Origin of the sequence: Kitasatospora sp. LaBMicrA B282 (genome assembly GCF_050325825.1) — a bacterium.
Taxonomy (GTDB): Bacteria; Actinomycetota; Actinomycetes; order Streptomycetales; family Streptomycetaceae; genus Kitasatospora.
Genome location: NZ_JBNQTI010000033.1, coordinates 1 through 57671 on the forward strand (window position 1 = coordinate 1; position 57671 = coordinate 57671).

At 71.0% G+C, this 57671-nt stretch carries 44 protein-coding genes, 1 rRNA gene and 1 riboswitch; of the genes, 31 read left to right on the forward strand and 14 right to left on the reverse strand.

Annotation, left to right across the window (positions count from 1 at the left end; translation table 11 throughout):
* The 12 genes from rrf to ACQRUO_RS12230 all read left to right on the forward strand — a co-directional run.
* Positions 1-72 (forward strand): 5S ribosomal RNA (gene rrf, locus ACQRUO_RS12175); the annotation flags it as partial.
* A gap of 166 nt (positions 73-238) precedes the next feature.
* A complete protein-coding gene (gene pgsA, locus ACQRUO_RS12180; RefSeq protein WP_428315842.1) occupies positions 239-850 on the forward strand; it encodes a CDP-diacylglycerol--glycerol-3-phosphate 3-phosphatidyltransferase in 612 nt (203 codons plus the stop codon).
* Positions 851-975: 125 nt separating this feature from the next.
* Positions 976-3471, forward strand: coding sequence for a sugar phosphate nucleotidyltransferase (locus ACQRUO_RS12185; RefSeq protein ID WP_428315843.1), 2496 nt, complete (start codon positions 976-978; stop codon positions 3469-3471).
* 100 nt (positions 3472-3571) lie between these two features.
* Entirely contained in the window at positions 3572-4624 is a 1053-nt protein-coding gene (locus tag ACQRUO_RS12190; protein WP_428315844.1) for a DUF881 domain-containing protein, read from the forward strand.
* Complete coding sequence (locus tag ACQRUO_RS12195; RefSeq protein ID WP_230055411.1) at positions 4621-4953, forward strand: small basic family protein; 333 nt, start codon at positions 4621-4623, stop codon at positions 4951-4953. The genes ACQRUO_RS12190 and ACQRUO_RS12195 overlap by 4 nt, the downstream gene beginning before the upstream one ends.
* Positions 4954-4967: 14 nt before the next feature.
* Positions 4968-6080 (forward strand): DUF881 domain-containing protein, encoded by a 1113-nt coding sequence (locus ACQRUO_RS12200; RefSeq protein WP_428315845.1) that lies wholly within the window; start codon positions 4968-4970, stop codon positions 6078-6080.
* Between the two features lie 223 nt (positions 6081-6303).
* Entirely contained in the window at positions 6304-7155 is an 852-nt protein-coding gene (locus tag ACQRUO_RS12205; protein ID WP_428315846.1) for an FHA domain-containing protein, read from the forward strand.
* Positions 7156-7225: 70 nt separating this feature from the next.
* On the forward strand, positions 7226-8014 hold the full coding sequence (locus tag ACQRUO_RS12210) for a MerR family transcriptional regulator (RefSeq protein WP_428315847.1): 789 nt from the start codon (positions 7226-7228) through the stop codon (positions 8012-8014).
* A 137-nt stretch (positions 8015-8151) separates the two neighbouring features.
* Positions 8152-8625, forward strand: a complete 474-nt coding sequence (locus ACQRUO_RS12215) for a bifunctional nuclease family protein (RefSeq protein ID WP_428315848.1) — start codon at positions 8152-8154, stop codon at positions 8623-8625.
* A 237-nt stretch (positions 8626-8862) separates the two neighbouring features.
* On the forward strand, positions 8863-9531 hold the full coding sequence (locus ACQRUO_RS12220) for a MerR family transcriptional regulator (RefSeq protein WP_428315849.1): 669 nt from the start codon (positions 8863-8865) through the stop codon (positions 9529-9531).
* A gap of 106 nt (positions 9532-9637) precedes the next feature.
* Positions 9638-10339 (forward strand): SanA/YdcF family protein, encoded by a 702-nt coding sequence (locus ACQRUO_RS12225; RefSeq protein WP_428315850.1) that lies wholly within the window; start codon positions 9638-9640, stop codon positions 10337-10339.
* Between the two features lie 42 nt (positions 10340-10381).
* On the forward strand, positions 10382-11836 hold the full coding sequence (locus tag ACQRUO_RS12230; RefSeq protein WP_428315851.1) for a DNA polymerase IV: 1455 nt from the start codon (positions 10382-10384) through the stop codon (positions 11834-11836).
* A gap of 137 nt (positions 11837-11973) precedes the next feature.
* Here ACQRUO_RS12230 and ACQRUO_RS12235 read toward each other — a convergent pair whose 3' ends face one another.
* Positions 11974-13476: an MFS transporter gene (locus tag ACQRUO_RS12235; protein WP_428315852.1), complete on the reverse strand. Its 1503-nt coding sequence runs from the start codon at positions 13474-13476 to the stop codon at positions 11974-11976.
* A gap of 268 nt (positions 13477-13744) precedes the next feature.
* The gene (locus ACQRUO_RS12240; protein WP_428315853.1) at positions 13745-14824 is read right to left on the reverse strand and encodes a PRC and DUF2382 domain-containing protein; all 1080 of its coding nucleotides are present in this window, start codon (positions 14822-14824) and stop codon (positions 13745-13747) included.
* A gap of 173 nt (positions 14825-14997) precedes the next feature.
* Positions 14998-15103: riboswitch (glycine riboswitch) on the forward strand.
* A 231-nt stretch (positions 15104-15334) separates the two neighbouring features.
* On the opposite strand from ACQRUO_RS12240, the gene gcvP reads away from it, so the two are divergent.
* Positions 15335-18235 (forward strand): aminomethyl-transferring glycine dehydrogenase, encoded by a 2901-nt coding sequence (gcvP, locus tag ACQRUO_RS12245; protein ID WP_428315854.1) that lies wholly within the window; start codon positions 15335-15337, stop codon positions 18233-18235.
* A gap of 163 nt (positions 18236-18398) precedes the next feature.
* Here the strand turns inward: gcvP and ACQRUO_RS12250 are convergent, their stop codons facing one another.
* Both ACQRUO_RS12250 and ACQRUO_RS12255 read right to left on the reverse strand, forming a co-directional pair.
* Entirely contained in the window at positions 18399-18590 is a 192-nt protein-coding gene (locus ACQRUO_RS12250) for a DUF5999 family protein (RefSeq protein ID WP_280723693.1), read from the reverse strand.
* A gap of 384 nt (positions 18591-18974) precedes the next feature.
* Entirely contained in the window at positions 18975-19622 is a 648-nt protein-coding gene (locus ACQRUO_RS12255) for a hypothetical protein (protein WP_428315855.1), read from the reverse strand.
* Positions 19623-20015: 393 nt separating this feature from the next.
* Between ACQRUO_RS12255 and ACQRUO_RS12260 the strand changes: the two genes are divergently transcribed.
* Both ACQRUO_RS12260 and ACQRUO_RS12265 read left to right on the forward strand, forming a co-directional pair.
* Positions 20016-21518 carry a glutamate--cysteine ligase gene (locus ACQRUO_RS12260; RefSeq protein WP_428315856.1) on the forward strand — a complete coding sequence of 501 codons (1503 nt, stop codon included), beginning with the start codon at positions 20016-20018 and terminating at the stop codon, positions 21516-21518.
* A 70-nt stretch (positions 21519-21588) separates the two neighbouring features.
* Positions 21589-22392 (forward strand): CPBP family intramembrane glutamic endopeptidase, encoded by an 804-nt coding sequence (locus ACQRUO_RS12265; RefSeq protein ID WP_428315857.1) that lies wholly within the window; start codon positions 21589-21591, stop codon positions 22390-22392.
* A 72-nt stretch (positions 22393-22464) separates the two neighbouring features.
* Here the strand turns inward: ACQRUO_RS12265 and ACQRUO_RS12270 are convergent, their stop codons facing one another.
* The 3 genes from ACQRUO_RS12270 to ACQRUO_RS12280 form a co-directional block, all read right to left on the reverse strand.
* A complete protein-coding gene (locus tag ACQRUO_RS12270) occupies positions 22465-23337 on the reverse strand; it encodes a PhzF family phenazine biosynthesis protein (RefSeq protein WP_428315858.1) in 873 nt (290 codons plus the stop codon).
* A 121-nt stretch (positions 23338-23458) separates the two neighbouring features.
* Positions 23459-23650 carry a YegP family protein gene (locus ACQRUO_RS12275; RefSeq protein WP_428315859.1) on the reverse strand — a complete coding sequence of 64 codons (192 nt, stop codon included), beginning with the start codon at positions 23648-23650 and terminating at the stop codon, positions 23459-23461.
* A gap of 386 nt (positions 23651-24036) precedes the next feature.
* Complete coding sequence (locus tag ACQRUO_RS12280; RefSeq protein WP_428315860.1) at positions 24037-25080, reverse strand: hypothetical protein; 1044 nt, start codon at positions 25078-25080, stop codon at positions 24037-24039.
* Positions 25081-25441: 361 nt separating this feature from the next.
* Between ACQRUO_RS12280 and ACQRUO_RS12285 the strand changes: the two genes are divergently transcribed.
* Positions 25442-25744: a hypothetical protein gene (locus tag ACQRUO_RS12285; protein ID WP_428315861.1), complete on the forward strand. Its 303-nt coding sequence runs from the start codon at positions 25442-25444 to the stop codon at positions 25742-25744.
* Between the two features lie 198 nt (positions 25745-25942).
* On the opposite strand, the gene ACQRUO_RS12290 is transcribed toward ACQRUO_RS12285, so the two are convergent.
* Complete coding sequence (locus ACQRUO_RS12290) at positions 25943-27334, reverse strand: hypothetical protein (RefSeq protein WP_428315862.1); 1392 nt, start codon at positions 27332-27334, stop codon at positions 25943-25945.
* Between the two features lie 371 nt (positions 27335-27705).
* Here ACQRUO_RS12290 and ACQRUO_RS12295 point away from each other — a divergent pair, with 371 nt between their 5' ends.
* From ACQRUO_RS12295 to ACQRUO_RS12305, 3 genes are all read left to right on the forward strand, one after another.
* Positions 27706-29046 carry a hypothetical protein gene (locus tag ACQRUO_RS12295; protein WP_428315863.1) on the forward strand — a complete coding sequence of 447 codons (1341 nt, stop codon included), beginning with the start codon at positions 27706-27708 and terminating at the stop codon, positions 29044-29046.
* A 320-nt stretch (positions 29047-29366) separates the two neighbouring features.
* Positions 29367-30374, forward strand: coding sequence for a guanitoxin biosynthesis L-enduracididine beta-hydroxylase GntD (gene gntD / locus ACQRUO_RS12300; RefSeq protein WP_428315864.1), 1008 nt, complete (start codon positions 29367-29369; stop codon positions 30372-30374).
* Positions 30375-30401: 27 nt separating this feature from the next.
* A complete protein-coding gene (locus ACQRUO_RS12305) occupies positions 30402-31169 on the forward strand; it encodes a DUF4239 domain-containing protein (protein WP_428315865.1) in 768 nt (255 codons plus the stop codon).
* A gap of 16 nt (positions 31170-31185) precedes the next feature.
* Here the strand turns inward: ACQRUO_RS12305 and ACQRUO_RS12310 are convergent, their stop codons facing one another.
* A complete protein-coding gene (locus ACQRUO_RS12310) occupies positions 31186-31383 on the reverse strand; it encodes a hypothetical protein (RefSeq protein ID WP_428315866.1) in 198 nt (65 codons plus the stop codon).
* Between the two features lie 126 nt (positions 31384-31509).
* Here ACQRUO_RS12310 and ACQRUO_RS12315 point away from each other — a divergent pair, with 126 nt between their 5' ends.
* From ACQRUO_RS12315 to ACQRUO_RS12345, 7 genes are all read left to right on the forward strand, one after another.
* The gene (locus ACQRUO_RS12315) at positions 31510-32169 is read left to right on the forward strand and encodes a TetR/AcrR family transcriptional regulator (protein WP_428315867.1); all 660 of its coding nucleotides are present in this window, start codon (positions 31510-31512) and stop codon (positions 32167-32169) included.
* 81 nt (positions 32170-32250) lie between these two features.
* Entirely contained in the window at positions 32251-32574 is a 324-nt protein-coding gene (locus ACQRUO_RS12320) for a YidB family protein (protein ID WP_428315868.1), read from the forward strand.
* 171 nt (positions 32575-32745) lie between these two features.
* Complete coding sequence (locus ACQRUO_RS12325) at positions 32746-34359, forward strand: peptide chain release factor 3 (RefSeq protein ID WP_428315869.1); 1614 nt, start codon at positions 32746-32748, stop codon at positions 34357-34359.
* A gap of 235 nt (positions 34360-34594) precedes the next feature.
* On the forward strand, positions 34595-34984 hold the full coding sequence (locus ACQRUO_RS12330; RefSeq protein ID WP_428315870.1) for a hypothetical protein: 390 nt from the start codon (positions 34595-34597) through the stop codon (positions 34982-34984).
* Positions 34985-35054: 70 nt separating this feature from the next.
* Entirely contained in the window at positions 35055-35375 is a 321-nt protein-coding gene (locus ACQRUO_RS12335) for a hypothetical protein (RefSeq protein ID WP_428315871.1), read from the forward strand.
* 2 nt (positions 35376-35377) lie between these two features.
* A complete protein-coding gene (locus ACQRUO_RS12340; protein WP_428315872.1) occupies positions 35378-35929 on the forward strand; it encodes a hypothetical protein in 552 nt (183 codons plus the stop codon).
* A 210-nt stretch (positions 35930-36139) separates the two neighbouring features.
* Complete coding sequence (locus tag ACQRUO_RS12345; RefSeq protein WP_428315873.1) at positions 36140-36466, forward strand: hypothetical protein; 327 nt, start codon at positions 36140-36142, stop codon at positions 36464-36466.
* Between the two features lie 937 nt (positions 36467-37403).
* On the opposite strand, the gene ACQRUO_RS12350 is transcribed toward ACQRUO_RS12345, so the two are convergent.
* Positions 37404-48515 carry a LamG-like jellyroll fold domain-containing protein gene (locus ACQRUO_RS12350; RefSeq protein WP_428315874.1) on the reverse strand — a complete coding sequence of 3704 codons (11112 nt, stop codon included), beginning with the start codon at positions 48513-48515 and terminating at the stop codon, positions 37404-37406.
* Between ACQRUO_RS12350 and ACQRUO_RS12355 the strand changes: the two genes are divergently transcribed.
* Both ACQRUO_RS12355 and ACQRUO_RS12360 read left to right on the forward strand, forming a co-directional pair.
* A complete protein-coding gene (locus ACQRUO_RS12355; RefSeq protein WP_428315875.1) occupies positions 48489-49643 on the forward strand; it encodes a S8 family serine peptidase in 1155 nt (384 codons plus the stop codon). The genes ACQRUO_RS12350 and ACQRUO_RS12355 overlap by 27 nt on opposite strands.
* A 142-nt stretch (positions 49644-49785) precedes the next feature.
* The gene (locus ACQRUO_RS12360) at positions 49786-50211 is read left to right on the forward strand and encodes a hypothetical protein (RefSeq protein ID WP_428315876.1); all 426 of its coding nucleotides are present in this window, start codon (positions 49786-49788) and stop codon (positions 50209-50211) included.
* Positions 50212-50304: 93 nt separating this feature from the next.
* Here ACQRUO_RS12360 and ACQRUO_RS12365 read toward each other — a convergent pair whose 3' ends face one another.
* Positions 50305-50889, reverse strand: a complete 585-nt coding sequence (locus ACQRUO_RS12365) for an acyl carrier protein (protein WP_428315877.1) — start codon at positions 50887-50889, stop codon at positions 50305-50307.
* 134 nt (positions 50890-51023) lie between these two features.
* On the opposite strand from ACQRUO_RS12365, the gene ACQRUO_RS12370 reads away from it, so the two are divergent.
* Complete coding sequence (locus tag ACQRUO_RS12370) at positions 51024-51161, forward strand: hypothetical protein (protein ID WP_428315878.1); 138 nt, start codon at positions 51024-51026, stop codon at positions 51159-51161.
* Positions 51162-51221: 60 nt separating this feature from the next.
* On the opposite strand, the gene ACQRUO_RS12375 is transcribed toward ACQRUO_RS12370, so the two are convergent.
* Complete coding sequence (locus ACQRUO_RS12375; protein ID WP_428315879.1) at positions 51222-51830, reverse strand: hypothetical protein; 609 nt, start codon at positions 51828-51830, stop codon at positions 51222-51224.
* Between the two features lie 86 nt (positions 51831-51916).
* A complete protein-coding gene (locus ACQRUO_RS12380; RefSeq protein WP_428315880.1) occupies positions 51917-52645 on the reverse strand; it encodes a TetR/AcrR family transcriptional regulator in 729 nt (242 codons plus the stop codon).
* 126 nt (positions 52646-52771) lie between these two features.
* On the opposite strand from ACQRUO_RS12380, the gene ACQRUO_RS12385 reads away from it, so the two are divergent.
* Entirely contained in the window at positions 52772-53494 is a 723-nt protein-coding gene (locus ACQRUO_RS12385) for a hypothetical protein (RefSeq protein ID WP_428315881.1), read from the forward strand.
* Positions 53467-54831: an alkaline phosphatase family protein gene (locus tag ACQRUO_RS12390; RefSeq protein WP_428315882.1), complete on the forward strand. Its 1365-nt coding sequence runs from the start codon at positions 53467-53469 to the stop codon at positions 54829-54831. Before ACQRUO_RS12385 ends, ACQRUO_RS12390 begins: the two co-directional genes overlap by 28 nt.
* 100 nt (positions 54832-54931) lie before the next feature.
* On the opposite strand, the gene lanL is transcribed toward ACQRUO_RS12390, so the two are convergent.
* Positions 54932-57610, reverse strand: coding sequence for a class IV lanthionine synthetase LanL (gene lanL / locus ACQRUO_RS12395; RefSeq protein ID WP_428315883.1), 2679 nt, complete (start codon positions 57608-57610; stop codon positions 54932-54934).
* Between the last annotated feature and the right edge of the window lie 61 nt (positions 57611-57671).

The following is a 57671-nucleotide window of genomic DNA, read 5'->3' on the forward strand; positions in this document are numbered from 1 at the left end:
CCGGAAGCTAAGCCTCACAGCGCCGATGGTACTGCAGGGGGGACCCTGTGGGAGAGTAGGACGCCGCCGAACAATTCTTCTGAAGAAGCCCCCGACCTTTCCGGTCGGGGGCTTCTTCGCGTTCGGGGCCGGCGCCGGGTAAAGTCGGGGCCGCGTCGGCTCCGGGCCGGCCCGGCATCGGCTCCGTCGGTGTCCGAAGCAGACGGCACGAGCAGACGGCACGACAGGAGGCCCCCGAGTGGAGGTCCAGGAGACGCGAGTCCAGACCGACCGCGTACTCACCATCCCCAACCTGCTCAGCATGGCCCGACTGGTCGGCGTCCCGCTCTTCCTGTGGCTCATTCTCTGGCCGAAGTTCCACGGGCCGAACAACGACGGCTGGGCGCTGGTCATCCTCCTGCTCAGCGGGGTCAGCGACTACCTGGACGGAAAGCTGGCCCGCCGCTGGGGGCAGATCAGCCGGGTCGGGCAGCTGCTGGATCCGCTGGCGGACCGGCTGTACGTGCTCTCCACCCTCGTCGGGCTGACCTGGCGGGAGATCCTTCCGCTCTGGGTGACGGTGATCCTGCTGGCGCGCGAGGCGTTCATCGCCGCTCTGCTACCGATTCTCAACCGCCATGGTTACGGTCCGCTGCAGACGAGTTTCCTGGGCAAGGCGGCCACCTTCAATCTGATGTACGCCTTTCCGCTTCTGCTGCTGGGGCAGGGCGACGGCTGGTTCCACCGCACCGCGGGGGCGGTCAGCTGGGCGTTCATCTGGTGGGGCACCGTGCTGTACTGGTGGGCCGCGATCCTCTACGCCGTCCAGGCGCGCCGGATCGTGAAGGGCACCGGCGCGTCCGCGGGCTGACCCTGGGTAATCGTGGCGCAGATGACGCACCGGTGGGCGCGTCGGATCTACTTTGCCGGGTAGAGGTGTCCTGAAACGGTTTGATGGACGAGGAGTCCATTGCCGCGAAGGAGGACGCACCCGCAATGAAAGCCGTTGTGATGGCCGGAGGCGAGGGAACTCGTCTCCGCCCGATGACTTCGAGCATGCCGAAGCCGCTCCTACCGGTGGCCAATCGGCCGATCATGGAGCACGTGCTGCGCCTGCTCAAGCGGCACGGCCTCACCGATACCGTCGTGACCGTGCAGTTCCTCGCCTCGCTGGTGAAGAACTACTTCGGTGACGGCGAGGAGCTCGGCATGAGCCTCACCTACGCGAACGAGGAGATTCCGCTAGGTACCGCCGGCAGTGTCAAGAACGCCGAGGACGCACTGCGTGACGATTCCTTTCTGGTGATCTCCGGCGACGCACTCACCGATTTCGACCTCAGCGAGCTGATCGCCTTTCACCGGCGCAAGGGAGCGCTGGTCACGGTCTGTCTGACCCGGGTGCCCGACCCGCTGGAATTCGGGATCACGATCGTCGACGACGAGGGCCGGGTCGAGCGGTTCCTGGAGAAGCCCACCTGGGGACAGGTCTTCTCGGACACCGTGAACACCGGCATCTACGTGATGGAGCCGGAGGTCTTCGACTACGTCGCCGCCGGGCAGTCGGTCGACTGGTCCAGCGACGTCTTCCCGCAGCTGCTCAAGGAGGGCAAGCCGGTCTACGGCTACGTCGCCGAGGGCTACTGGGAGGACGTGGGCACCCACGAGAGCTACGGCAAGGCGCAGGCCGACGTGCTGGAGGGCAAGGTCGAGGTCGAGCTGGACGGCTTCGAGATCTCGCCCGGCGTCTGGGTCGCGGAGGGGGCCGAGGTGGACCCGGAGGCGATCCTGCGCGGTCCGCTCTACATCGGCGACTACGCCAAGGTCGAGGCGGGCGTGGAGCTGCGCGAGCACACCGTGCTGGGCAGCAACGTGGTCGTCAAGCGCGGGGCCTTCCTGCACAAGGCCGTGGTGCACGACAACGTCTACGTGGGTCCGCAGACCAACCTGCGCGGCTGCGTGGTCGGCAAGAACACCGACGTGATGCGCGCGGCCCGGATCGAGGACGGCGCGGTGATCGGCGACGAGTGCCTGATCGGCGAGGAGTCGATCATCGCCGGCGGGGTGCGGGTCTACCCGTTCAAGACCATCGAGGCGGGCGCCTTCGTCAACACCTCGGTGATCTGGGAGTCCCGCGGCCAGGAGCACCTGTTCGGCGTGCGCGGGGTCTCCGGGATCCTCAACGTGGAGATCACCCCGGAGCTCGCGGTCCGGCTGGCGGGCGCCTACGCCACCACGTTGAAGAAGGGCGCGAGCGTCACCATCGCCCGTGACCACTCCCGTGGTGCCCGCGCGCTCAAGCGGGCGATGATCTCCGCGCTGCAGACCAGCGCGATCGACGTGCGCGACCTGGAGAACGTGCCGCTGCCGGTGGCCCGTCAGCACACCGCGCGCGGCAGTGCCGGCGGGATCTTCCTGCGCACCACGCCCGGGGTGCCGGACTCGCTGGACATCCTCTTCTTCGACGAGCGCGGCGCCGACCTCTCGCAGGCCGGCCAGCGCAAGCTCGACCGGGTCTACGCCCGCCAGGAGTACCGCCGGGCCTTCCCGGGCGAGATCGGCGACCTGACCTTCCCGTCCAGCGTCTTCGACTCCTACGCGGGCAACCTGCTGCGGTCGATCGACACCACGGGGGTCCGGGAGGCCGGGCTCAAGGTGGTGGTGGACACCGCGCACGGCAGTGCCGGGCTGGTGCTGCCGAGCATCCTGGGCCGGCTCGGGGTCGAGGCGTTGACCGTGAGCGGCGGCCTGGACGAGGCCCGTCCGACCGAGGACGCCGAGGAGCGGCGGGCCGGCCTGGCCCGGCTCGGCGCGCTGGTCGCCTCCTCGCGGGCGGCCTTCGGCGTGCGGTTCGACCCGGTCGGCGAGCGCGTTTCCTTCGTGGACGAGCTGGGCCGGGTGATCGAGGACGACCGGGCGCTGCTGGTGCTGGTCGACCTGGTGGCCGCCGAGCGGCGCAGCGGGCAGGTGGCGCTCCCGGTGACCACCACCCGGATCGCCGAGCAGGTCGCGGCCTACCACGGCACCCAGGTCTGCTGGACCACCACCTCACCCGACGACCTGGCCAAGGCGGCCGCTGCCGAGGGCACCATCTTCGGCGGCGACGGCCGCGGCGGCTTCGTGGTGCCCGAGTTCAACGGGGTGCTGGACGGGGCCGCGGCCTTCGTCCGGCTGGTCGGCCTGGTGGCCCGCACCCAGCTGACCCTGAGCCAGATCGACGCCCGGATCCCGCAGGCGCACATGCAGCGCCGGGACATCGCCACCCCCTGGGCGGCCAAGGGCATGGTGATGCGCTCGGTGGTGGAGGCGGCCGGCGACCGGCGGCTGGACACCACGGACGGCGTGCGGGTGGTCGAGCCGGACGGTCGCTGGACCCTGGTGCTGCCGGACCCGGCGGAGGCGGTCACCCACCTGTGGGCCGAGGGACCGGACGACGAGGCGACCCAGGCCCTGCTGGACGAGTGGGCGGCGGTGGTGGACGGCGCCGGCCGGTGAGGCCCGGCGCCACCTGCTGACGCGTCACCGAGCCCGCGGCCCCCGGCGGCCGACCCCCAGGACGGGGGCTGGTCATCGGGGGCCGCGGTGCCGTGGGACGATGTCCGGCATGTCAGCGACGCGGTCACCGATCCGGGGCAGCGGGCGGTTCGCCCGTCCGGACGCCTCGATGACGCTGCTGACCACGGTGATGGACCAGAGCCTGGACGAGGGCTACGCGGCCGCCGCCCGGGCGCGCGGCGAGGTGGGGCGGCGCCGGTTGCCCACCACGGCCAAGGGGCGGCTGCTGCTCGCGGTCGGGCTGGCGCTGGCCGCCGTGGTGGTGACCGTCAGCGGTGTGAACGCGCACGATGCCGAGCCGGTGCTGGCCAGGCAGCACGACGCACTGGTGCAGAAGGTGACCGACGAGACCGCCGCCGCGGACCGGCTGCAGAGGCAGGTGGAGGCCGCCCGGGCGCAGGTCGACCAGGAGCAGCAGCGTGCCTTGCAGGACTCCGGCGGCGACACGGCGCTGCGGGACCTGGCCGCCGCGGCCGGGACCGGCCCGGTCACCGGCCCGGGTCTGAAGCTGGTGCTGGACGACGCGAGCGACACCGCCGCGGGCGGCGGCATCGACCCGCGGACCTCCGACGACTTCAGCGGCGACCGGCTGCACGACCGTGATCTGCAGTTGATCGTCAACGGGCTCTGGCAGTCCGGAGCCCAGGCGATCTCGGTGAACGGGCAGCGGCTCACCGCGCTCTCGGCGATCCGGGCGGCCGGGGACGCGATCCTGGTGGACAACCGGCCGCTGGTGCCGCCTTACACCGTGCTGGCGCTCGGCGACGAGAAGGTGCTGCCCGGAGCCTTCCAGAACGGCACCGGCGGGCGATACCTGCGGGTGCTGGAGGACAGCTACGGCATCAGGGCCACCGCCGCGCCGCAGCACTCGCTGGAGCTGCCCGCGGCGGTCGGCTTCACGCTGCGCGTCGCCACGCCCGAGCCGACCTCACCCTCACCCTCAGGCTCAGCTTCGCCGTCCGCTTCGCCGGCCGGGTCCGCCGCACCGTCGGTGTCCCCTTCCTCAGGACCCCCTTCTTCGGTGCCGGCTTCCGCGGCGCCCTCGTCAGTACCCTCCTCGCCCCTTGCCACGACAGGAGCAGTCAAGCCGTGATCGCCGTACTGGGCCTGGTGGCCGGTGTCGTCATCGGACTCTTCGTACAGCCGTCGGTGCCGGCGGCGGTCGTGCCGTACCTGCCGATCGCCGTGGTGGCGGCGCTGGACGCGGTCTTCGGCGGGGTCCGGGCGATGCTCGACGGGATCTTCGACGACAAGGTCTTCGTGGTCTCCTTCCTCTCCAACGTGGTGGTGGCGGCGCTGATCGTCTTCCTCGGCGACCAGCTGGGCGTGGGCTCGCAGCTGTCCACCGGGGTGGTCGTGGTGCTCGGGATCCGGATCTTCTCGAACGCGGCCGCCATCCGCCGGCACGTGTTCCGGGCCTGAGGCGGGTGCCGGGCGTGACGCGGGAGACGACGGACCAGGGCCGCGAGCCGACCGAACCGAGCGAGCCGAGCGGGCAGCTGGAGCCGGCCGGGGTGCCGCAGCAGGCCACCGAGCCGGCCGGCGAGGCGGCTGCGCCCGCCCCCGCGCGGCAGGACCCCGGGTCGGCCGGGCAGGGCCCCGTGGCGGTCCCCTCGGCCCCCGCGGCCGGCGAGCCGGAGCCGGAGGCGGCCGCGGAGCAGCCGCCCGCCCCGGACCCCGCCCAGGCCCCGGAGGAGGCCACCGACGAGCGTTCCGCCGAGGCCGCAGAGACCGCCGAGGCCGCGGAGCCGGGCGCCGAGGAGACGGGCGGCGGGACCGACGCCGAGACCGAGGCTGCCGCCGAGCCCGCCCCGCCCGCCCGTCCGCTGGACGGCCGGGCCCGGCTGCGCAAGGCGGTCTGGCCGCCGCGGTTCTCCCGCGGTCAGCTGGTGGTCGCCCTGCTGCTGTTCGCGCTCGGTCTGGGCCTGGCGATCCAGGTGCGCAGCACCAACGACCACAACGCGCTGCGCGGGGCCCGCCAGGAGGACCTGGTGCGGATCCTCGACGAGCTGGACAGCCGGCAGCAGCGGCTGCAGCAGGAGAAGGCCCAACTCGACCAGTCGCTGACCCAGTTGGAGAACAGTTCGAACCAGGCCAAGGAGGCCCAGGACCAGACCGCGCAGAAGGCGCTGGAGCTGGGCGTGCTGGCAGGTACGGTTAGGGCGAGCGGTCCGGGCATCGTGCTGACGGTCGATGACCCCCAGGGGCAGGTCAAGGCCGATATGCTGCTGGACACCCTGCAGGAACTCCGAGCGGCGGGGGCGGAGGCGATTCAGATCAACGATGTCCGAGTGGTGGCCCACACCTACTTCACCGACCTGCCCTCGGGCGGGGTGTCGATCGACGGGACCAAGGTCACGCAGCCCTACCGCTTCACCGTGATCGGCAATCCGCAGGATCTGACACCGGCTCTGAACATCCCGGGCGGCATCGTCCGTACCCTGGAGAAGGAGCAGGTGGGCGCCAACATCTCGGAGCAGCAGAAGGTGACGGTGGACGCGCTGGCCGTACCCGGACCGACGCAGTTCGCCAAGCCGGCGGCGAAGTGAGGCGCCGCCCGATCCAGCTGACGCTCCGTCGGCGCCACCACTCCTCACCTGCGCTTGCGACCCGCCCCCGGTGCAGACCACCGGACCGGCGTGGGTCACACTGTGCAGTACCACTCCTAGTCGTACGGGTGGCACAGCCCCGGCCGGATGCCGGGCTCCAAGCCTGTCGAAGGTTCTCACCCTGCCCCGCGGGCGGGTCGGTTAATCGCAAGGGGATTCGCCCGTGAGTCTGTTCTCGAAGCTGTTCGGCCGTTCCAACCGCCGTCGTGGCGCCGCCGTGGAGATGCCCACCGCGCGCCACCGGCGCGAGGAGGAGGAGCCGACCCAGGTCCCCGGGATGCGGGGCGCATCGCTGGAGGGCTACCAGCCGGCCGGCGAGCGCCCGCTCTTCCGCGAGTCCGGCTACGGCGCGTCGGTTGATTCCCCGGGTGCGCCCCGCATAGGTTTCCCGTCAGCACCCTCAACCTCTGGTGGAGGGTTCGCCCCGGATCCCTACGCCGGGCACGTCCCAGGGGGAGTGCCGCGCCAGGAGGCTGCGAACATGACCGGCCCGATCGTCTGCCCGCGGTGCGGCAACCAGAACCCGGCCACCGCCCGGTTCTGCAACAACTGCGGCAGCCCGCTGCGCGGCGGGATCCCGGAGGGCGCGGCCGAGACCACCTCGACGATCTCGATCGCCGGGCTGGACTCCTACGATCCGACCGCCACCGGCACCGGCGCCACCCCGGCGCTGTCGGCCGAGGTGCTGGCCGCGATCGACGCGCTGCCGCCGGGCTCGGCCCTGCTGATCGTGCAGCGCGGCCCGAACTCGGGCAGCCGCTTCCTGCTCGACGCGGACGTCACCACGGCGGGTCGCCACCCGCAGGGCGACATCTTCCTCGACGACGTCACCGTCTCGCGCCGGCACGTGGAGTTCCGCCGTCGCCCGGGCGGTTTCACCGTCGCGGACGTCGGCAGCCTGAACGGGACGTACGTCAACCGCGAGCGGATCGACGAGGTCGGTCTGAACAACGGTGACGAGGTGCAGATCGGCAAGTACCGGCTGGTGTTCTTCGCGGGACCGCAGCGGTACTGAGTCGGGCGCACACCGGGGCACGGGCGGGTTGTGGGGGTTCGCACAGCACGACGGCAGCAGGAGAGTGCGCATGACCTCGAATCAGACCGTGACGACCGTGACCGGCCCGCGCCGGCCCGGCGGACCGCTCAGTCGGTCCGCCGAGCGGCGCGGGGGCGAGCTGCTGAGCATCGGCGCAGTGCTCGCCTTCCTGCGCGAGGACTTCCCCGAAGTCACCATTTCCAAGATCCGCTTCCTGGAGGCGGAAGGGCTGGTCGAGCCGCAGCGGACGCCTTCGGGCTACCGCAAGTTCGGTCCGGCCGACGTCGAGCGGCTGGCCTACGTGCTGCGGATGCAGCGCGACCACTACCTGCCGCTGCGGGTGATCCGCGAGCACTTGGACGCGATCGAGCGCGGTGAGCAGCCGCCGGCGCTGCCGGCCCCCGCCGAGGCCCGGCCCGGGCCGCTGGAGGAGGCCGACCGCGAGCTGGAGGCGGCCACCGGCGCCGGCTCGGGGGTCCGGCTCGGCCGGGCCGAGCTGCTGGCGGCGGCCGGCGCCGAGGAGGCGGACCTGGCCGAGTGGGAGTCCTACGGCCTGGTCGCCCCCGGGCCGGACGGCGGGTACGACGCGGACGCACTGCAGATCGCCCGGCTGGTCGCCGAACTGGGCCGGTTCGGCCTGGAGCCGCGCCACCTGCGCCAGGTGAAGGCCGCCGCCGAGCGGGAGATCGCGCTGGTCGACCAGGTGGTGGCCCCGCTGCGCCGGCACCGCAACCCGCAGACCCGGGTGCACGCCGAGACCACCGCGCGCGAGCTGGCCACCCTGGCCGTGCGGCTGCACGCCACCATGGTGCAGGCCGGTCTGCGCGGGCGGGTCTGAGCGTGTGCTCCGGGCGTGTGGTCCGGGCGTGCCGAGCCCCCTGGGGCCCGCCCGCCCGGGCCGCGGTGGCCCGGCAATCTCCGCAGCTGGGCCCGGCCGCGCTTTCATATCTCACAAAGGAGCCATAGGGTTGCCTTGTGAATGAGCTCGACGTCGTGGGTGTCCGGGTGGAGATGCCCTCCAACCAGCCGATCGTCCTGCTGCGCGAAGTGGGGGGCGACCGGTATCTGCCGATCTGGATCGGGCCTGGCGAGGCGACGGCGATCGCCTTCGCCCAGCAGGGCATGACACCGGTGCGGCCGCTGACCCACGACCTGTTCAAGGACGTGCTGGAGGCGCTCGGCCAGCAGCTCACCGAGGTCCGGATCACCGACCTGCGGGAGGGCGTCTTCTACGCCGAGCTGGTCTTCGCCGGCGGTGTCGAGGTCAGCGCCCGGCCGTCCGACGCGATAGCCCTCGCGCTGCGCACCGGCACCCCGATCTACGGGGCCGAGACGGTGCTCGCGGAGGCGGGCATCGCGATCCCGGACGAGCAGGAGGACGAGGTCGAGAAGTTCCGCGAGTTCCTCGACCAGGTGTCGCCGGAGGACTTCGGCGGCAACGCCCAGTAGCGGCGCCGCGCCGCCGACCCAGGGCCGGACGGCCCTGGGAGTCGATCAGTTGTTTTGCCAAAGTGTGCGGTCTTACCCACACTGGGGGCACGCGAAACCACACGGTGGGGTGAAGCGGTTTCGCCGACCCGGCGTGGCGATCGTTGACGCGTCTTGGACGACTGCCTACCGTCAGGGGTGGCCGCTGGGACGGCCCGGGATTCCGGGCGCCCGGCGCACGAGCGGACGGAGGTTGGCATGAGCAGCAGCGGCGACGAGGCGGCCGTGGGGGGTCCGTGCGCCGTCCATCTGCCGCGTGGCAACCGGACGATGCTCTCCCGCTCCGCGGCGGCGGACCTGCCCCGGGTCGGCCGGTTCCCCGCCGTCCAGGCCGGTCAGCCGGAGGTCGAGCGGATCACCCCGGCGCCGCCCGCCGGACTGCTGGCCTACCGCGGCCCGACGGCCTGCGCGGCCGCCGGCATCACCTACCGCCAGCTCGACTACTGGGCCCGCACCGGCCTGCTGGAGCCCAGCGTGCGCACCGCCTACCCGGCGGGTGCCCAGCGGCTCTACAGCTTCCGGGACGTCCTCATCCTGAAGATCGTCAAGCGGCTGCTGGACGCCGGGGTCTCACTGCAGAACATCCGGGTGGCGGTGGCCCACCTGCAGTCCGCCGAGGTGGTCGACCTGGCCGGGCTGACCCTGATGAGCGACGGCGCCACCGTCTACGAGTGCACCACGCCGCAGCAGGTCGTCGACCTGCTGAAGGGCGGGCAGGGGATGTTCGGCATCGCGGTCGGTGCGGTGGCCCAGGAGCTGGAGGCCGTCCTCGGCCGGCTGCACGCCGAGCGCACCGACACCGGCGAGACCCTGGTCGGCCACGACCCGGCCGACGAGCTGGCCCAACGCCGCAACCGCGCGGTCTGACCCGCGGCCCGTCCAGCCGATCATCGGCCCGCGACCGGGAACCGCGGGCCGCACCGGCTCGTCCGCTCCAGGTGGTGGCCCACGGTGGGCCGAACGGGGGCGGAACATGCGGGGGAGCGGGCTGCGCCGGGTGACCGGGGTGCTGCGAGGACGGCGACGACAGCGGCGGGCGTTCCAGGCGGTGGTGCTGTTCAGCGTCCTCGCCCTGGCCCCCAGCGCCTGGCTGTTCTGCGCGGAGGACTCCCGGATCCGCAGCGTGGCCGATGTGCCGGCCGAGCCGGTCGCCGTGGTGTTCGGCGCCCAGGAGGTCGACGGCGTGCCCTCGCCCTACCTGGCGCACCGGCTGGACGCCGCCCTGCAGCTCTACCGGGCGCACAAGGTGCAGGCGATCCTGGTCACCGGTGACAACAGCAGCACCGGTTACAACGAGCCCGGCGCGATGTACGACTACCTGGTGGCGCACGGGGTGCCGGCGGTGCGGGTGGTGCGCGACTACGCCGGGTTCGACACCTGGGACTCCTGTGACCGGGCCAAGCGGATCTTCGGCGTCGACCACGCCGTCCTGGTCAGCCAGGACTACCACGTGCGCCGCGCGCTGGCGCTCTGCTCGGCCGCCGGGATCGACTCCTACGCGGTCGGGGTGCCCGAGCCGCGCGACGAGACCTGGTACCACGGCACCGTGCGGGAGATCCCGGGCGCCGACAAGGCGCTGTTCAGCGTGGTCTTCCACCCGGACCCCACGCTGCTCGGCCCCCGGGACCCCGGAGTGGCCCGGGCCCTGGCGGACGCGCAGCGCACCGCGGGCTGAGCCGCGGCCGCACTGTCAGTGGGGTGCGCGATGATCGGCCCTGTGCGGACTGTGCCGAGCATCCTCCACCTCGACATGGACGCCTTCTTCGCCTCGGTGGAGCAGGCGGCCAAGCCGAGCCTGCGCGGCAAGCCGGTGATCGTCGGCGGGCTCGGCGGCCGCGGCGTGGTCTCCACCGCCTCCTACGAGGCGCGGGTGTTCGGGGTCCGCTCGGCGATGGCCACCGCGGTGGCCCGCCGGCTCTGCCCGAACGGCGCCTACCTGTGGCCGCGGTTCGCCGCCTACCGCGAGGTCAGCGAGCAGGTGATGGCGATGATGCGCGAGCTGTCGCCGCTGGTGGAGCAGCTGAGTGTGGACGAGGCCTACGTCGACCTGACGGCCGGGCCCTACGGCGCGGCGCTGGGCGCGGTGCCGCCCGCCGAGGGTGCGGCGCTGGTCGAGGCGATCGCCCAGGACCTGCGGGCCGACATCCGGGCCCGCACCGGGCTGACCGCCTCGATCGGTGCGGCCGGCTCCAAGCTGATGGCCAAGATCGCCTCCGAGCAGGCCAAGCCGGACGGGCTGGTGCTGGTGGCGCCCGGTCAGGAACGGGCGGTGCTCGGGCCGATGCCGGTGCGCGCGCTGCCCGGGGTCGGCCCGGCCACCGAACAGCTGCTGCGCCGGGCCGGGCTGCTGACCGTGGCGGAGGTGGCCGACCAGTCCGAGGAGGAGCTGGTCCGGCTGCTCGGCCGGGCGCACGGCCTCGGCGTCTCGCTGATGGCCCGCGGCCTGGACGACCGGGCGGTGGTGCCCGACCGGGACACCAAGTCGGTCTCGGTGGAGGACACCTACGAGGTGGACCTGGTGGACCGTGACCAGATCCTCTACGAGCTGGACAAGCTGACCACCCGCTGCGTGCGCCGGCTGCGCGCGGCCGGCCGCTCGGGGCGGACGGTGGTGATCAAGGTGCGACGCTTCGACTTCACCACGCTGACCCGCTCCGAGACGCTGCGCGGCCCGACCGACGACGAGCGGGTGATCGCCGCCACCGCCCGCCGGCTGGCCGACCAGGTCAACCTGACCGGCGGCATCCGGCTGCTCGGCGTCGGGGTGGCGCAGCTCGCCGAGTACACCCAGGAGGACCTGTTCGCGCAGGCCGCGGCCGAGGCGGCGCTGGAGGAGGCGGCGGCCGACCGGGCCGGCGAGGCGGGCGAGGCGGGGGAGGTCGGGGCGGCCGACGGAGCCGCGGCGCCGGGGCCCGAGGGGGTCGACGCCGGGCCGGATCCGGCCGTGCCCACCGCCTCGGCCGACCAGGAGCCGCAGCCGCGCATCTGGCTGCCCGGCCAGGACGTGACGCACGGGGAGTACGGTCCCGGCTGGGTGCAGGGCAGCGGGGTGGGCCGGGTCACGGTGCGCTTCGAGACGCCCGACTCGCCGCCCGGGCGGGTGCGGACCTTCGCCGTGGACGACCCGGCGCTGAGCCCGGCCGAGCCGCTGCCGCTGCACCCGCCGGCCTGAGCGCCGGCCCGCCGGGGTCGGGTCCAGGCGGGCGGGCGGGCCGGCCCGGAACGCGACTCGGCCCCCACCTGTGCGGGGTGGGGGCCGAGTTCAGGGCCGGGGCCGCCGATCCCAGAGCGGCGCCGGCGGGCCGCTGATCAGGCGGCGGTCTTGGTGGGCCGTGCCGCGTCGGTCACCGGGGCGCCCTGGGCGACCGCGGTGGTGCCGCGGGCGGCGCGGATCGCGAACGGGACGACGGCGGCGATCAGGCAGACGACCGCGGTGATCCAGTAGGCGTGCTTGTAGGCGTCCAGGGTCGGGATCTGCACCCCGTGCAGCATGGCCGCGACCTGCGGCGGGAACTTGATGGTGTCGCCGGTCAGGACGGCGCCCATCACGGCGGTGCCGATGGCGCCACCGACGGTGCGGAGCACCGCGTTCATGCCGTTGGCGATGCCGCTCTGCTCGGCCGGGACGGCACCGTTGATGAAGGCGGGCATGGCCGCGTAGGCCAGGCCGACGCCGAGACCGAAGAGGGCGGAGGCGAAGTAGATGTCACCCTCGGCGCTGTGGCGCAGCGCCAGGTAGGCCATCGAGACGGCTCCGAACAGGCCGCCGAGGACCAGCGGCAGGCGCGGGCCGCGACGGGCGATCATGGCGGCGCCGACCGGGGCGGCGATCATCGAGCCGGCCGCGGAGGGCAGCAGCAGCACACCGGCGTGCAGCACGGTGGCGGTGAAGCCGTAGTGGGCGAGCTTCTCGGGGGTCTGGGTGAAGTTGCTGATCACCAGGAAGGAGCCGTACATCCCGAAGCCGATCAGCAGGCCGGAGATGTTGGTGAAGGCGACGGCCGGACGGGCCATCATCTTCAGGTCGACCAGCGGGTGCTTGACCTTGGCCTCGATGACGCCCCAGAGCAGCGCGACCACCGCGGCGACGGCGAACAGGCCGAGGGTTTTGGTGGAGGTCCAGCCCCAGTCGTTGCCGCGGCTGACCGCGACCAGCAGCGCGGAGAGCCAGCCGGCCAGGGCGATCGCGCCCAGCGGGTCGGCGCCGCCGTTCTTGTCCACCACCGGGTCGTTCGGCACCCGCAGCACCACCAGGGCGACCGCGATCAGCGCGAAGACCAGGCCCATCCAGAAGATCGACTTGTAGTCCCAGTGCTCCAGCAGCAGGCCGGTGGCCACCAGGCCGAGGCCGCTGCCGACACCCATCGAGGCACTGATCGCGGCCACGCCGCCGGTGACCTTCTCGCGCGGCAGCTCGTCGCGGACGATGCTGATCGCCAGCGGCAGCACGCCACCGCCGGCGCCCTGCAGCACGCGGGCCAGGATCAGCAGCGAGAACGAGTGGGTCGCCACCGCCAGGCCGGAGCCGAGCACCAGGCCGGCCAGCGAGATGAGCAGCATCGGCTTGCGCCCGCGCAGGTCGCCGAAGCGGCCCAGCAGCGGGGTGAGCACGGCCGCCGACAGCAGGTTGGCGGTCATCAGCCAGGTGATGTCGGAACCGGAGACCTTCAGCTCCAGCGCCAGCGACGGGAGGATCGGCACGACCGCGGTCTGGATCACGCTGTAGGCCAGCATGGCCAGGATCAGGGCGGGCAGCACCCGGGCACTGCTCGGTTTCACGGCCGTGGCGGTGGGCTTGGCTGCCTCACTCACGGTGGCTCCTTCAGGGACGGGCGTCGGCGGCCAGCGGCTGCTTCATGCCGGAGATAGTCGATGTACTGAAGTAACTTTGCGCCGAAGTGCTTCAGTCTGTCAAATATCTAGCGGTGAAGCTTTGTCTCGGTCGCCGAGCCATCCGTCCCCGGGCTCTTCCTGACCGGCCCGAACACGGCGGTGGCCCCAACACGGCGGTGGCCCGGACACGGCGGCGGCCCGGGCCCGCGGGTGCGGGGCCGGGCCGGGATGCCGGGTGCTGCTCGGCTCAGTGGTGCGCGCTCGGCCGCTCGCTCGGGGCGGGCGGCATCGTGGTCGGCTCGGTGGCGGTGCTGTCGTGGATCTCCACCTGCTCGCGGCGCAGCTCCTCGCGGATCACCTTCTCCTCGGTGTACCGCTCCACCACCAGCCGCACCCGCTCCAGCGGCGCCAGGTACTTGCGCACCGCCGGCCGCTCCTCGCGCAGCGTCACCTCCTCGACCGCCTCGGCGATCTCCTGCGCGGTCAGGGTGGAGCGCTCGGCGTCGCTCACCGGGACCCGTTCCACCCGGACCCGCTCGCGCACCACCTGCACGGTGCGCTCCACCGGCTCGGTCACCACGTACTTGCGCAGCCGGGCGGTGCCCAGCACGTGCCACTCGTTGGTGATCTCCAGCCGCTCCTCGCGCAGGGTCAGCTCGATCGGGCCGGGCGGCGGGGTGGTGGCCGGCCCGTGGGCGGCGCCGGACTGCTGGACGGCCCCGGTCTGCTGGGGCGTCGGCGACTGGTCGGGGGTCGGCGGGTGGGTGGGCGCGGGCGGTGCCTCGATCGGCTTGTCCAGCCCGATGGTGGCCGGGGCGGACTGCTGCGGCGCCAGGTGCTGGGGGGCCAGCTGCTGGGGGGCCAGCTGCTGCGGGGCGGTCGCCTGGGACGGCGGTGCCGCGGTGGTGGTCGCGGTGGCGGCCATCGGGGCGCCCGCGGTCATGCCGAACTCCATGTCCTGCCCGGCGCGCGAGCCGTTCGCCGGGGCGACGGCGGGCTCGACGGGGCGGCCGGCGGGCGAGTCCAGTCCGTAGTAGCGGTAGAGCTGGAGCTCCTGGGCGGGGGAGAGGTGCTGGCCGACGCCGAAGTCCGGCGAGTCCTTGATCAGCGACTTGTCATAGGGGACCCGGAGCTCCTCGCCGGAGAACTCGCTCGTGGTCAGGGGGACGAAGGCGTCCCGGCCGAAGATGCCGGTCCGCACGGCCGCCCACTCGGGCTCGCCGGTCGCGTCGTCGAGGTAGACCTCGTCCACCGTGCCGATCTTGTCGCCATTGCGGTCGACGGCCTTGTGCCCGATCAGGTCTCGGGGATCGATGTCGGTCTGCACGCTTTCCTCTTCCTCCAGTGGTTACCGCCCGTGATTCACACCAAAAGGCACGAAGCGGATCACGGCGAGCGGAGCGCGGCCGTCCGTGCAGGTGCTGGGCCGGTTGGGGGAGTGCGTTCGCTCACCTGAGCGGCTGTCGGGGGGACGCGCGCTGGTACCCTGGGCGCGACCGCCGAGCCCGCTCGGGAGAGTCCTCACCCTTGTGAACACAGGGGCGCGAGGCGCCGAAGGAGCAAACCCTCCCCGGAATCTCTCAGGCATCCGTACCGTGTGGGATAGGTCACTCTGGAAAGCAGGGCAGGGCCGCCGGCGAGGGAGCCGACGGGGACCACCCTCACCGACGGTGCAAGCCGGCGGGGCGCAAGTCCCGCGCGGGCGAAGCTCTCAGGTCCCGATGACAGAGGGGGAGGCCTGTCGGGCTCGCTCGTTCCAGGTCGCTCCGCTCCCCACGGCGGCGAGGCCACGGCGTGCGCGCCCCCGCCGGTCCGTGACCAGGAGGCCTCGACCACCATGACTGCCCAGCCGACCGCCGGCCGCCCCCGCAGCGCCGCCACCCTGAGCGAGCTCGAAGCTGCCAGCCCCTTCGAGTCGCGCCACATCGGCCCCGACGCCGCCGCCCAGGAGAAGATGCTGGCGCAGGTCGGCTTCGGCTCGCTCGAGGAGCTCGCCACCGCCGCCGTGCCCGCCGCCATCCGCAGCCTGACCGAGCTGGCGCTGCCGGCCGGCCGGTCCGAGGCCCAGGTGCTCGCCGAGCTGCGCGAGCTGGCCGGCCGCAACCAGGTGCTCACCCCGATGATCGGGCTGGGCTACTACGGCACCTTCACACCGCCGGTGATCCTGCGCAACGTCATGGAGAACCCGGCCTGGTACACCGCTTACACCCCCTACCAGCCGGAGATCTCGCAGGGCCGGCTGGAGGCGCTGCTCAACTTCCAGACCCTGGTCTCCGACCTGACCGGTCTGCCCACCTCCGGCTCCTCGCTGCTCGACGAGGGCACCGCGGCCGCCGAGGCGATGGCGCTGGCCCGCCGGGTCACCAAGGTCAAGGGCGGCGTCTTCCTGGTCGACGCCGACACGCTGCCGCAGACCATCGAGGTGATCCGGACCCGCGCGCTGCCGACCGGCGTCGAGGTCGTGATCGCGGACCTGGCGCAGGGCATCCCGGCCGAGATCGCCGAGCGCGGCGTCTTCGGCGTGCTGCTGCAGTACCCGGGTGCCACCGGCGCGGTGCGCGACCTGACCGCGGTGATCGAGCAGGCGCACGGCCTGGGGGCGATCGTCGCCGTCGCCGCCGACCTGCTGGCGCTCACCCTGCTGAAGTCGCCCGGCTCGCTCGGCGCCGACATCGCCTGCGGCACCTCGCAGCGCTTCGGCGTGCCGATGGGCTTCGGCGGCCCGCACGCCGGCTACCTCTCGGTGCGCGCCGAGTACGCCCGCTCGCTGCCCGGTCGCCTGGTCGGCGTCTCGGTGGACGCCGACGGCCACCGCGCCTACCGCCTGGCGCTGCAGACCCGCGAGCAGCACATCCGCCGCGAGAAGGCCACCAGCAACATCTGCACCGCCCAGGTGCTGCTGGCCGTGATGGCCTCGATGTACGCGGTCTACCACGGCCCCGACGGCCTGGCCGACATCGCCCGCCGCACCCACCGCTACGCCGCCGCGCTGGCCGAGGGGCTGACCGCGGGCGGCGTCGAGCTGGTCCACCGGTCCTTCTTCGACACCGTCACCGCCAAGGTGCCGGGCCGCGCCGCGCAGGTGCTGGCCGCCGCCCGCGAGGGCGGCGTCAACCTGTACCAGGTGGACGCCGACACCGTCTCGATCTCCTGCGACGAGACCACCACCCGCGAGCACCTGGAGGCGGTCTGGTCCGCCTTCGGCGTGATCGGCGCCGAGCTGGCCGAGGCCGCCGACACGCTGCCGGCCGAGCTGCTGCGCGAGGACGAGTACCTGACCCACCCGGTCTTCCACAGCCACCGCTCGGAGACCTCGATGCTGCGCTACCTGCGCCGCCTCTCCGACCGGGACTACGCGCTGGACCGCGGCATGATCCCGCTCGGCTCCTGCACCATGAAGCTCAACGCCACCACCGAGATGGAGGCGGTCACCTGGCCGGAGTTCGGCCAGCTGCACCCCTTCGCCCCGATCGACCAGGCGCAGGGCTACCTCACCCTGATCCGCCAGCTGGAGCAGCAGCTGGTCGAGGTCACCGGCTACGACGCGGTCTCGCTGCAGCCGAACGCCGGCTCCCAGGGCGAGCTGGCCGGTCTGCTCGCGGTGCGCGCCTACCACCACGCCAACGGCGACGCCCAGCGCGACGTCTGCCTGATCCCGGCCTCGGCGCACGGCACCAACGCCGCCTCCGCGGTGATGGCCGGCATGCGGGTGGTCGTGGTCAAGACCCTGACCGACGGTGACGTGGACGTCGAGGACCTGAAGGCGAAGATCGAGCAGCACCGCGAGCAGCTCGCCGTGCTGATGGTCACCTACCCCTCCACCCACGGCGTCTTCGAGACCCAGATCACCGACATCTGCGGCCTGGTGCACGAGGCCGGCGGCCAGGTCTACGTGGACGGCGCCAACCTGAACGCGCTGGTCGGCCTCGCCAAGCCGGGCAAGTTCGGTGCCGACGTCTCGCACCTGAACCTGCACAAGACCTTCTGCATCCCGCACGGCGGTGGCGGCCCGGGTGTCGGCCCGGTCGCGGTGCGCGCCCACCTGGCGCCGTACCTGCCCAACCACCCGCTGCAGTCGGAGGCCGGTCCGGCCACCGGTGTCGGCCCGATCTCGGCCGCCCCCTGGGGCTCGGCCGCGATCCTGCCGATCTCCTGGGCCTACGTCCGGCTGATGGGCGGCGCCGGCCTCAAGCGCGCCACCCAGGTCGCGGTGCTCAACGCCAACTACATCGCCAAGCGGCTCGCCCCGCACTTCCCGGTGCTCTACACCGGCCCCGGCGGCCTGGTGGCGCACGAGTGCATCATCGACCTGCGCCCGCTCACCAAGGAGACGGGGGTGACCGTGGACGACATCGCCAAGCGCCTGATCGACTACGGCTTCCACGCCCCGACCATGTCCTTCCCGGTGGCCGGCACGCTGATGATCGAGCCGACCGAGTCCGAGGACCTGTTCGAGATCGACCGGTTCTGCGCCGCGATGATCGAGATCCGGGCCGAGATCGAGAAGGTCGGCTCGGGCGAGTGGGTGGCGGACGACAACCCGCTGCGCAACGCCCCGCACACCGCCGCCGCGCTGGCCGGTGAGTGGGCGCACGCCTACGACCGGACCGTGGCGGTCTTCCCGGCCGGCGTGAACCCGGCCGACAAGTACTGGCCGCCGGTGAGCCGGATCGACGGCGCCTACGGCGACCGCAACCTGGTCTGCTCCTGCCCGCCGCTGGACGAGTACGGCGTCTGAGCGGTACGCGCCTGACCCGCCCGCCGGGTCGCACGACGAAGTCCCCTGCGGCAGCCGCCGCAGGGGACTTCGTCGTTGCCGGGGCCGGTCGTTGCCGGGGCCGGTTGAGCGGCCGGGGCCGGGGCCGGTGGTGGGTGGCCGTCAGGCGGTGACCGGGGATCCGTCAGGCGGCGATCACCAGCGCGCGGTGCGGCGCGATCACCCGGCCGTCCGGCAGCAGCTCGCCGGTGTCCTCGAAGAGCAGGACCCCGTTGCAGAGCAGGCTCCAGCCCTGCTCGGGGTGACGGGCGACCGGGACGGCCGCCTCCCGGTCGGCGGACTCGGCCGACGGGCACTCAGGTCGGTGCTGGCACATCGTTGTACCTCGCTTCACTCGCGATCCACGCCCCCCGCAGCGGCACCGGCAGAGCCCCATCGGACCTCGCGGACCCGTTGGACCCCCCTGGGATCCAGCGGACCCGTCGGATCGATGGCGCCGGAACACCTCTGACGGTGGTCGGATCCTGTCCGGCCGGCTCAGGTGTGAACCGGCGCTTCTGTGGGTAGGACAGGTGGTCCTTCCACGCTGGTTTCCAGTGTCGGCATCCCGGGCCCGTCCCGCAGCTGTTTGGTGACACGCGCCACAACTCCGGGCCAGAGATCACCCATTCAGATGGGTCCCCGCGTTCTGGGCGCACAAACGGGCCACCCGGCACTGATACAGCCGGGTGGCCCGCGGATAGTCCGTCTGGGGGGTGGGTTACTGGAGCGCCGGGACGGGGGTGCGCGCGGCACCGCTCGTCGCGGCGGGGGCGGCGGCCGGAGTCGGGGCCGGGCCGGCGGCCGTGGGGCGGGCGAGCCGGGCGAGCAGGTCGCCGGCCGGGTAGGCGCGGTGCGCGGCCACCCCGAGCGGGGCCGGCGCCAGCGGGATCAGCAGGTCGACCTCGGGGGAGGCGTCGATGCCGTGCAGCCAGAGCGCGGTCGCGTAGTGCCCGGGCATCGACAGCAGCCGGGCCTGGTGGCTGGTCCGCTGCGCCTGCACCAGCTGCCAGGCCTCCTCCAGCGCCCGCACCGTGGAGTCCAGGTAGGGACCGGCCGCGAAGTGCGCGAAGCTGTGCCCCTCGGCCGACTTCAGCACCTCGGCCGCCGCCACCACCGCACCGCCCGGAGCGACCAGGCTGTCCTTGATCAGGAAGCGCCAGCCCGTGCGCGGCGCGGCCGCCAGTGCGCGGGCCGTGGCCGTGCCGGGCGGCAGCTGGTGCACCGCCAGCGGGTGGGCTGGGGTCAGCCGCCCGGTGGGACTGCGCAGCGCGGCGGCCCCGGGCTGCCGCAGGGCAGCCGGTGAGGTCAGTGCGGCCAGGACGGCGCGCAGGGCGCTGGGCGGGGGCTGGGGGGTCTGCAAGGTCATGGCGGGTCGCCTCTCCGTGCGAGATCGGCGTGCGAAAGCGGCATACCGGCGTGGCGGGATTAGGCCGGGTCCGGTTGGGCGTGATCGCGGGGCTGAAAGCGCGCGAGCTGATGCCGGGCACGCGAGGGTGGCGCCCGAGCCGCGAGGGGGTGAGCCGGGGGCGGGGCGACATGCAGCGCGGCACCTGCTCGAACAAGTGCGCAGGGTGACCTGTTTATCACCTTCCGTCGTGCCCGGCAAGTCGGCGAACACGGGTGAGAGGCCGTCAGGATGACGCTCGGCCAACGGGGTTGAGCCGCAGTGCCGCCCGCGGGGCGGCCGGAAACGGCCTCGGGTATCGATCTTCCGGCTGGGCATGATGCAGGGCACGGTGCACGGCCGAAGGGGGTATCGATGGGGGAGAAAGTCACGGCAACCCACGCTGACCTGGCCGATCGACAGCAGTACCGACGCAAACTGCAGTCCTGCCAGGAGGCGCTGGAGCGGATGCTGCGGGAGAGTCGGTTCGACCGGCCGCGGGCGATGGTGGGGTTGGAGATCGAGCTCAACCTGGCGGACGAACAGGGTCTGCCGCTGATGCGCAACGAACAGGTGCTGGCGTCGATCGGCTCCGCCGACTTCCAGACCGAGCTGGGGCAGTTCAACATCGAGGTGAACATCGCCCCGCACCGGCTGACCGGACACGTCTTCGAGGAACTGCGCGAGGAGATCGACACCGGGCTGCGCTACGCCGACCGGCGGGCCGCGGACGCCGGGGCCCGGATCATCATGGTCGGGGTGCTGCCGACCCTGATGCCGGAGCACACCGGGCTGGACTCGATGTCCCACAACAACCGGTACAGCCTGCTCAGCGACCAGATCCTGGCCGCCCGCGGCGAGGACATCGCGCTCGACATCGAGGGCGTGGAGCACCTGGTGCTGGACTCGGTCACCATGGTGGCCGAGGCCGCGGCGACCTCGCTGCAGCTGCACCTGCAGGTGACGCCCGACCGGTTCGCCTCGGTCTGGAACGCCGCCCAGGCGATCGCCGCCGTCCAGGTGGCGCTCGGGGCGAACGCGCCCTTCCTGTTCGGGCGCGAGCTGTGGCGGGAGACCCGGCCGGTGCTCTTCCAGCAGGCCTGCGACACCCGTTCGGCCGAGCTCAAGGCGCAGGGCGTGCGCCCGATCACCTGGTTCGGGGAGCGCTGGGTGGACTCCGCGCTCGACCTGTTCGCGGAGAACCTGCGGTACTTCCCGGCGCTGCTGCCGATCTGCGACGACGAGGACCCGGCCAAGGTGCTGGCCTCCGGCGGCATCCCCAAGCTGCACGAGATGCGGCTGCACAACGGCACCATCTACCGCTGGAACCGCCCGGTCTACGACGTGGCGGGCGGCGTGCCGCACCTGCGGGTGGAGAACCGCTGCCTGCCGGCCGGCCCGACGGTCGCCGACACGTTGGCCAACGCCGCCTTCTACTACGGCCTGGTCCGGATGATCGCCGAGCAGCACCGCCCGATCTGGACCCGGCTGCCGTTCGCGCTGGCCGACCGCAACTTCCACACCGCCGCCCGTTACGGCATCGACGCCACCCTGCACTGGCCGCGCCAGGGCCGCGGCTCGCGCGGGGCACCGGCCGAGGTCTCGGCGGTCGAGCTGGTGCTCGGCGAACTGCTGCCGCTGGCCCACCAGGGCCTGGACGAGTGGGGCGTGCAGCCGGCCGACCGCGACCGCTACCTGGGCATCATCGAGCAGCGCTGCCTGCGCCGGACCAACGGCGCGAGCTGGCAGGCGGCCATGGTGCACCAACTGCGCGAGCGGTACGGCATGGACCGGAACACGGCGTTGGCCACCATGACCCGGCGGTACATGGAGCTGATGCGCGGCGGGGAGCCGGTGCACACCTGGCCGGTGGGCTGAGCGGGGGCTGGGTCTGGGCGGTGCTGATCTTCGGGGTCGTGCTCATGGCTGTGTGACAGGATGAGCGGCCATGATGATCGCACCGCCCGCGCAGCTCGAGAACGCCCTGCCGCCCGGCTCCCGCGAACGGCGGTTGTTCGGGTTCGAGCTGCTCGTCGTGCTCGGCCTCTCGCTCGGCGCCAGCGGGGTCTTCGCCGCGATCAGCTTCGCCGACTCGCTCACCCAGCACGCCGCGCTGACCCATCAGGTCGCCTCGCTGAACGCCTCGGCCGCGCCGGGCCGGCCCTGGATCGACCTGGCCTACCAGCTCTACTACATCGCCCGCGGCGTGATGCCGGTCTGCCTGGTCGCCTACCTCCTGGTCCGCGAGGGGACCGGCCTGCGCATGCTCGGCTTCGACTTCCACCGTCCGATGGGGGACCTCGCCCGCGGCGCCGCGGTGGCCGCCGCGATCGGCGGCAGCGGCCTCGCCCTCTACCTGGGCTCGCGGGCGGCCGGCTTCAACCTGACCGTGGTGCCCTCCGGCCTGCCCGACGTCTGGTGGCGGATCCCGGTGCTGGTCCTCTCGGCCTGGCAGAACGCGGTGCTGGAGGAGGTCATCGTCGTCGGCTACCTGGTCCGCCGGCTCGCCCAGCGCGGCTGGCAGTGGCCGGCGATCGTGGTGGCCAGCTCGGTGCTGCGCGGCTCCTACCACCTGTACCAGGGGGTCGGCGGCCTGGTCGGCAACATGGTGATGGGTGTGGTCTTCTGCCTGCTCTACCGGCGCTGGGGCCGGGTGATGCCGCTGGCGATGGCGCACGCGCTGATCGACACCACCGCCTTCGTCGGCTACGCCCTGCTGGCCGGGCACGTCAGCTGGCTGCCGACGCATTAGTCGGCTGCCGACGCACTAGCCGGGTGCCGACCCACTAGCCGGCTGCCGATGCGCTAGCCGGGTTCCGCCGCACTAACCGGCTGCCGACGCGCTGAGCTGCCCGTCCAGCACGGTGACCGCCCGCCCGGAGAGCAGTACCCGCTCCCAGCCGCCGGCCCCGGGCGCCCCCGGCCGGTCACCCGCCGGCCCGCGCAGCTCGCAGCGGACCAGCCCACCGCGCGCCGAGGCCTGGTACCCGGTCAGCCGGGTGCGCCCGAGCCGCTCGGCCCAGAACGGCGCGAGCACCGTGTGCGCGCTGCCGGTCACCGGGTCCTCCGGCACTCCGGCGGCCGGGGCGAAGTAGCGCGAGACGAAGTCGTAGCCGTCGGCCGGGGCCTCGGCCCGCGCGGTGACCAGCACGCCGCGGGCCCGCTGCCGGGTGATCGCCGCCAGGTCCGGCGCCAACCCGCGCACCGCGTGCTCACTGCGCAGCTCGGCCAGCAGGATGTCCAGCCCCGCGTCGTGCCGGCAGGCCAGCACCGGAGTGCCGAGCGCCTCCGCCAGGTCCGCCGGTACCTCGGCCGGCTCGGGGTGACCGGCCGGGAAGTCCAGACTGATCATCCCCTCCGGACCGGGCAGCGCGATCAGCACCCCGCTCAGCGAACCGAACCGCACCGGCTTGTCGCCGACCAGCCCGCGCGAACGCAACGCATGGGCGGCGGCCAGGGTCGCGTGGCCGCAGAGCGGCACCTCGGTCACCGGGGTGAACCACCGCACCGCCCACTCGGCCTCGCCCGTGCCGGGTGGCAGCGGCCGGACGAAGGCGGTGTCCGACAGGTTCAGTTCACGCGCGACCTGACGCATCCACCGCTCCTCCGGCCAGTCACCCGGCTCCAGCAGGCAGACACCGGCCGGATTGCCGGCGAACGGTCGGTCGGTGAAGGCGTCGATGATCGAGATCCGCATCCCCCGAGCCTACGGGCAGTCAGTGCACGCTCGACAGGGCCCATCCGGCAGGCCCACCCGGCCCGCCTGGGCAAACGGGCGGGGAGCGACCGCCACCGGCCGCTCCCCGCCACACCACCGCCTACGCCGGGCTCGCACTCGCTTCGCGGATCTCCGCGTACGGCGCGAGCTTGCGCAGCGACTCGATGTTCTTCAGCAGCGCTTCCTTGTCCTCGTGCGCGTCGCCGATCACCACGATCGAGCCGTTACTGGCCTTGAGCCGGAAGCGGTGCATGCCGCTCTCGTCGGTGAAGAGCTCGAACTTCCCTGCCATCGCAGTTGACACCTCTCGGTTGGGTGACCCCCTCGATCGAAACGTAGGGTCAAACCCGTTGGTGCGCAGAGTAGATGGACCAGTCGGGTGGCGGCCATCCGAGTAGTCGTGGGCGGCACCGGCCACCCGGCTCGTCCGGGGGGGTGGGAGCACCGCCGTACTCCCACCCCCCCGGTCAGCGGGAACGACCGTAGGGCCCCGGCTCCTCGGTGACCCGGCGCGGTGCTATCGCCGGTGGCGGTACCTGCTCACGAGCCCGGCCAGCACACCAGCCGTTCCGACAGAACAGGCGCTGAGCTGCCAGAAGTCACCAGCGCCGGCAGCCAGCACGGCCGAGACGCCGAAACAGAGGAGCGAGACGGCCGTCAGTAGATGCCATGGCCTCATCAACAGTCCTTGAGTCCGGCGATGGCACTGCCCGCTCCGGCTATCAGGGAACCGGTGGCCGCCAACGAGGCTCCGCCGGTTTCCGGCGCTCCCGCCACGGTTCCGATGGCACCCAGACCGCCACCGATCGCCCCCAGGCCGTCCACCAGGCAGCTGGTGTCCCAGCTCGTGGGGTCCCACCACGGGTCGGCGACGACCGGGAACGCGGTGTTCGCGTCGGTGGCGATGACCTGAACGAGAGTGGTGCCCTCCAGACGGTAGCCGGTGGGAACCGCCCTGCCGTTCGCGTCCTTGGCCCACGGGGCCTCGAAGGCGCCCAGCACGCGGGCGCCCTTCACGACCAGGATGCGGCCGTCGCTCTGCCGGTGAACTTCGGCGCCCTGCGGCAGGCCCAGGGGAAAACGCCAAGTGGTCGAGGCGGCAGCGTCCTTGAGGGTGATGAGGGTCCGGGCTCCACCGTTCTTGGTCGGCTGCACCGCCAGGTCAGTGCCCTCGGCCGCGTTCGGGTACACCACCGTGCTGTCGCCGCTCCGGACGCCCGTGACCGCGGTGGTGCCCGGCAGCCCCAGGGTCAGGGTGCCCTGCTGACCCACGGTCAAGGCCACCGCACCCGTGGAGGTCATGGGCGCGACGACGCTGACCGTACCGGTCGGCAACTGGGTCACGGCCCGGGCGGGGCTGCTCGCGGTCGCGGCGGCAGGAGCGAGGTCCGCGGTCCCGGTGACCTTCTCGACCACGTGGACCGCCTGCTGCGGCGTCGGCGCCGTGCCCTGTGCGAAGGCCTCGGTGGCGGTGGAAAGGAACAGCGCGCTGCTCGCGGCGGCGGTCAGCACGACGGCCACCATGGAACGGCGAGAAGACATTTCTACGTCCTTCATTGCGTAGATTCTGCTGGATTTCATGCCCGGCGGTGAACGATTCTCCGTGCAGCGGTCCCGGAATTCATCATGTCCGCGATCGAGCGCGGGGAGGAATTCGATTCCACGCTTCAGGGGTGCCGCAGGCCGGGTATCCAGGGCAAGGCGTTTCGCCTGCCAGGTCAAATGAAATACGGAAGGTCCTCCGAGAATCAAGCGGAACCTTGTTGCCTCTGGGGTGCCCGGTAAATTTGACAAAATGCGAACGGCTGTTTCTCCATCGCTCGGCGCCCCCGTCCGCGCAGCACGCAGCGGCCCTGGCCCGCGAATTCCTGGGGCACCCCGCGGTGCCTCGACAGCGACCGGGGCCCGAGGTTGAGGCGGGCGCCGGCAGATCATCGAACAGCCTGGAAGGGGTCGGGTTCGACTTCGCCGAACGGCGATCGCCTGTCACGCCACCGAGTGAATGCGCGGGCCTGACGGCTTGGCAGTGCGACGTTCGGGGGACCGTTGGTATACGCAACGGCTACTCGAAGGAGCACCATTCATGCTGGTCAAGAAGGCTGTCAGTCTGCTGGGGTGTGCGGTCGTCATCGGCGCGGGGGCGCTGGCCGTCGCGCCGACCGCCTACGCGAAGTCCGGCTTCCCCACGTACACCTGCGACCACATCGACTTCAAGACCGGGAGCGACATCCTGGCCACCGGACACTGCGTGGCCACGAACGGCGCACCCAAGGAGGGCGCGTACCGCGGGGACCTCATTCTCGATCGGGACCGCGGTATCTCACTGATCTGCCGGACCGGCATCGCACTTACTCCCGCCACCGTCACCGGGTTCGACTGCACCTGACGCCATCCGCCGGCCGGGCGGTCGACAAACCGTTTCCCAGGGCACGATGTCAGTCGCCGCCCAGCCGGGTCACCAGGACAGCTCGGCCGGGGTGCCGTGACGCCCCTGGCGGATGTCACCACTCGACGTCCGGTCTCGCCAAGAGCATTGCTCGGCATGGCCGGCTGGACGACCCGCTCGTGGCCTCGTCACGGCTGGTCAGCCCTGCGCGCCCGGAAGGGTGGTGAACCTGGGTGCGGTCGGCTCGGCGAACTCGGTCAGGAACTCCCGGACGGCCGTCGCCCCGGCGTTTCCGGACAGCAGTCGGCGGAACTGCCGGACGAGGCTCGGCGGGGGGTCACCGTGGAAGCCGAGGGCTCGGCGCGCTGTCGACACCGCGGCGTCCGGCTCGTCGAGGGCGAGCTGGGCCTCGACCACGTGACTGAGCAGCAGCGGGGCGTGGGGTGAGACCGGAGCTGTCGAGGGTGACGAGCGGTGGGCTTCGACGAGCGGCGTGAAGTAGGCCAGCGCTCTGCCGGGCAAGCCGAGCTGCAGGCAGAGGTAGCCGCGGGAGAAGGACAGGAAGTTCTCGTCGACCAGCGCGCCCGTCGGGTCCTGGACCGGCCCCCCACCTGCGGCATCGCCCGCGAGCGCGCGCTCCGCACCGGTCATGGCGACCATGGCGGCGCTCCGCTCTCCGAGGCGTGCCAGTGCGTGGGACTCCTTGGCGTGAAGCATGAACGCCAGCCGGGGCGGCGTCCGCGGCAGCATCGCCCGGGCGCCGTGCACGAGCGACAGCACGTCCTGCGGGGTGCCGACCCGCATGTGCCGGATCGCAAGTGCCACGGCGGCTGCGGCCGCGTTCTGCCGGCCGCCGGCCGCGGCGGCTGCCCGCAACGCGGCGAGTGAGTACCGCTCGGACCTGGCGTCCTCGCCGACTGCCCCGCTGGTCCAGGCGCAGAGCGTCGAGGTCCGGGTGGCCAGGGCCAGCAGTCGCCGGCCGAGGGCATGGGCGTAACCGTGGGCGGTGAGGAGGGAGTAGACGAGCTGGTGCTCGGCTCGCGCGGCGGTGAACACGAACTCCGGAGGCACGGTGGTGCCGTACTCCAGCACTTCGAGGGCCGCGAGCCGCTGTTCCAGCCAGTCCAGAACCGCGGGCTGCAGCAGGGTCGCCTCACGGGCGTCCGAACCTCGCGGGGCCGAGAGTGCGGCCGCCGCCTGACGCAACTGGGTGACCAGGACCCGGCCGGTGACCGTGAGGTGGTGGCCGTTGGTCCCGTCGAGGACGGCCGGGGTGGTCAGGACGTCGACGGCAGCCGGTGTGCCGAGCGGTCGGGTCAGCAACTCGGCGCCGTCGGCGGCGAGCTGGAGCCAGCCCGGCCAGCCGAGGCGGTGAACGTCGTGAGCGGGCACCTGGTGGAGGTGCGCGATCGCGAGCTGGGCGCTGAGCTCGGGCACGATCCGGCCGGACTCCCAGCGAGCCACCTTCTCGCGGCGAGCGGCGAGTGCCCCGAAGCCGAGTGACCTGTGCGTCTCGGCCACGCGGCGGGCGTAGGCGGCCTGTGACAGCTGGAGCGAGGCCCGAAGAGCGGCCAGTGGGTGGTGTGCCATGTCATGGTGCCTTGAGGAGAGGGTCAGGGGGAGCGGGCACGCTCCCGATGGGTCGAGCCACGGAAGCTAGGTGTGCGCTGCAGGCGTCGGCAACAGCAGCGAAGCACCTTCCAGGCACTCCCCAAGGGGCAGGCGGCGGTCCGGCGGCCCAGCCGGATCCGTCGACTGCGGGTCGGGGTGTCCGAATACCGTCCCACGGTTGTCGGCGCGAGATCCGTGCCCCGGAAAAGCAATGGGAAGTCATTTTTCGGAGCGGAACAGCGCGCTTCCGACGTTCCCTGCTTTTTGGCAGGAATTCGTTCGGAAGGTACCCTGGGTGGTAATTCTCATCGCGGCCCGAAGCAGCCGACCTCCTTGATCGAGGCGACGTCATGGCACGACATCCACTGGCCACTCTCCGGAATTCGCTGGGACTTTCACATCCCGGCTACGCGCAGCTGGTCGCCCGGACCCACGAGCAGTTGGGGTCGGGGCGGATGGCGGCGCGGCGGGAGAAGATCTCACGGTGGGAGTCCGGGCGCTCCGTGCCGGAGTTGACGGCGCAGTTGGCGATGGCCCACATCCATCAGGTCGACACGGAGGACGTGCTGCGCCTCGGCTGGCCGAACTGGCTGCTGCTGGCCACCGGTGATGAAGCGTTGCTCGATCGGCCGTGGACGGTCGCCGGTGCGGTCGACGCCCTCACCTCGACCTCGCGGTCGACCTCGGAGCCTTCGCGACTTGCCGTGACCGGACCGGTGTTGAGGGCCCAGGTGCAGGCGGCGCTCGGTGCCCTTCAGGCCGGGCCGGGGGCATGGACGCGACGTGGCCGGCACGTCGGTGAGGAGGCGGTGTCGTGGATCGAGGCCCGGGTGACGAACATCGAGGGGCTGGAAGCGGGAACCTCGATTCCCCAGGCCGTGCTGTTCGCCTCCGCTCGCGCCGAGTACCAGCTCGCCGCCGACCTGTTGACCGGCTACGGCTACGACGCGGTCACCGGCCGGAGGCTCCTGCTGCTGGCCGCGCGCAGCGCCACCCTGTGCGTCTGGCTCAGCGGGGCGCTGGGCGAGGAACTGCGGGCGGAGCGCTACGCCTTGGCCGCCCTGCGCGCGGCGGTGGCCGCCGGCGAAGGACGGCACACGGCCGCCTACCTGGCTCTGCTGGCGATCCGGCACCTGCGCCGCGGTGACCCGAACGACGCACTGGCGCTCCTTCGCGCCGCGCGCGTGGCCGTGCCCCGCCCGACGCCCCGGCTGGCCATCGTGCTGCGGACCCGGGAAGCCCGTGCGGTGGCCCGACTCGGCGACCGCACGAGCACCTTGCGCAGCTTGGGACAGGCGTCCAGGGCGCTGGACGTCGCATCGCCGAGCTGGAACCCGGAGAGCGATCCGACCTGTGGCAACGTCGACCAGGAGTACTTCACCCTCGCGCTGGGGCACGCGATGCTGCGGCTCGGCCGGCCGAAGCAGGCGCTGGTCCACTACGACGTGTTGCTGGGTGACGGGACCGAGCCGCACCGGCCCCCGTCACCGCACCTCGCCGCCAGATTGCGGCCGGTCGTCGAGGCCCAGCTCGCGGTCGGCGACGTGGCCGCCGCGGCCGACACGGTGGCCCGCGCGGTCGCGCACGCCGGCCGGCTGCCTCCAGGGCTCGCCGACGGCTTCCGGCGGCAGATGCTGCCCCACGCCGAACATCGCGGGGTGGCGGTCCTCCTGGACCGGCTGGCGGCCTGATCGGCCCTCGCTTCCGCGGTGCGTGCGGGAACGGCCGCCGTTGCCGGCCTCGGTTCCGGCAATGGCACGGTCCGGCCGGGCCGTCCTGTTCGGGAACGCCGATCGGGTGATCGGACGGTGTTCGACTGGCGGGCGGGGCCCGCCTCGGCGCAGGCTGTTGGCAGCCGGTCAACCCGCGACGAGCGGAGCCGTTCCCGGGGCCCTGGTCCCACGGCGCGGCCTGCGCGGCGGTGACCCGGCTCCGGAAGGTTCGGGCTGCGGTGCGCCGGCCCGGTGAGCGGAACCAGCACCCGAAGGAACGCGGATTCACCATGACTGCCATGGCCCACACCCCTGCGGCGAACGGACAGGCCGACACCCCGGACCTGCACCACCACTCCCTCGACCTCACCGAGCAGGACGCCCGCGCGGCCATCGAGTTGGCTGCGGACTGCGTCAGGACGTTCAAGTCGGCCAATGACGTGCGGTTCCTGGACGAGGCCCCGGTGCTCGCCCAGGAACTGCCGCTCCCGGTGCGGCGGCACCTCAACACCGCGCGCCGCGACGAGCGGGCGCACGCCACCATGATCCGTGGCAACGCCGTCGACCAGGCCGCACTGGGCAGCACGCCCGACCACTGGAGCGCGGCCGACACCGAGGCGAGCCAGGTCTACGGCGCCCTGCTGGTGCTGTACTCCGCGCTGCTCGGCGACGTCATCGGCTGGGCCACCCAGCAGTCCGGCCGCCTGGTCACCGATGTGCTACCGAGCCGCGGTTACGAGCAGAGCCTGGTCTCCGCCTCCAGTGAGCTCGAACTGGGCTGGCACACCGAGGACGCCTTCTCCCCGCACCGTGCCGACTGGGTCGGCCTGTTCGCGTTGCGCAACGGCACCGACGTGGCCACCACGGTCTCGCACGTCGACGTCCCGCGGATCCCCGCGGCCATCGCCCGGGTGCTCGCCCAGCCCCGGTTCGTCGCGCTCCCCGACCACTCGCACGAGTTCGCCGAAGGGGCGGCGCCGACGGAGCCGGTCGCGATCCTCAGCGGCCATGCCGAGGCCCCCGTGCTGCGCATCGACCGCGACTTCTTCCAGGCCCGACCGGGTGACGCCGCGGCATCGGAGGCGCTGGAGTGGGTGGTCGCGCACCTGGACGCCAACCTGCGGGACGTGTTCATCCGCACCGGCGACGTCTGTTTCGTCGACAACCGCAACGTGGTGCACGGCCGTCGCGCGTTCCGGGCGGGCTACGACGGCGCCGATCGGTGGCTCAAGCGCGTCAACATCGTCCGCGACCTGCGGCGCACCCGGCCCGGACGCCGGGACGGCACGACCCGTGTCATCGGCTGACCGGTCGGCTCCGACGAAGGGATCTCCGTGTCTGTTCTCGTGCTCGACTTCGTGCCCTTGGTCGGCTGTGTCCTCTACGCCCTCCTGGTGGGGCTGTTGACCCGCCGGCTGGTGTCCCACGAGTGGCGCGAGCGCCAGAACACGATGACCGGGGCGGTGACCGCCACCATCTGCACGTTGCTCGTCCTCCTGCTGTCCTTCGTGATCGTCACGATCTGGCAGAGCCTGAGCGGGGCACAGGCGACTGTCGCCAAGGAGGTCGACTCGTTGGGAACCGCGTACTACGCGGCCCAGCAGGTGGACGACCAGCAGGCGCGGCTGAGGATCGAACACCAGATCCTCGACTACGCCGACCGGGTCATCAACGTCGAGTGGCCCCTGATGGCCTCGCACCGCAGCGACGCCACGGCCACCGGGTACGTCCACGACATGCGCGACGAGGCCTACGCCCTCACGCCGTCCACCGCGCAGCAGCAGCTCGTCCAGGACCACCTGGTCACCCACCTGGAGACGCTCTCCGAATTCCGCCGGGACCGGATCACCGCGGTCTCCAGCCAGGTCCCCGGTGTCCTGTGGGCACTGCTGGGCATCGGCGCCGCCGGCACCATCGGCCTCACCGCCCTGCTCGGCACCCCCAGCGGCCGCATGCACATGGCGCTGCTGCTCAGCACGGCCGTCATCGTCGGGTTCGCCCTCACGTTCGTCAACGACCTCTCGTTCCCCTTCGACGGGCTGGCAAAAGTCACCCCCACCTCCTTCAAGGTCTTCCTGAGCCGCGTGGACCCGCCCCGCTGAGGGCGTCCCTGCCCGGCTACGGGCAGCCCATCTCGTGGTCCTGGTCGTAGCCGACGTCGTAGTCCCAGTTGAGGCGGTCCTCGGCGGCCCACAACTCGGCATCGAACTGCTCGCAGTGGTGTCGGGCTCGTGTCGACGGGCTGTCGTGGATGCCGCGTTCCGGCTGTCCGTCGGGCCGGCCGGCCGGGGACTGGATGCGGTTGCCGATGCTCATGGCCTTGTCCTTTCGGGCTTCCTGCCGGGTCAGGGCGTGTGCGGTGGATTCTCCCCACAAGAACCAGAGTAACTCCAGAAGTGTAGTTGCTCCAGTTTTCTGGCAAGTCGCGTTAGGGTGGAACCCATGCCAGCGACGACAGCCGCAGACCGGCCCGCCCCCGGGCGCCCGTCCAAGCGGGAGCGGACCCGCCGGGCCATCAGCGACGCCGCGTTCCGCCTCTTCGCCGAGCGCGGGTTCGAAGCGGTGCGACTGGCCGAGGTCGCCGAAGTCGCCGGGGTGGCACCCGCCACCCTCTACGCGCACTTCGCGACCAAGGAGGACGTCTTCTTCGCCCGTCGTGACGAGTTCAGTGACGGGATCCCGGAGGCGGTCGCCCGGGCCGGCGACGTCCGAGCCCTGCTCGGTGGCCTGGAGCGGTTCCACCGGCAGGCGGTGGCCCGCGTGCTCGACGACGGAGTGCTCGAGCAGAGCCGCACCTTCGCCCGCACCCTGCTGAGCAGCCCCGCGCTCCTCCAGGCGTACGGAGCCCTGGAGCGTGAACGCCGGCTGACCCTGGAACGCTCGCTGGCGATCGCGCCGCAGCGGACGGGGCTCGCCGCCGTCGAGCACCCGGTGTTCGCCGCGCTCGCCACGGCCGCCGCGAACACCGTCCTGGACACCATGCACCGGCTCCTGGCGGACGGAGCGGCGGCACCGGAGCTGCGGGCGGAGGTCGAGCGGACGCTGACGACGGCCTTCGGGCGCCTCACCCGCGCCTACGAGGACTCCGGGCACGGCGGGTAGGGCGGTGCCCACGGATGTGCAGCGGTCCGGCGGATCAACGGCCGCAAGGCGAACAACGCGCATGTGAAAGGCGGTAACACCATGACCTCGGCACGAGCAGCCGAAGTGTTCGACAACCTGGTCTTCGCCCATCTGGCGACCTACTACGACGTGAGCTCGCTGGAGGCCGTCGTGCGCACGATGGAAGCCGGTGGCCTCGGTACGGAGGCGGCGTCCTGGGTGCGGGACACCGCGAACCTGCCGGTCACCCCGGAGCAGATCGCGGATGTCCTACCTCCCTGGCTCCTGCGCAAGGCGGCCGACTCGTTGGGGCTGGACACGCAGGAAGCGGCCCGATCCCTCGCAGCCGAGTTGCCGGGCTATGTCGACGAGCGGACGCCTCTCGGTGAACTGCCGCGGCCGTGAGGTCGACGGGGTACCGGCGACCGCCGGCCGGCGGAGCCCGTCACCCCGTTTTCGGGGTCACACCGTCCGGCAGCTTATGATCGGTCCTTGGGCCTGCGGACCTGATCCCGAGCTCACCAGGTGCGGAGAGGCGTCACCCGGCCTGTTGCCGATGCGTACCCGAGGAATCACGTGAGCTCCCAACTGTCCGTCTCCGTCCAGCAGGTCCTCTCCGAGGCCGGCCGCCGACGGACCTTCGCCGTGATCAGCCACCCGGACGCGGGCAAGTCCACGCTGACCGAGGCGCTGGCGCTGCACGCGCGGGCGATCACCTCGGCCGGCGCGGTGCACGCCAAGGGTGCCCGACGCGGCGTGACCAGCGACTGGATGGAGCTGGAACGCGAGCGCGGCATCTCGGTGACTTCCGCCGCGCTGCAGTTCGGCCACCGCGACCACGTGATGAACCTGGTCGACACCCCCGGCCACGCCGACTTCTCCGAGGACACCTACCGGGTGCTCGCCGCCGTCGACTGCGCGATCATGCTGGTCGACGCGGCCAAGGGCCTGGAGGAGCAGACCCGCAAGCTCTTCTCGGTCTGCCGCCATCGTGGCGTCCCCGTGATCACCTTCATCAACAAGTGGGACCGGCGCGGTCGGGATGCGCTCACCCTGCTCGAGGACATCGAGACGCACCTCGGGATCACCCCCGTCCCGGTCGTCTGGCCGGTCGGCAACGCCGGCAACCTGCGCGGTCTGGTCGAAGCCGGGAACACCGAGCAGATGCTGCGCTACACCAAGGTGCCGGCCGGCACGCACGCCGCGCTCGAGGAGCGGCTCAGCTCCGAGGAGGCCACCGAGCAGGAGGGCGAGGCCTGGACGAACGCGCTGGAGGAGCTGGAGCTGGTGCTCTCCTCCGGCCCCGGCTACGACCAGGAGGCCTTCGAGGCCGGCAAGATCAGCCCGGTCTTCTTCGGCGCCGCGCTGACCAACATCGGCGTGAAGCTCCTGCTGGACGCGGTGGTCGACCTCGCGCCGGCGCCCGCGCCCCGCCCGTTGGCCAAGGGCGGCAGCCGCGAGGTCGGCGAGGACTTCTCCGGCCTGGTGTTCAAGATCCAGGCGAACATGGACCCGGCCCATCGCGACCGGATCGCCTTCGTCCGGGTCTGCTCCGGCGTCTTCGAGCGCGGCATGCAGGTCACCCGCGCGGCCAGCGGCCGCTCCTTCGCGTCCAAGTACGCGCACACCGTCTTCGGAGCCGAGCGCACCGTGGTCGACACCGCCTACCCCGGCGACGTGGTCGGCCTGATCAACGCGAGCGCGCTGCGGGTCGGTGACACCCTCTACACCGGCAAGAAGGCCGAGTTCCCCGCGCTGCCCGCCTTCGCCCCCGAGTACTTCGCGGTGGCCCGGCCCAAGGACATCAGCCGTTCCAAGCAGTTCCGCAAGGGTGTCGCCCAGCTCGACGAGGAGGGCGTGATCCAGGTGCTGGTCTCCGACCGGCGCGGCGACCAGGCCCCGGTCATGGCGGCGGTCGGGCCGATGCAGTTCGACGTGGTCCTGCACCGGATGGAGCACGAGTTCTCCTCCCCGATCACCCTCGACCGGCTCTCCTACCGCCTGGCCCGGATCACCGACGCCGACGGTGCCGCAGCCCTGGCCAAGGCCCGCCTGACCGACGGCGAGGTGCTCACCCGCCGCTCGGACGACGTGCTGCTGGCCCTGTTCGCCGACAAGTGGCACCTGAGCGCCTTCCAGCGCGCCCAGCCCGACATCCTGCTCCAGCCGCTGATCGCGACGGCGGACTGAGCACCGAGCCTGGCGGTGCGGGGCGTCGCTCGGCACGGCCCCTGTCGCGGGGCCTCCAGCGAGCGACGCCCCTGTGGGTGGCCGCGTCGGCGGACGTCTCGGCGGCGATCCGCCCGGGAGCGGTGACCGGGACGGGCCGTGCTGTCAGAGGAGATGGTGCTGGTTCCGGATCGGTGTCCGGTCGAGTAGTTTGCGTTGGCGGGTGAGTGCCCAGTGTTTCCGACCGAGGCGTGCGATGCGGATGATGATCCGCGACGTGTCCCGCGGCTCCCAAGGCATCACCGAAGGTGGCGACCTGAAGGTGAGCGCCCTGACCACCCCGGGCCCGGCGGTACGGGTCGGGCCCGGCAGCGCCGTCATCCGGGGCGCCGCCTGGGGCCAGGGCTCCTGCACCCAGGCGAACGCCGGCGACTCGGTGGAACCGATCGTACCGACCGGTGCCCAGGAGCGCATCGACCTGATCGTCCTGCGGATCGAGGACCCCGAGTACGAGGGCAACCGCGACCCCGACAAGGACGACATCGGCTACATTCACGCATCCCCGATGTGTCCCGCGGGGCTCTCACCATCCTGCTGGCCTGGGTCTGGCTGCCGCCGAACTGCCAGACCGTCACCATCAACATGATCAACGCCCTGCGCCAGCTCGCGAACCCGCGCCGGGACCGTCACCTCCAGATGATGCCCTTCTCCTGGAAGTGCCGCAGTGGCTCACTACCGCCAACGTCGTCACCACCCTGACCGGCCTGCGCGTGGTCGGCGACACGTACATCGGCTTCCGCAACGCCTACGCCGGCCGCCCGCTGAACGAGTTCCGGATCGACACCGACACCATCTCCAGCGTCTCCAGGACCAGCCAGATCTGCGCCGACGCGGTCACCGTTCTCCCTGACCACCGCGGTACCAAGCAGGAGCTGCGCCTGCAAGCCGGCCTCTACGCCCAGGTCAAGGGCGGGTGTGACGTGAACGGCTCCACCGCGCTGGTCAGCGATGTCGAGTTCATCAAAGGGGCCTGGTAGAAGTGCCCGGCCTGTACCGCTACTTCACCACCCATGCCTTCACCGGCGAACAGCCGAGCACCGATCTTCCCCTCGCCGACGTCGAGTTCGGCCCTGAACTCAATGGGCCAGGGCGCTTCACCGGCACGCTGAGCCCGCGCTTGCCCGGCCTAGACATGCGCCAGCTGGATGCGGGCACGGTGCCGCTGTGTGCCGAGCGCGCCGACCAGCTGCTATGGGGCGGGCTGCTGTGGCACGCCGAGCCTGACGGTGACCGCTACCCGATCGAGGCCGCCGGCTTCTCCTCCTACCTTGGCAAGCGGTACGACCTGCACGGCAACCTCGCCGGACGCGGCCCCTACCCCGGAACGGACCCGTGCCGGGTGATCGCGGACGTGTGGGCGTACTGCCAGTCCCAGCCCGACGGTGACCTCGGTGTCCTCCTTGACCAGCCGCCCGGTGGTAGCCCGGGACGGCTTGGCACTACTGAGCAGCCCTACGCCATCAAGGAGTGGGAGACCCCCACGCTCGCCAATGTCGTCCGAGAGGCCGCTGGCACGGACGGCGGCCCGTAATGGACGGAGCGGGTCCCCCGCACGCCGGACGGCCACCTGGAGCGCCGCGTCGTCCTGGCCTCACCCCGACTCGGCACCCGCCGCCCGGACCTAGTCTTCGCCACCGGCGTCAACATCACCGACACCCCCACCGCGGCAGCCGACGGCGACCAGTACGCCCAAGTCCTCATCGCGCTCGGCGCCGGCGACGGCTCCGCGAAAGTCCGCACCGTGAACGCCGTCCGCGACGGGCGACTGCGCCGGGAGGCCGTCCTGGACCGGCCGTCTGTCAGCGACCCAGGCACGCTGTCAGCACTCGCCCGCGCCGAGCGGATCCGCCGCGCCCAGCTCGCACAGGTCACCGAGATCACCATCTATGACCACCCCGCCGCACCGATCGGCTCCTGGCAAATCGGAGACGACGTACGCGTGCAAGTCCACGATCAGTGGATCGACTTCGACGGCTGGCGCCGCATCGTTGCCTGGACCCTCCAGCCCTACGGCCGCAACGGGCAGGAGCAAGCTGCCCTCCACCTTACCAATTCTCATAGCAGTTGAGGAATGAGTGGTCAATATTAGGAAGCAGAGAACTCGGCCCAGACGTCGAATTCGATGGCGGCTTCAGATTTTCGTCAGAGCTCTCACGCTCGCGGACCTCAATGAGCCACTGAAGCAGGTTGATCACTATCTGGATCCTGCCCTACGGTGGTTGCCGCCTCGGCTGCATTTAGACGCGTGCCTACATCGGGGGCAGAGTTCGCCTGCAGGCCGCATCACCATGTGTGGGCGATACAGGACCGTGCTAAGGGAGTGTTCAGGTTGGCTAGTCCAACGGATCCCAGCTTCCATTGTCCCGTAGCGGCAGTCCTGGAATTTTCAGTTCTCCAGCGATCTGGGCTACCAGCCAGTCTGGGACATTTTGGTCGTACTCTTCCCACTGGCCCCATTGCCTAAACCAGACCCCAATCCCCCAGGCCCCGTTTCCCTGTGGAACGAGGAAGCATGCGTCTCCCTCCTCGGTAATTGCCCACTGGACCATGCCACCGGCGATTGGGTAGAGGTCATGGGGGATAAAATCTGGCACTAGCCGCTGGTAGCCAGGGCTGAGTTCTGCGATGACCTCGGCCATTGCTCCGTTGATGGATTGGGGGTGAAAGACCTCCATGAAGGCACCGATTTCCCCGGGTCCATATGCGGAGACAAATTCTTTATAGGATGCGGGAAGGGTTCCTGATATGGCCTCTATGTCTGCCCAGGCGGTGACATCCGAGTAGTTCCGTGGGGGGCCAAATATGGTCTCAAGGCTAGGGACTTCCGGCACGTGGGATCAGCCCTCTCTGATGGATGGTGTGCGTTACGCTATGCGGTCGCTCTCTGAAGGCGTCATGTGCGCGTACGGTGGCTCTTTCGCACGGGATAGCCTCACTGGCAACGGGTGCAAGCTTCGACCGTCGGCCGGATCATACACCCAGATGCCGCGGTCTGGGGTGCCCTGCTAGGAATTGCTGCAATGTGCCGCACTTTCATCTGCGTCAGGAATGTTTTTTATTTCACAAGTGTCGACCAGGTCTCCGCTGGCCTCAAAGTCAATCGCACTGGGTATCCTGGGATCACTTCCATCATAAATGGGAACAACCTCGATAGTGACGGCTCCCCCCCGCTCTAGCTCGCCCCATACTCGTTTCTCAATGGTGTCGAACATGAGCTGATTTGCCTTCTGGTACATAGGTACGAAATTCCGCACATCATTTCCAGAGCCCCCGTAGACCGAGGCAATGAGGTGTCCGCGGGCGCGGATCCGGGCGCTCCCTAGTGCCCTGAAGCCATCAGGGTCTACGGACGGGTCAATTCTGCCGTAGCGAATGTCAGAATTTGTCAAATGTGCGTACGCACCCGTGGCCCTGCACTGGCCTGGCATCCCCGGGGCCTCTTCGAGGGGCTTGTAGACATATTTCATGTCATTTGTTGAGCCGAATTCATTGCTCTTGCATGGATCTGACTGAGGCTGGTTCTGGCCTGATGGGATGGTGACTGGCGGGTTTGGCACTGAAGCGATAGTCGCTGGTTGGTTGGAGCCAGTCGTGGCGGGGTTTCCGGCTATCCCCTGCTGGGTGGCACCCATCTGGGGCCCGTTGAGCGGGGTGCCTGGCTGGGCAGGGGTCGTGCAGTGAGCGCCGCAAGGGACCGGCTGCAGCTTGTGGGGGTCGATTCGCGGCGGAGACGGTGGGGTCTGGCGGTTCCGCGGCGGAGGCGGGGAGGCGGGGTGGGTGGTCTTGCAGCTGCTGTAGCCGGCGGCCCTGGCGAATAGCGACTGGTAAATGACCGCTGGGGCCATTTCGTCGTCAGGGTTGGCGAGATCGGTGTCGTCTGATTCCATTTCTGCGCCGCTGAGGCTCAGATTCAGGAAATCGTTTTGCATTTGGTAGCGGGCGGCAAATGCTTGATTGAGCACATCCGCGACCACTTGTTCCTGGTGCCTTTCGTTGTCCACCATGGACTGGTAATTGGTTCCTTCGGACTCCATGTGGCTCATGTAGTCGGCCCACTGGTTGTAGAGCTCGGGGTTGTACACGACCCCGCCGTGGGTGTGGTGCCAGTCCGATTCGAGAACGGTGTCGTCACTCTGGCCGTTGTCACCCGGATCAGCCGCCGCAGCACCCGCGGAGCCCCCGCCGCCGCCTCCACCGCCTCCACCGCCTCCACCGCCCCCACCGCCGCCTCCGCAGATCGCGCCGTGGCCGCTGGGGTCGATGTAGGTCAGAGGGTTGTCGTTGGCGTAGGCGTAGCGGTTGGCGTTGACGGTGCTGGTTGCCGGCTGGTTGGCGGTGTCGCGGCTGGTGAAGTCGGCGGTGGTGGGGTCGTACCAGCGGCTGGCGGTGTTGACCTGGCCGGTGGTGGGGTCGGTCCAGCCGCCTTGGTATCCGAGGTGGTTGGTGGTGCCGATGGTGGCGGTGGGCTTGCCCCAGGGGTCGAAGGCGTTGGAGCCGGTGACGCTGGTGGCGGTTGGGGTGAAGGTGCCCACGAGGTTGTTGTGAAGGTCGCTGAAGGCGATGGTTGCGGTGGTTCCGTTACCGATGGCCATGAGGCCGCCGGAGGGAGTACGGGTGTACTTCTCGGTGCCGTCGGAGGTGAGGGTGCTGCTCGTGGCGTCGTAGCTGAAGTTGTGGCCGTTACTGCCTGTGAGGCGGCCGAGGGCGTCGTAGGTGTAGCTCTGGGTGCCTTCGGTGGCTTGGTCGTCGAAGGCGTCGTAGGTGGCTGCGGTGGTGCTCATGCCGGTGATGGCGGAGGACCTGGTCCCGCGGGCCGTGTAGGTGTAGGTGGTGTTGCCGGCTGTGGTGAGTTGGTTGCGCTGGTTGTACGTGGCCGCGGTCTGGCCGTTGTTGGTGAGGTTGCCGTTGCCGTCGTAGGCGTAGCTGGTGGTTGCGGTGCCGTTGTTCCAGCTGTTGAGGCGGCCGGCGCCGTCGTAGGTGTAGGTGTCGTTGGTGGCGCCTGAGAGTCCGTTGGTGGTTTCGGTCTTGAGACGGCCTGATGGGTAGTACGTGTAATTGATTGCCGCGACGGTGGAGCCTGTGGTGCCGCTGACGGTATCGCTGGTGATGTGGCCCTGGTCGTCGTAGGTGTAGCTGCGGGTGTCGCCGCCGGTGCCGTACTGGATGGTGTTGACCTGGCCGGCGGGTGTGTAGGTGTAGGTGGCTGCGGTGCCGGTTTGCGGGTCGCTGAGGGTCTTCAGTTCGCCGGCGCCGTCGTAGGTGAAGCCGGTGGTGCCCGCCGCGTCGGTACGGTTGGTCAGCAGGCCGTCAGGGTTGTAGGCGTAGGTGGCGGTGCCGAGCGGGCCGGAGGCGCTGGTGATGTAGCCGCGGTCCTCGTAGGTGTAGCTCTGGGTGCCTTGAGGGGTGGAGAGAGTGGCGATGCGGCCGTCGGCGTCGTAGGTGAGGTTCCTCGTCGTCGTCGGTGCTTCAGCTCCGGTGCCTGCCTGGTTGGTGAGCCGGTGCAGCGGGTCGTAGCTGTTGGTGATCTTGATGCCGCCGGGTTCGGCGAGGGTGACGTCTTCGCCGAGTGCGTCGTAAGTGGTGGTGTAGGTGCGGTCGGCGAGGTTGGGGTAGGCGGAGGTGGCCGGTTCGATGGTGGACTCGGGCAGGCCGAGGCTGTTGAAGGTGTAGTAGGTGGTGTTGTTGTTGCCGTCGGTGTAGGCCGTGCGGTTGCCAGCGGCGTCGTAGCCGAAGCTGGTGGGGATGTTCTTGCCGTTTCCAGCCGGTTGAACCTGGCCGATGGGCCGGTCCAGGGGGTCGAAAGTGGCGGTGTCGGTGTTGCCGTCCGGGTCGGTATTGGACAGCGCGTTCCCGTCGGCGTCGAACGTGGTGGCTCCGCTGGCCAGTACTGCGCCGGCTGCCGAGAGCTGGGTGAAGCCGATGGGTCGGCCAGCCTGGTCGTAGGTGGTCTTGGTAGAGGGGCCGGAGGATCCGCTGGCGCCCGGGAGTGTGACCTGGGTGGGCTGGCCAGCCAGGTTGTAGCTCGTCGCGGTGGTCCGCTGAAGGCCGTCGGTGATCGCGGTGCGCTCGCCTGCGGCGTCGTAGGTGGCAGTGGCCTTCTCCCCACCAGCCGTCAGCGTCTGGGTGCGGTTGCTAGCGTCGTCGTAGCTGAAGGTGCTGGTGTAGAGCGCAGCGGCCTGGTTGGGGATGCGGACCTGCCGACTGAGGGTGATGGCGCGGCCGAGGTCGTCGAAGGTGGAGTATGTGACGGCGCCAGTGGGGTCGGTGATGGACAGCGGCTCGCCGTCGAGGTCGTATGTGGACAGGAGGCTTGATGTGGTGCCATTGACGGCGGGCAGGTCGGTCTCGACGGGGTTGCCGAGTTGGTCGTACTTGCTGGTGGTGACGTTGCCCTTGGGGTCGGTGACCTTGGCCGGGCGGCCCATCGGGTCGTAGTCGGTCTGGGTGACCGCGGTGAAGGTGCTGGTTCCGTCGGGGGTGGTGTAGCTGTTGTCGGCGATGGATAGGTGTTCGCCAGCGGTGTCGAAGGTGTGGGTGGTGGTGGTGATGTTGCCGTCGGGGTCCTTGGACTCGGTCGGCTCGCCGAAGGTGTTGTAGCCGGTGCGGGTTTCGGGGGTGGAGGCGGGCAGGGTGACAGGCTGGCCGGTGGTGGTGTTGAAGGTGGTGGTGGCCACCGGCGGGGCGTCGGTGATGGCGAGTTGGCCGGCCGGGTCGTGGAAGTAGCTGGTGGTGTAGTTGGCCGGGGTGGCGCCGGTGGCGTTGCCGTCCGGGCTGATGGTGGTCAGCGGTAGGCCGCGTTGGTCGTAGGTGTGGGTGGTGACCGAGTTGGCGGGGGTGTTGACGACGGTGGCGGTGAGGAGGTCGCCGGCGGTGTCGTAGGTGTCGTCGGTTTCGCGGGTGGTGGTGCCGTCGGTGAGCTTGCTGGTGAGGACGTCGTCGGCGGCGTCGTAGGTCTGGGTGGTGGTGCGGTTCAGGCCGCCCGGGTCGACGGTGGTGCTGGCGGCGCGGCTGGCGGCGTCGTAGGTGTTGACGACGGTGGTCTTGCCGCCGCCGGTGATCCGCTGGGTGAGCTCGCCTGCGGCGTCGTAGGTGTTCTGCTGGAGGACGATGTTGCGGGTGGTGCCGTCGTACTGGCCGGTGGTGGGGTTGAAGTTGTGGAAGGCGTCGAGGTCGATCTCGGCGACGGTGTTGTCGTCGTTGTAGTAGGTGTGGGTGGTGCGGCCCATCGCGTCGGTGTCGGTGGCCAGGCGGCCGGCCGGGTCGTAGGCGCGGGAGTCCAGCACCTGCCAGTGGGAGGCGACCGGGTTGTTGGGGTTGCCGGTGTAGTTGGCGATGGCGGTCTGCTGGAGCCAGCCCTGCGGGCTGTAGGTGTACTGGTAGTTGGTGCCCGCGGGGTCGGTCTTGGTGGCGGTGTGGCCGTAGACGTCGTAGGTGTAGGTGGTCTTGCTGCCCGCGGGGTCGGTGACCTGCCAGAGGCGGTCCATGCTGCTGTAGTAGGCCCACGTAGTGCTGCGGGGCTTGTCACCGCCGGTGGTGTCGGAGACGGTCTGGCTGGTCTTCTCGCCGTCCACGTCGTAGGTGTAGGCGGTCTGCGGGGTGTGGATGGTGCCGGTGACCGCATCCGTGGTGGCCGGGTCGGTCTCGGTGAGCGGGTTGCCCTGGCCGTCCCACGTGTAGCTGGTCGTCGTGGTGGTGGCGGTCTGGCCCTGGCCGCAGTTGTTGCAGGTCTCCGTCTTGCTCAGTTCGCGACCGAGGTTGTCGTACGTGAAGGTGGTGGTCAGGCCCAGCGGGCTGACGTCCTTGGTGAGATTACCGAGCGCATCATAGGAGTCCTGGCTCTCCTGGCTCGCCGGCACGCCGCTCGCTTGCCCGTAAGCCGAGGTGTCGACGGTGTTGGTGACGGCTGCGGTCAGGCCGGACGGCTCGGTGCCGCTGGTGGTTGCTGCCTCGGTGCCGGCCGTGTAGCTGGTGTACGTGGTGCGGCCCTTGGGGAAGTCGGGCGTTGCCGGGGTGGTGGTGGAGGTCAGCTGGCCGGCCGGGTTGTAGGTGTAGGTGGTGCGGTAAGTGGTGTCGCTGGGGCCCGAGGAGCGCGCGTCACTGGAGGTCAGCGGCTTGTCGTTGAGCGGGTTGAGCGGGTTGCTGGTGTCCAGGTAGTACGTCGCGTAGCTGGTCTGGCAGCTGGACGGACTCTGGCAGGTGGTTCGGGAGACTACGTTGCCGCGCGCGTCGTGGCCGGTGGTGACGGCGTGTCCGTCGGCGTCGGCGACGGTGTAGAGGAATCCGTTGGTGTCGTAGGTGTAGCGGGTGGTGTTGCCGGAGGCGTCCGCGTAGGCGGTGAGCTTGGCGGTGTTGGTGTCGTACGTGTAGGTGAGGGTGTTGCCGGTGGGGTCGGTGACGGTGGTGGTGGTCACCGGGACGGGGCCACCGGCGATGCTCATGGCGTGGTAGTGACCGGATGCCTGGGCGGCGCTCAGGCGGGAGGGGTAGTAGGAGACCTCGGCGATCTGCCCGGTGAAGTAGCTGTTGCCGGCCTGTGGCCAGCCCTGGTTGTTTCCGCCGCCGACGTACACGTACGGGGTGCCGTTGTAGGACAGCTGGCCGGTGCCCGAGACGGAGGCGGCCTGGTTGCCGTCGAGGTAGAGGGCCTGGCCGGAACTGTCGGCGGTCAGCATGACCTGGTGCCAGCGGCCGTCGGTCACGCTCGGGCTCTGGCTGGTGGACATGACGTTACCCACTCCGGCCCAGAACTTGCCGTAGACCTTGCCGTCACTGCCCACGTACAGGGCCGGGTTCCAGGACTGTCCGCTGCTGCCGATCGGGGTGTCCTGGTAGCTGTAGAGGACGCCCGAGGTGGTGGTCTTGAACCACAGCTCGATCGATGCCGGGCCCTGAGTGGGGGCCGCGTTGGAGGGCAGTTGCAGTGCGGAGTTGGTGCCGTTGAAGGTGGCCGAGGTCTGCGCCGGGTCGCCGGCGGGCCCGCCGGCGCCCAGGGTGGTGCTGGTGTAGTTGCCGGAGCTGGGGTCGGGCAGGGCGGTGCCGAGTTCGTCCTGCGCGTATGCCGAGCCTGTGGGGTCGTTCAGGCGCCAGTAGCCGATCGGGCTGTCCTGGATCAGCAGGGTGCGGAAGGCACTGGCGGCGTCCAGGCCGGTGCCGCCGTTGGCGGTGGTGGCCAACTGGTTGAGGTTGCTGATCGCGGAGGGCGCCAGGGCGTAGCGGTAGAGGGCGAAGTCGGCGATGGAGCCGTTGAAGTGGCCGCTGGTGTCGGTGGGTGCGCTGGGCCAGCCGCCCTGCACGTTGCCGGCGCCCAGGTAGGCGTAGCCGTTGCCGTTGTAGGAGATGGTGCCGGTGATGGGGCTGCCGGTGGCCTGGCCGTCGAGGTAGAGCTGTTGGGTGGTGCCGGCGGCGGTCAGGACGGCGTAGTGCCAGTTGCCGTCGTCAACCTTGGTGCCTGAGACGGCGTTGTTCGGGTTGCCGGTCCACAACTCGCCGTGGAGCATGTGGTCGGTGCCGACGTACAGGGCCGGGTTCCAGGCGTTGGTCATACCGCTCTGGCCGCCGCCGGTGTTGCCCAGCGGGTAGTCCTGGAATGCGTAGAGGACGCCGGGGGCGGTGGTCTTGAACCACAGCGAGATGGTGGCATCGCTGCCGGCTGGGGGTTGGGCCTTGGGCGGGAGCTGGATGTAGGAGGTGGTGCCGTTGAACGTGGTTCCGGTCGAGGTTCCGGAGGCCCACGGTCCCGGAGCGCAGCAGGTGGTGTTGTTGTCGGTGCCGCGGTTTTGCGCGAGGGCGGCGGAGGAGAGCAGTTCGGTGGCCTGGTTGCCGCTGGCATCATCCAGGCGCCAGTACCCGGAGGGGTGGTTGGAGATGATCGCGGCGTCGTAGGCCGAGGGCGTGTTGGCAGTGACGCCCTGGGCCGCGGTCTGGGTGCTGGCCTGGGTGAACAGGGCCGAGACCGTAGCCGCGGTCAGACCGTGCGGGAAGAGCGCGGTGTCGGCGATCTGTCCGCTGAAGTGCCCCGACGGCGTGCTGCCTGCGTTGAGCCAGCCGGTGGAGGTGCCCGCACCCAGGTACAGGTAGTGGTTGCCGTTGGGGCTGATCGTGCCGGTCAGCGGCCCGGCCACGGCCTGGCCGTCCAGGTAGAGAGTTTGGCTGGTGGCGGTGTCACCCGAGAGCACCGCGAAGTGCCACTTGCCGTCGTTCACCGCCTTCCCCGAGGACATGGGGTTGCCCGAGCCGGCCCAGAACTTGCCGTAGAGCTGGCCATCCGTGCCGACATACAGGGCCGGGTTCCACATCTGCGCGGTGCTGCCGATCGGCGCGTCCTGGTAGCCCAGGATCGTTCCGGCGGTCGTGGTCTTGAACCAGACCGCGATGGCGGCCGGGCCCTGGGTGGGGATCATCGATGACGGCAGTTGCACCGAGGAGGTGGCGCCGTCGAACGTCGCCGACCCGCCCGAGCCCGTCATCGGCCCGGCCGCGCTGAGCGTCACGTTCGCGTAGGTACCGTTGTCCGGGGCCGGACGCGGGGTGTAGATCTCGTTGGCGGCCTGCGTCCCGGCACTGTCGGACAGGCGCCAATAACCCGAGGGGGTCGATCCCATCACCTGACCGCGGTACTCCTGCGCCGAACCGGACACCGACGGCGCGTTGAGCGTCCACCCCTTGCCGCCGTTGGCGTCGGTCACGTTCTGGACCCGGTCGTTGACCGTGTCGTAGGAGACCGTCACCGAGGACTGCGTGCTCGCCAGCTTCGGCGACTTCACGGCGGTGAGCTCGGTGGAGGGGTTGCCTGCCTGGTAGATCGCGGCCGCGGCAGGTGCACCCAGGGCGTGGTCGTAGACCGCGACCTCGGCGATCTGGCCCTTGAAGTACGAGTTCCCGCCTGCACCCGCCGCCGGCGCGGCAGGCCACGGAATCCCCTGCGTGTACCCGGCACCGATGTACGTCATCGTCTGGTCGAGCGAGTCGACCGCACCCGGAACCGACCCGACCGCGGTCCCGTCCAGGTACAGCGTCTGGCCCGCACCCGACGCCGACAGCAGCGCGTAGTGCCAGCCACCATCGGTCACCGCACTCTTCGTATAGGTGATCGGCGCGAAGCCGACACCCGGACCGTACAGCTCACCACGCAGGAGCCCGTCCGTACCCACGTACAGGATCGGACTCGCGTGCGAGGGTGCCTGCGACAGCGTGCTGTTCTGGTACTCCGCCAGCACGCCCTGGGTCGTGGTCTTGAACCACAACCCGATCGCCGCGTAGCTGTTGCGCAGCTGTCCGCTGGGCAGCTGCACCGCGGACGTGGAGCCGTCGAACGTGGCCGCCGTCGCGGAGGACCCCGGGGCCGCACCAGCCGATCCCAGCGTCACACCGGGTGCACCCAGCGTCACGCCACCCTGGTACTGCGCGTTGTCGTTACCCTCGTGCGCGATCACCTGGCTGGCCGCGGTCGTCCCGGAGGACTCGCCGAGGCGCCAGTAGGAGGTCGGGCCGGCATCCAGCGTCGCCGTGCGCAGGTGCAAGCCGGCCGTGTAGGAGTACGTGGTGCACGAGGGAGTCGAGTTGCCGCCGGTGGGCGGTGCGCACACCTGGTCCAGCTCGTCGGGGTTCGTCGAGTTGTAGGTGTAGGTCCAGGTCAGCGCCGTGGTCGGATCGGTGCCCGAGACCGGGTCCGTGGCCACCGACGCCACGTGCAGGTGGCCGGCGGTGGTGTTCCAGGTGAAGTGCAGGGCGCGCCCGGAGACGGCGTCTGTGACCGTCGTGAGCTGGCCGGAGCTGTTGTAGGTGAGGTTCTGTGCGTGCCCGGAGGCGTCCTTCACCTGGTTCAGCGCGTACCAGGTGCCGTTGATCAGGGTGGTGAAGGTGTACTGGGTGCCGTCCTTGGCCATCAGTACGAATCCGCCGCTGGACGGTGCGGTGAGCGTCTCGTACTCACCAGGCGCGGGGGTGTAGGTGATGCTGCCGGGCTGACTCTGCCCCAGCCGCTCGGCACGCCCCGCAGCGTCGGTAAGGACCACCGAGTTCGAGCCGTCGTTGTCCGGCTGCACCCGCATGTCGAACGCCGAGCTCCAGCCCGCGCCGAACAGCAGGTTCGTCCGCGGATCCAGGGAGTTGTAGGACCGGGTGACGGCCAGCGTGGGGCCGACCGCCTTCACCGTCGCGTCGGTGTCGCTGGTCGTGTAGTTGCCGACCTGCGGATCGAAGGTGTGGCCCTGCCCGTCGTTCGCAGACGAGCCGAGGTGCGAAGTGATCGGAGGCTGCTGCACCGCCGTACTGAAGCTGTAGCTGACCCCTGCCCAGGCCCCCGCCTGGCCGTCATTCACTCCCGCCGTCCACGTGTAGGTGCTGTTCCAGGACAGGATCCCCGCTGGTACCTGCCACGTCTGGCTGGCGATCGCACTCGCCGACGCGATCTGCTGGCCCGCAGAGTTCGACACGGTGAAGTAATAAGTCAACCCGTTGCCCGGGTAGTTGTCCGGATCATGCCCTGTCGCAGAGAGCTGTGGCGTCAGGGTGCCAAGGACAGAGTTCGACAGCGGCGTCATCGTGTCGACCTGCGGTGCGACGTTGGCCGCGGCAACCCACGTGCAATTGCCGAGAGGAATATTGTAGTTGTCGAGGAGCGAGACGGTCCCGCTGACATAGCCGTCCCAGCACATCTGGTACGACGTTCCGGGGCGGAACGCGGGGATGGTTGCGTTGAACGTCACCGACTGACCGGTCTGGACGGGCGTGGCGTATCCGGGAACGCCGGTCTTCGGCGCGTTCCCCGCCGGCCACTGCTCGTGCCAGTTGGCGTCGTAGAAGCGCGGGCCCACCTGCATGGTGGAGGAGTTCCACCAGTTCGCCGACAGGTTGGTCAACGTGACCTGCTGAGAACCCGTGGCAAGAGCGGTCGACGGCGTGTAGTTCGCCGGAACCGAGTAACTGACGGCCCAGTCCGCATAGGTGAGCTTCAGGACCGGCGGGTAGCTGGTGTTGACACTGTCGAACTGCTTCCACGCCTGGACGTCGCTGGCGTCGGAGGTCAGGGCAAGACCGAAGTTCGGGTACGGATCGTGCGTCCAGCCATTGATCACCTGCGAACCGGGAGACGAGGCGGCGTCACCCAGATCGAACGGCACGGCAACCGGGGAGCCGGGGCAGCCTTTGACGTTGCTGTTGGGTGCGGTGAATGTGGCGGAGCCGATGACTGTCGAACTGAACGACACTTGCGAGGAGCTGGTGACAGAGGCCGGGTCCCAGGATGAGGTGATCGGATGAACGTCGACCTCGCGTGGCTGGCATCCGCCGCTCCAGATGGCGTTCATGTCGAGCTCGGCCTTCTGGATGTACTCACCCTTGAGGCTGGAGCTGACCGAGTCGAAGACGACATAACTGACATTTGTGTCAGCGCCGCCGTTGTAGCTGCCGGTCTTCAGGTTCTGCTCACCCGAGTGGTTCGACGGGTAGCCCGTCGAAACATAGGTGGAGCGCGTGGCGTTGGCCTGCGTCGATGAGGGGTCGACCTTGACCGGGAAGACGCGCTTGGGATCCTTGAGCCAGGAGGCATCGAGAATCATCTGCAGCGCGGGACCACCAACAGTGTTGACGATCTGGTAGCTGACGTTGTCCGAGTGTGCGCCGTCACCGGACTTCGGGTCGATCGCCGAGTCTTCCATGAAGCCGTGCGGGATCGTCATCCGCACCTGCCCTGCGGCATCCGTGAACTGGACATCACCCGCGCTGCTGACAGTGGGAGTCAGGCCCTTGAGGGACAGAGGGAAGGTCCAGACCGTGGGTGCGTTGGTGTCGTGGAGGACGAGTGACTCCTTGATTCCCTGCGCCAGGGCGTTGTAGACGACGTCCGTGCTCGGCATGGCGCCCGGGTAGGTCAGGGTGTCCGCCTTGGCGACCCCGGACACGTTGCCGGCCCCCTGCAAGCTGTAGGAGATCTCGTGGTCGGCGTCGAAGGTCCAGTCGATCAGTGCGGGGGCGTTCGCAGCGGCCGCGAAGCTCAGCTTCTGATCGTTCGCAGCCTCCGTCCAGCGGCCACCGGACCCCAGGGTGAGCCCGGTGTCGATGTCCGCCCAGGTGCCGTCAGGCTTCTTGTAGTGCACCGGCCGAGGGAAGACCGTCATGGTCTTGGTCCCGTCCGGGTTCTGGAAAACCGAGGTCGTCGCGCTCCGCTGGGAGGTCACCTCCGTCGAGCCCTTCTCCGGCGGAGCCTCCGTCCAGGCCTTCGGGTCTCCATTGGGGCTCGGCGCGGTGGCCTGGGCGGCCGTCTTCGGCTGCGCCTGCTCGGCGATGGCGGCGACGGACGCACCGACACCTCCGGCGACTCCCACGGGACGGCGATCGCCGGAATCATCGCCGGGACGGGCGGGCCGACCAACGGTCAGGGGATGCTCGGCCTCGCGCCGGCCGCGAAGATCCTGCCCGTCCGGGTCACCACCACCAACCAGGTGACACCCGAAACCCTCGCCCAGGGAATCGTCTGGGCCACCGACCACGGTGCTCAGGTCATCAACGTCTCCATGGGATCACCGAGCCCCGACGCCCTGCTCCAGAAAGCCGTCAACTACGCCCTCGGCAAGAACATCGTGGTCGTCTCCTCCGCCGGTAACGACGGCCAGGGTGAGAACCAGCCGATGTATCCGGCCGCCTACCCCGGCGTGCTCTCCGTCTCCGGTATTGACGAAGCCGGAGCCTTCTGGGCACCGAGCGAGTCGGGCCGCGGGATCTCCATCGCCGCCCCGGCCGCCGACATCTACTCGACGAACGACCAGAACCAGTACGTCCGAGCCGACGGGACCAGCTACGCTGCCGCCTACGTCTCCGCAGCCGCAGCTCTCCTGCGCAGCCATGAACCGAACCTGACGGCAGGCCAGATCGTCAGGCGCATCATCACCACCACCAGCCGACACCATGACAGCCCGGACTCCAAGCTCGGCTACGGCGAGCTCAACCCGCTGGCAGCCCTGAGCGCGACCAACAATCCCGGTGCCCCGGACAACCCGCTCCTGACGGCCCCACCTGCCGCTCACGCCTCCAACGACTCGTTCGGGGTCACCCCCCTTGTGGTAGCGGTAACCGTTGTTGGTGCGCTTCTTGCGGCAGGCGCCGTGCTCCTCACTCGCCGTCGCCGGGCTGAGGACCCCCGTCCGGTGTCATCAACCGTCAAGGCGGGACGAGCGCCTCAAGACACCAAGCGGAAGGGCCAGTCCGGCAAAGCTCAGCGGCGGAAGCCAACCAGGCGCTCCCACTGATCAACGGCCAACCCGACCTCAAGGACCCACCATGCTTCTCCGTCGACCGCGCGGCCGTGTTCTCGTTCTGGTCGCCCTGGCAGGAGTCAGTGTTGCGGCTGCGCTCACAGCAGTTCTGCTCCTGTCCGGAACGGGGCATCACGTGTCACCGCCTCCCAAGGTCGTTGCCGCGGACTACTCGGGACGCGCAACCGCCTGCCTTGCCAGCGACACTGCTACCGCCGGCGCCAGCAACGAGGTCCAGCAGGTCTGGTCGGCGATGCAGCACGCGTCCGCGGGCAAGAACGTTCAGCAGCTCATCCAACCCGTGTCGAACGCCGACCAGGCGCTGCCCTACCTCGGCTCCCTGATCAGCCAGCACTGCGACCTGATCGTCACGATCGGACCGGCCTTCGGGCAGGCCGTTCCCACCACGGCCAAGGCCGTCCCCACCGCACGCTTCACCGCGGTCGACTCCACGCTCACCAGCACCCCACCCGGCGTCACTCTGCTGACCGGCGCACAGGCGAGCGACCAGGTCCCGCAACAGATCGAAGCCCTGCAGCGCGACACGGGCACCCACTCGTGACACCAGTGCTTCACTTCAGACCCACCGTCGAGGCTGGGTGAGCTTGATCAAGGTGGCGTCCCGCGGCGGCGGTACGGGGCTGGTGGGGGTCCGTCAGCTTTTCCGTACGTCGCCGGGCTGCGCCTCCAGCAGTGCACGCACACCGTCCACTACCTCACCGACGGTCTCCCACAGCTGCATGTGCTTGTCGATGATCTCGACCCCGAAGGCCTCCTCGATCTCCCCGAACGTCTCCAGCTCGGTCGCGGAGTCCAGGAGCAGGTCTGCGTACAGCTTGCTGTCACGCGAGATCTCCGAGACCCGCAGGTACATGACGTGGGCGATGATCTCGGCCACCTCCCGGAAGACCTCGTCCTCGGTCGGGCGGAGCTTCGAGCGGCCGATCGATGCCAGGACCCAGAGCGCGTGGATCTCGGCCTGGACCTCCCGTACGGTCAGTCCGGGAGCGCGTGAGGCGAGGATCTCGATCAAGGCGTCCACCACCTCCCAGGCCGGCAGGCGCGGCTCGGTGAAGGCGTCGTGCAGGCGGGTGCGGGAGATGGTCCGTCCCACCCACTCGCTCATGGTTCCCAGGCTCGGCTGGCCGGCCTGGAGGTGGAGGGCGTGCAACGCCCCGTTCAGGTCCTGCAGTCGCCCTGGGGGCAGCGCCGGTTTGCGCAGCCGTCCGTGCTCTCCCATGGTCTGACGGTTCCTCCCGTCCGGATCTGTGGTCGGGCGTGGGAATTCGTCCGACGCCCCTGGCTCCTGACACAACCTGAGGTCCTGCCGCAGTCCACCGGCCCGGGGACTGCCCGTCACTGTGGAGGGACCTCGTGCACGCATGTCACTCGACCTGGAAGAAGGCTGTCAAGCCGTTCGCTCGAATCGCCCTGCGCGGCCTGGTGTACGGCGCGGCCGTCGCGGCGGGCGGGGCGGCGGTCAGTGCGCTGGTGGTGTGGCTCCAGCGGTGAGTGGAGGGCACGCGAGAGGCCCGGACGGCCTGGTCCGGGCCTGGGTGGGTGGTGCGGGGGTCAGTCCCGACGGTCGACGACCAGGACCTCGAACTCCTCCAGGGCGATGACGTTCAGTGGCGTCTGCTCAGCCGCCTTGGCCCTGGCGGTGGCCTGCACGCTGCGGGAGGCGACCAGGGCCTCGCGGTTGGCCCACAGGGTGCCGAGGGAGCCCATGCCGGTGCGGCGGTCGGCGAGCAGTGCAGCGCCGACGAAGCCCGGGGCGGCCTCCAGGCCGGGGATTCCGGTGGCCCGGAACAGCTCGGCCATCCGGTCGATGGTGTCCGGCGGGACCTGGAAGCGCCCGAGGCGGAAGCCCGCGCCCGGCTCGACCCGCGGGCTCGGCGTGTAGGCCAGCGCCTCCAGGGTCATCACCGCGGTGGTCGCGGCGAAGGGCGCCAGGAGTTCCGTCCGACGCTGCTGCAGGTGCTCGTTGCTGGACTGGGCGTGCTCGAGGGTGTCCCACCAGCTGCCCATGGCGATCTTGCCGAGCTCACGGTCGGCGAAGAGCCCGTAGCCGCGGTAGCCGGGCTGGTCGGAGAGCCGCTTGACGGCTTCCACCAGCAGCCCGTCCAGGGCCTGGTCGATCTTGGCCGGGTCGCCCGTCACATAGGCGGTGCGTACGTACATGGCCGGCCTCCCATCCTTTCTCGGGGTACCTGTTTACGACGCTCCTCCGATGGGCTCGGCGGTGCAAGCCCGACCCGGCCGGCAGGTCACCGCGTGAGGTGGTCCAGGAGGAGGTCCAGTCCGGCGGCGAGTTCGGCCTTCGGGTCGTGGTCGGTGAGCAGGGTGGCCACGGCGCGCAGGCGGGGGTACTGCTCGGCGGGGAGGCGGTGCAGGCCGAGGCGGAGCAGCGGCTCGGGCTCGTCAGGGTTGTCGATCACCTGGCGTTTGTCCACCAGCAGGTAGCCGAGCACCCAGCCGACGACCGCGCGGTAGAGGCGCAGGGTGGCGGGGTCGTCGAGGCTGGCCTGGGTGAGCAGGGTCAGCACGCGCTCGTTGAGGCGGAGCATGGGGGTCGGGCGGCGGGCCAGCGGGAGGCTGAGCGGGCGGGTGGCGACCAGCGGGAAGACCGCGGGGTGGGCTTCGGCGACCTGGTAGAAGGCGTACGCGATGCGGTGCAGTTCGGCGCGCCAGTCGGTGCCGCCCGCAGGTGCCCGGTCGGTGTCGCCCGCGGGTGCCGGTTCGGGGTGGACGGCTTCGTTCACCTCGGCGGCTTCGTTCACCTCGGCGTTCACCTCGGCGTAGAAGGCCTCGATCATCCCGTCGAGCAGGGCCTGCTTGCCGTCGGCGTAGCGGTAGAGGGCCATCGGTTCCACCCCGAGGTCCTCGGCCAGGCTGCGCATGGTGAGCGCGCCCAGGCCGTCGCGGTCGGCGAGGGCGATCGCGGCGCGCAGGACCAGCGGCCGGCTGAGTCGGCCCCGGGTGCTGGGGGATTCCACTGCTGCCTCCCGAGCGGGTCTTGACGGCGGCCGGTGTGGCGGAGAGGCTGTAAGTATACAAGCGACATTTACCCCATATGCGTAGACATTACGCATATGGCATATCCTCAGTACACAGGAGGAGCAATGTCCACCATCAAGATCGAAGTGGCGAACGAGAGCACCGTGCTCACCGACGCCGAGGTGGCAGCCGTGGTGCCCGCCCTGCAGGCCCAGGTCCACCAGGACTTCGCGCCGGTGTGGGGGGTCGATGCGGACCTCTCGTCCGTCGCCGCCGCGGCGCTCTCCGCCGACGCGTGGTGGCTCGTGGTCCTGGACAGCTCGGACCAGGCCGGCGCGCTCGGCTACCACGACCTCACCCCGAACTTCCTGCCGATCGGCAAGGTCTTCGCCGGCACCACCAAGCAGAACGGCGGGAACTGGACCGTGACGGCCAGCCACGAGCTCTTGGAGATGCTGGGCGACCCCGACATCGACCTGGTGGTCTTCGACCAGCCGACCGGCAACAGCGGCACCCTGTACGCCATGGAGGTGTGCGACGCCTGCGAGGACGACAGCTTCGCCTACGACGTCGCCGGCACCATGGTCAGCGACTTCGTCTACCCGGCGTGGTTCCAGTCGGGCCGCACCGCGGGCACCCAGTTCGACCACGGCGGCGTCATCAAGCAGCCGCTCGAGCTCCTCACCGGCGGCTACATCGGCGCCTTCGACGTGTCGGCCGGCACCGGGTGGACCCAGAAGACCGCCGCCCTCAACGGTGACTACTCCACCCGGCCGCACGTCGGCAGCCGCCGCGAGCGCCGTCGCACGCCGCGCGACCAGTGGGTGCCGAGCAGGCGGCGCAGCTGATGGCCGGCGTCGACCGGCTCCCTGACGTCGGGCACCTCGTGGTGCTGATGCTGGAGAACCGGTCCTTCGACCACCTGCTCGGGTTCCTCTACACCGACCAGGGCAACGTCTCGGCCACCGGGCAGGCCTACGAGGGGCTGACCGGGGCGGAGAGCAACCCGGACCAGAACGGCAAACTGGTCACGGTCCGCCGGATCGAGGCCACCGACCCGCACCCCTACTTCATGCCCGGCGCCAACCCGGGCGAGGGCTACCGTCCGACCAACGCCCAGCTGTTCGGCGCGCCCGACCCGCCCTCGCCGCCGGTGGCCGGCATGCAGGGGTTCGTGACGGACTTCGCCGCGGTGCTGGACCGGGGCGCCCAGCCGAACCGGACCGTCCTGCCCGGCACGGTGGCGGGCGACATCATGGCCTGCCACACCCCGCAGACGCTGCCGGTGCTGTCCGCGCTGGCCCGCGGCTACGCGGTCTGCGACCACTGGTTCAGCTCGGTGCCCACCGAGACCCTGCCGAACCGGGCGTTCTCCTGCGCGGCGACCAGCCAGGGGCACCTGGACGACAGCACCCACCAGTTCACCTGCCCCAGCATCTTCGGCCGGCTCAGCACGGCCGGCGTGCCCTGGCGGGCGTACGGCTACGACGCGCTGCCGATGGTCAGCGGCAACTTCCCCGACATCCACGGTGCGTCCCCGGACCACTTCGGGGTCTTCACCGACTTCCAGGCCGCGGCTGCGGGCGGGACCCTGGCCGGCTTCACCCTGCTGGAACCCAGTTGGGGAGCCACCGGCAACAGCGAACACCCGGTCTACGACGTCGCCCTGGGCGAGCAGCTCATCCAGGCGGTGTACCGCGCCCTGCGCGACGGCCCGGGCTGGGACCAGACGCTGCTGGTGATCACCTACGACGAGCACGGCGGGTGCTACGACCACGTGCCGCCCCCGACCACGGCCACACCGCCTGGGGACGGCACCGTCGGCGAGTTCGGCTTCGACTTCGCGCGCTTCGGCGTGCGGGTGCCGACCGTGCTCGTCTCCCCGCTGATCGCCGCCGGCACCGTCCACCGGTCCGCCGTGGCGACGGCGCCGCTGGACCACACCAGCATCCTGCGCACGGTCGAACGGCGCTGGGCGGTGCCCGCGCTCACGGCCCGCGACGCCGCGGCCGGTGACGTCGGGGCCGCGCTGACCCTCGACGCACCGCGGACCGACGACGTCCTCGCGGGGGTCGCCGCCCCGGCGGCGGCCGCGGTCAACCCGGCGGCCGGCGAGGTCTCGCACCTGCAGCAGGTCTACGCGGACCTGGTCGACCGGCAGTTCATCCCGGCGGGCAGGGGGTGAGAGCGGCTGGGGGTGAGGCCGGCAGGGGTGAGGCCGGCAGCGGGGTGAGGCCGGCAGCAGGGGCGAGGTGGGCTGCGTCAGTTCGAGCCGGCCGGCCGGGTCAGTGCAGGTCGGCCGGCGCGCCGGTGCGCAGGCGGCGGAGGAAGGCGAGGACGCCCGTGCTGCCGCCGGACCAGGAGGCGGAGGCGGCGGCGAGGGAGCCGTCGGGGAAGAGCGGGCGGTCCAGGCTGCCCGCGGAACGGGTGAGGATCAGCGCGGCGACCTGCTCGGCGGCGGTCGTGAACGCGCCGTCGCCGGTGGCCGCGGCGAGGTCGAGCAGCAGCTCGCCCGGGCCGGCCAGGCCGCAGCACCGGCCCACCTGGCCCATCCGGGGTGCCAGCAGCCGGCAGCTGCGGGCGGTGGTCACGGCCAGGTCGAGCAGTCGGGCATCCTCCTGCCGGCGGGCGGCGCGCAGCAGCACGCCGCCGATGCCGGCCAGCCCGCGGCACCAGGATCCGTAGCGCCGGGTGGCGCCGGGGTGGGCCGCCGCGCGGACCAGTTCCGGGGTGGCGGCGGCGAGTTCGGCCAGCAGGCGCTCGGCGGCGGCGCCGACCGCCGGGTCGCCGGTGGCCCGGTGCAGCGCGAGCAGGAAGTCGACCACGCCGGCGCGGCCGTGGGCGAACCCGTCGGTGAAGGCGGCGGCGTCGGGCCGTGAACGGCCGCCGGGGCCGGCGAGCGGTTCGAGGCCGTAGCCGCCGTCCAGCAGTCCCCGCCCGCAGGCGGTGGCCAGGGCCAGGTGCCGGTCGGCGGCCGCGGTGCGGTGGGCGGCGCGGGCCAGTTCGGCGAGCAGCAGGTGGCCGGCACCGATGCCCGCGGCGCCGGCGATCTGGTCGCCGGCCCGCCCGGTGCGCGGCCGCAGGGGGTGGGTGGCGGCGTCGGCGGCGGGATCGGCCTCGGGGCCGGCCGAGGCCGCGGCCTCGGCGAGGAACAGCTCGACGCCGAGCCGCCCGTCGTAGAGGCCGGGCGGCAGCAACGCGCGGGCCGGGTGGGTGGCGGTCCAGCGGGCGAGCGCCCGGGCGGCCGTGCGGGCGCCGGTGTGCTCGGGGTGCCGGAGCAGCTCCCGGCCCAGGCCGGCACTGCCCTGGTAGAGCGAGAGCAACTGCTCGGGCCGCTGGTCGCCCGGTCCGTCGGCAGCGACCGCTCGCTCGGCCTGCTCGACGCAGAACGCCACGGTGTGGGCGATCACCGCATCGAGCAGGTCCGGCGTGATCCGCGGCGGCGCGGGCAGCGGCCGCCGCGGGGTCACCCAGACGCCGTGACGCAACTGCTGGGCGGCGGCGGTGCGTTCGGTTGGGTCGAGGCTGAGCAGACCGGCCAGCAGGGCACGGACCGGGCGCTGCCCGGGTGCCGTCAGCAGCCCGGCCAGACCGGCCAGGGTGCGCTCGCGGTTGACGGCGGGGTCCGGGTCGAGCACCACCGGGTCGAGACCGGTGAGCGCGAAGTGCAGGGTGGCGCCCAGGGAGTAGAGGTCGTCGGCGGGGCGGGCCGCGGCGCTGGGGCGCGCGGGGGCGGCACCGGTGTCGGCGGGGTCGGGCGGGGCGCAGTAGCCCGGGGTGCCGCCGCCCGGGTGGTGGTCGGCGGTGCTGCTGATCCCGAAGTCGACCAGGTGACAGGAGCCGGCCGGGTCGAGGATCACGTTGTCGGGTTTGACGTCGCAGAGCACCACCCCGCGGGCATGGACCGCGTCCACGATCCGCAGCAGCCGGGCGGCCAGCGGTTGCCAGTCGCGCTCGGCGGCCGGGGTGCCGGCCGTGGCCGGGACTCGGTAGGGGCCGTGCGCGAGCACCTCCTGGCGCAGGTTCCGGGGGCCGCAGTCGTCGGTCACCAGGTACTCGTCGGTGCCGTGGCGGAAGTGGTCGAGCGCCTGCGGCACGCCGTCGATGCCGGCCAGCAGGCGCAACACCCGGTGTTCGTGGCGCAGTCGGCCGCGCGCGTCCACCCCGGCGGCGTCCTCGGCGACGTGGGCCCGGGCCTGCTTGACCACCACCGCACGGCCGTCAGTGGCGTCGACCGCCCGGTACACGCTGCCGTGCGGGGCCCGGACGATGCCGGCGGTGACCCGGTAGCGGCCGGCGCCGAGCCGCAGGCCGGTCGGCGGGGCGGCGACGGCGGTGGGGAACGGGTCGACGGCCCACGGGGGTTGGCGGTAGTGGGTGGTGGCGGCGCCGGGGAAGGGGCGACCGTCCGGGCCCAGCAGGGTGAGGTCGGCGGCGGGGGTGCCGGGAGCGGGCTGGGCGACGTGGATCGGGCCGTAGCGGTAGTAGACCGGGGCGTCCGGGTGCACCTGCCGGTCGCTCGGCACCCGCGGTCCTGGCCGGCCGGCCAGGACCCGGGCCAGCTCGGTGCCCAGCCGGGTCACGTCCGGCGGGCACGGGTAGACGGTGATCGCCTTGCCGACCGCGGCGGGGTTGCGGCGACCGAGGTTGAGGTCGCGCAACTCGGCGGCACCGGCGGCGAACTTGGCCTCGCAGCGGTAGCGGAGCAGGACCGGGACCACCAGCTCGACGACCTCGGCCAGCAGGTCGGGGCGGGTCGAGATGTGCAGCTTCCAGCCGTGCGGCAGGGTGGGCATCTCCGGGTGTTCGAGGACCAGCCAGCAGTGCTGCGTGCGCCGGCGGTGGCGGTGGCCCGCGGTGAGCGCGTCGAGCCGGGCGGCCAGGGCCGCGGCGGAGCCGGGCGGGGTGGCCTGTTCGAGGGCCGCCCGATCTGGGTTGGGGCCTGGCTGGGTGGTCGACGGCACGGGTCTCCTCCGGCGGGGCGGGCTCGGACGGGGCGGGCGTGCCCGGCCGGTCAGGGCCGGG

What these genes read in the sequence shown, in the direction of transcription:
- ACQRUO_RS12185 (WP_428315843.1), top strand. Translation starts at nt 976, where the DNA reads ATGAAAGCCGTTGTGATGGCCGGAGGCGAGGGAACTCGTCTCCGCCCG.
- ACQRUO_RS12190 (WP_428315844.1), top strand. Translation starts at nt 3,572, where the DNA reads ATGTCCGGCATGTCAGCGACGCGGTCACCGATCCGGGGCAGCGGGCGG.
- ACQRUO_RS12210 (WP_428315847.1), top strand. Translation starts at nt 7,226, where the DNA reads ATGACCTCGAATCAGACCGTGACGACCGTGACCGGCCCGCGCCGGCCC.
- ACQRUO_RS12220 (WP_428315849.1), top strand. Translation starts at nt 8,863, where the DNA reads ATGAGCAGCAGCGGCGACGAGGCGGCCGTGGGGGGTCCGTGCGCCGTC.
- ACQRUO_RS12225 (WP_428315850.1), top strand. Translation starts at nt 9,638, where the DNA reads ATGCGGGGGAGCGGGCTGCGCCGGGTGACCGGGGTGCTGCGAGGACGG.
- gcvP (WP_428315854.1), top strand. Translation starts at nt 15,335, where the DNA reads ATGACTGCCCAGCCGACCGCCGGCCGCCCCCGCAGCGCCGCCACCCTG.
- ACQRUO_RS12250 (WP_280723693.1), bottom strand. Translation starts at nt 18,590, where the DNA reads ATGTGCCAGCACCGACCTGAGTGCCCGTCGGCCGAGTCCGCCGACCGG.
- ACQRUO_RS12255 (WP_428315855.1), bottom strand. Translation starts at nt 19,622, where the DNA reads ATGACCTTGCAGACCCCCCAGCCCCCGCCCAGCGCCCTGCGCGCCGTC.
- ACQRUO_RS12260 (WP_428315856.1), top strand. Translation starts at nt 20,016, where the DNA reads ATGGGGGAGAAAGTCACGGCAACCCACGCTGACCTGGCCGATCGACAG.
- ACQRUO_RS12265 (WP_428315857.1), top strand. Translation starts at nt 21,589, where the DNA reads ATGATGATCGCACCGCCCGCGCAGCTCGAGAACGCCCTGCCGCCCGGC.
- ACQRUO_RS12270 (WP_428315858.1), bottom strand. Translation starts at nt 23,337, where the DNA reads ATGCGGATCTCGATCATCGACGCCTTCACCGACCGACCGTTCGCCGGC.
- ACQRUO_RS12275 (WP_428315859.1), bottom strand. Translation starts at nt 23,650, where the DNA reads ATGGCAGGGAAGTTCGAGCTCTTCACCGACGAGAGCGGCATGCACCGC.
- ACQRUO_RS12285 (WP_428315861.1), top strand. Translation starts at nt 25,442, where the DNA reads ATGCTGGTCAAGAAGGCTGTCAGTCTGCTGGGGTGTGCGGTCGTCATC.
- ACQRUO_RS12290 (WP_428315862.1), bottom strand. Translation starts at nt 27,334, where the DNA reads ATGGCACACCACCCACTGGCCGCTCTTCGGGCCTCGCTCCAGCTGTCA.
- ACQRUO_RS12295 (WP_428315863.1), top strand. Translation starts at nt 27,706, where the DNA reads ATGGCACGACATCCACTGGCCACTCTCCGGAATTCGCTGGGACTTTCA.
- gntD (WP_428315864.1), top strand. Translation starts at nt 29,367, where the DNA reads ATGGCCCACACCCCTGCGGCGAACGGACAGGCCGACACCCCGGACCTG.
- ACQRUO_RS12310 (WP_428315866.1), bottom strand. Translation starts at nt 31,383, where the DNA reads ATGAGCATCGGCAACCGCATCCAGTCCCCGGCCGGCCGGCCCGACGGA.
- ACQRUO_RS12315 (WP_428315867.1), top strand. Translation starts at nt 31,510, where the DNA reads ATGCCAGCGACGACAGCCGCAGACCGGCCCGCCCCCGGGCGCCCGTCC.
- ACQRUO_RS12320 (WP_428315868.1), top strand. Translation starts at nt 32,251, where the DNA reads ATGACCTCGGCACGAGCAGCCGAAGTGTTCGACAACCTGGTCTTCGCC.
- ACQRUO_RS12330 (WP_428315870.1), top strand. Translation starts at nt 34,595, where the DNA reads ATGCGGATGATGATCCGCGACGTGTCCCGCGGCTCCCAAGGCATCACC.
- ACQRUO_RS12350 (WP_428315874.1), bottom strand. Translation starts at nt 48,515, where the DNA reads ATGACGGTCTTCCCTCGGCCGGTGCACTACAAGAAGCCTGACGGCACC.
- ACQRUO_RS12365 (WP_428315877.1), bottom strand. Translation starts at nt 50,889, where the DNA reads ATGGGAGAGCACGGACGGCTGCGCAAACCGGCGCTGCCCCCAGGGCGA.
- ACQRUO_RS12375 (WP_428315879.1), bottom strand. Translation starts at nt 51,830, where the DNA reads ATGTACGTACGCACCGCCTATGTGACGGGCGACCCGGCCAAGATCGAC.
- ACQRUO_RS12385 (WP_428315881.1), top strand. Translation starts at nt 52,772, where the DNA reads ATGTCCACCATCAAGATCGAAGTGGCGAACGAGAGCACCGTGCTCACC.